Annotated in this window: 44 protein-coding genes and 1 riboswitch (1 of these 45 running past the window's edge); of the genes, 20 read left to right on the top strand and 24 right to left on the bottom strand. The window is 67.4% G+C overall.

Annotation, left to right across the window (positions count from 1 at the left end):
* Positions 1 to 41: 41 nt before the first annotated feature.
* The 3 genes from AB4Y80_RS10415 to AB4Y80_RS10425 all read right to left on the bottom strand — a co-directional run bounded on the left by AB4Y80_RS10415 (position 42) and on the right by AB4Y80_RS10425 (position 4,030).
* Complete coding sequence (locus tag AB4Y80_RS10415; protein WP_442214040.1) at positions 42 to 1,349, bottom strand: ABC transporter substrate-binding protein; 1,308 nt, start codon at positions 1,347 to 1,349, stop codon at positions 42 to 44.
* Positions 1,350 to 1,697: 348 nt separating this feature from the next.
* A complete protein-coding gene (locus AB4Y80_RS10420) occupies positions 1,698 to 2,786 on the bottom strand; it encodes a LacI family DNA-binding transcriptional regulator (protein ID WP_442214041.1) in 1,089 nt (362 codons plus the stop codon).
* Between the two features lie 5 nt (positions 2,787 to 2,791).
* Positions 2,792 to 4,030: an ROK family protein gene (locus AB4Y80_RS10425; protein WP_442214042.1), complete on the bottom strand. Its 1,239-nt coding sequence runs from the start codon at positions 4,028 to 4,030 to the stop codon at positions 2,792 to 2,794.
* A gap of 141 nt (positions 4,031 to 4,171) precedes the next feature.
* Between AB4Y80_RS10425 and AB4Y80_RS10430 the strand changes: the two genes are divergently transcribed.
* The 5 genes from AB4Y80_RS10430 to AB4Y80_RS10450 all read left to right on the top strand — a co-directional run bounded on the left by AB4Y80_RS10430 (position 4,172) and on the right by AB4Y80_RS10450 (position 8,727).
* Positions 4,172 to 4,906, top strand: a complete 735-nt coding sequence (locus AB4Y80_RS10430; protein WP_442214043.1) for a sugar phosphate isomerase/epimerase family protein — start codon at positions 4,172 to 4,174, stop codon at positions 4,904 to 4,906.
* Positions 4,903 to 6,012 carry a Gfo/Idh/MocA family protein gene (locus tag AB4Y80_RS10435; protein WP_442214045.1) on the top strand — a complete coding sequence of 370 codons (1,110 nt, stop codon included), beginning with the start codon at positions 4,903 to 4,905 and terminating at the stop codon, positions 6,010 to 6,012. The genes AB4Y80_RS10430 and AB4Y80_RS10435 overlap by 4 nt, the downstream gene beginning before the upstream one ends.
* Positions 6,013 to 6,023: 11 nt before the next feature.
* Positions 6,024 to 7,247 (top strand): Gfo/Idh/MocA family protein, encoded by a 1,224-nt coding sequence (locus AB4Y80_RS10440; RefSeq protein ID WP_442214046.1) that lies wholly within the window; start codon positions 6,024 to 6,026, stop codon positions 7,245 to 7,247.
* 2 nt (positions 7,248 to 7,249) lie between these two features.
* Entirely contained in the window at positions 7,250 to 8,251 is a 1,002-nt protein-coding gene (locus AB4Y80_RS10445) for a sugar phosphate isomerase/epimerase family protein (protein WP_442214048.1), read from the top strand.
* A 92-nt stretch (positions 8,252 to 8,343) separates the two neighbouring features.
* Entirely contained in the window at positions 8,344 to 8,727 is a 384-nt protein-coding gene (locus AB4Y80_RS10450; RefSeq protein ID WP_442214049.1) for an RNA-binding S4 domain-containing protein, read from the top strand.
* Between the two features lie 77 nt (positions 8,728 to 8,804).
* On the opposite strand, the gene AB4Y80_RS10455 is transcribed toward AB4Y80_RS10450, so the two are convergent.
* The 4 genes from AB4Y80_RS10455 to AB4Y80_RS10470 form a co-directional block, all read right to left on the bottom strand.
* Positions 8,805 to 9,854: an LLM class flavin-dependent oxidoreductase gene (locus AB4Y80_RS10455; RefSeq protein WP_442214050.1), complete on the bottom strand. Its 1,050-nt coding sequence runs from the start codon at positions 9,852 to 9,854 to the stop codon at positions 8,805 to 8,807.
* 60 nt (positions 9,855 to 9,914) lie between these two features.
* The gene (locus AB4Y80_RS10460; RefSeq protein ID WP_442214051.1) at positions 9,915 to 10,055 is read right to left on the bottom strand and encodes a hypothetical protein; all 141 of its coding nucleotides are present in this window, start codon (positions 10,053 to 10,055) and stop codon (positions 9,915 to 9,917) included.
* Between the two features lie 123 nt (positions 10,056 to 10,178).
* Entirely contained in the window at positions 10,179 to 11,924 is a 1,746-nt protein-coding gene (locus AB4Y80_RS10465; protein WP_442214052.1) for an ABC transporter ATP-binding protein, read from the bottom strand.
* Positions 11,924 to 13,756: an ABC transporter ATP-binding protein gene (locus AB4Y80_RS10470; protein ID WP_442214054.1), complete on the bottom strand. Its 1,833-nt coding sequence runs from the start codon at positions 13,754 to 13,756 to the stop codon at positions 11,924 to 11,926. The genes AB4Y80_RS10465 and AB4Y80_RS10470 overlap by 1 nt, the downstream gene beginning before the upstream one ends.
* A gap of 229 nt (positions 13,757 to 13,985) precedes the next feature.
* Here AB4Y80_RS10470 and AB4Y80_RS10475 point away from each other — a divergent pair, with 229 nt between their 5' ends.
* Positions 13,986 to 14,945: a sugar-binding transcriptional regulator gene (locus AB4Y80_RS10475; protein ID WP_442214055.1), complete on the top strand. Its 960-nt coding sequence runs from the start codon at positions 13,986 to 13,988 to the stop codon at positions 14,943 to 14,945.
* 32 nt (positions 14,946 to 14,977) lie between these two features.
* Here AB4Y80_RS10475 and AB4Y80_RS10480 read toward each other — a convergent pair whose 3' ends face one another.
* Positions 14,978 to 15,985, bottom strand: a complete 1,008-nt coding sequence (locus AB4Y80_RS10480) for a 1-aminocyclopropane-1-carboxylate deaminase (RefSeq protein WP_442214056.1) — start codon at positions 15,983 to 15,985, stop codon at positions 14,978 to 14,980.
* Between the two features lie 128 nt (positions 15,986 to 16,113).
* Between AB4Y80_RS10480 and AB4Y80_RS10485 the strand changes: the two genes are divergently transcribed.
* Positions 16,114 to 16,767, top strand: coding sequence for a GntR family transcriptional regulator (locus AB4Y80_RS10485; protein WP_442214058.1), 654 nt, complete (start codon positions 16,114 to 16,116; stop codon positions 16,765 to 16,767).
* Positions 16,768 to 16,875: 108 nt separating this feature from the next.
* Here the strand turns inward: AB4Y80_RS10485 and AB4Y80_RS10490 are convergent, their stop codons facing one another.
* Positions 16,876 to 17,427 (bottom strand): OsmC family protein, encoded by a 552-nt coding sequence (locus tag AB4Y80_RS10490; RefSeq protein ID WP_442214059.1) that lies wholly within the window; start codon positions 17,425 to 17,427, stop codon positions 16,876 to 16,878.
* Between the two features lie 36 nt (positions 17,428 to 17,463).
* Positions 17,464 to 17,586, bottom strand: a riboswitch (SAM riboswitch).
* A 115-nt stretch (positions 17,587 to 17,701) separates the two neighbouring features.
* Between AB4Y80_RS10490 and AB4Y80_RS10495 the strand changes: the two genes are divergently transcribed.
* From AB4Y80_RS10495 to AB4Y80_RS10510, 4 genes are all read left to right on the top strand, one after another.
* On the top strand, positions 17,702 to 19,339 hold the full coding sequence (locus tag AB4Y80_RS10495) for an ABC-F family ATP-binding cassette domain-containing protein (protein WP_442214060.1): 1,638 nt from the start codon (positions 17,702 to 17,704) through the stop codon (positions 19,337 to 19,339).
* Positions 19,340 to 19,833: 494 nt separating this feature from the next.
* Positions 19,834 to 21,234 (top strand): FAD-dependent oxidoreductase, encoded by a 1,401-nt coding sequence (locus AB4Y80_RS10500; RefSeq protein ID WP_442214061.1) that lies wholly within the window; start codon positions 19,834 to 19,836, stop codon positions 21,232 to 21,234.
* A 181-nt stretch (positions 21,235 to 21,415) separates the two neighbouring features.
* Positions 21,416 to 21,871, top strand: a complete 456-nt coding sequence (locus tag AB4Y80_RS10505; RefSeq protein WP_442214062.1) for a hypothetical protein — start codon at positions 21,416 to 21,418, stop codon at positions 21,869 to 21,871.
* Between the two features lie 146 nt (positions 21,872 to 22,017).
* On the top strand, positions 22,018 to 22,485 hold the full coding sequence (locus AB4Y80_RS10510) for a UPF0158 family protein (protein ID WP_442214063.1): 468 nt from the start codon (positions 22,018 to 22,020) through the stop codon (positions 22,483 to 22,485).
* Between the two features lie 7 nt (positions 22,486 to 22,492).
* On the opposite strand, the gene AB4Y80_RS10515 is transcribed toward AB4Y80_RS10510, so the two are convergent.
* Positions 22,493 to 23,107 carry a TetR/AcrR family transcriptional regulator gene (locus AB4Y80_RS10515; protein ID WP_442214064.1) on the bottom strand — a complete coding sequence of 205 codons (615 nt, stop codon included), beginning with the start codon at positions 23,105 to 23,107 and terminating at the stop codon, positions 22,493 to 22,495.
* A 75-nt stretch (positions 23,108 to 23,182) separates the two neighbouring features.
* On the opposite strand from AB4Y80_RS10515, the gene AB4Y80_RS10520 reads away from it, so the two are divergent.
* Complete coding sequence (locus AB4Y80_RS10520; protein WP_442214065.1) at positions 23,183 to 23,677, top strand: cupin domain-containing protein; 495 nt, start codon at positions 23,183 to 23,185, stop codon at positions 23,675 to 23,677.
* 130 nt (positions 23,678 to 23,807) lie between these two features.
* On the opposite strand, the gene AB4Y80_RS10525 is transcribed toward AB4Y80_RS10520, so the two are convergent.
* From AB4Y80_RS10525 to AB4Y80_RS10575, 11 genes are all read right to left on the bottom strand, one after another.
* On the bottom strand, positions 23,808 to 25,433 hold the full coding sequence (locus tag AB4Y80_RS10525; RefSeq protein WP_442214067.1) for a ribonuclease J: 1,626 nt from the start codon (positions 25,431 to 25,433) through the stop codon (positions 23,808 to 23,810).
* Between the two features lie 262 nt (positions 25,434 to 25,695).
* Positions 25,696 to 26,385, bottom strand: coding sequence for a response regulator (locus tag AB4Y80_RS10530; protein ID WP_442214068.1), 690 nt, complete (start codon positions 26,383 to 26,385; stop codon positions 25,696 to 25,698).
* Positions 26,382 to 28,061 (bottom strand): ATP-binding protein, encoded by a 1,680-nt coding sequence (locus AB4Y80_RS10535; RefSeq protein ID WP_442214069.1) that lies wholly within the window; start codon positions 28,059 to 28,061, stop codon positions 26,382 to 26,384. Before AB4Y80_RS10535 ends, AB4Y80_RS10530 begins: the two co-directional genes overlap by 4 nt.
* A gap of 31 nt (positions 28,062 to 28,092) precedes the next feature.
* Positions 28,093 to 29,265, bottom strand: a complete 1,173-nt coding sequence (locus AB4Y80_RS10540) for an MFS transporter (RefSeq protein ID WP_442214070.1) — start codon at positions 29,263 to 29,265, stop codon at positions 28,093 to 28,095.
* Positions 29,266 to 29,308: 43 nt separating this feature from the next.
* Positions 29,309 to 30,436 carry an ABC transporter ATP-binding protein gene (locus tag AB4Y80_RS10545; protein ID WP_442214071.1) on the bottom strand — a complete coding sequence of 376 codons (1,128 nt, stop codon included), beginning with the start codon at positions 30,434 to 30,436 and terminating at the stop codon, positions 29,309 to 29,311.
* A complete protein-coding gene (locus AB4Y80_RS10550) occupies positions 30,429 to 32,192 on the bottom strand; it encodes an ABC transporter permease (RefSeq protein WP_442214072.1) in 1,764 nt (587 codons plus the stop codon). The genes AB4Y80_RS10545 and AB4Y80_RS10550 overlap by 8 nt, the downstream gene beginning before the upstream one ends.
* Positions 32,193 to 32,229: 37 nt before the next feature.
* Positions 32,230 to 33,399, bottom strand: a complete 1,170-nt coding sequence (locus tag AB4Y80_RS10555) for an ABC transporter substrate-binding protein (RefSeq protein WP_442214073.1) — start codon at positions 33,397 to 33,399, stop codon at positions 32,230 to 32,232.
* Positions 33,400 to 33,599: 200 nt separating this feature from the next.
* The gene (locus AB4Y80_RS10560) at positions 33,600 to 35,666 is read right to left on the bottom strand and encodes a PhoX family protein (RefSeq protein ID WP_442214074.1); all 2,067 of its coding nucleotides are present in this window, start codon (positions 35,664 to 35,666) and stop codon (positions 33,600 to 33,602) included.
* A gap of 231 nt (positions 35,667 to 35,897) precedes the next feature.
* A complete protein-coding gene (locus AB4Y80_RS10565; protein WP_442214075.1) occupies positions 35,898 to 36,668 on the bottom strand; it encodes a TM2 domain-containing protein in 771 nt (256 codons plus the stop codon).
* A gap of 98 nt (positions 36,669 to 36,766) precedes the next feature.
* Positions 36,767 to 37,648, bottom strand: coding sequence for a hypothetical protein (locus tag AB4Y80_RS10570; RefSeq protein ID WP_442214076.1), 882 nt, complete (start codon positions 37,646 to 37,648; stop codon positions 36,767 to 36,769).
* 26 nt (positions 37,649 to 37,674) lie between these two features.
* Positions 37,675 to 38,199 carry a hypothetical protein gene (locus AB4Y80_RS10575; RefSeq protein ID WP_442214077.1) on the bottom strand — a complete coding sequence of 175 codons (525 nt, stop codon included), beginning with the start codon at positions 38,197 to 38,199 and terminating at the stop codon, positions 37,675 to 37,677.
* A 572-nt stretch (positions 38,200 to 38,771) separates the two neighbouring features.
* Between AB4Y80_RS10575 and AB4Y80_RS10580 the strand changes: the two genes are divergently transcribed.
* The 3 genes from AB4Y80_RS10580 to AB4Y80_RS10590 are packed head-to-tail and all read left to right on the top strand — an operon-like array spanning position 38,772 to position 43,620.
* The gene (locus AB4Y80_RS10580) at positions 38,772 to 40,841 is read left to right on the top strand and encodes a hypothetical protein (protein ID WP_442214079.1); all 2,070 of its coding nucleotides are present in this window, start codon (positions 38,772 to 38,774) and stop codon (positions 40,839 to 40,841) included.
* A 41-nt stretch (positions 40,842 to 40,882) separates the two neighbouring features.
* On the top strand, positions 40,883 to 42,475 hold the full coding sequence (locus tag AB4Y80_RS10585) for a type I restriction-modification system subunit M (RefSeq protein ID WP_442214110.1): 1,593 nt from the start codon (positions 40,883 to 40,885) through the stop codon (positions 42,473 to 42,475).
* Entirely contained in the window at positions 42,472 to 43,620 is a 1,149-nt protein-coding gene (locus AB4Y80_RS10590; RefSeq protein WP_442214080.1) for a restriction endonuclease subunit S, read from the top strand. Before AB4Y80_RS10585 ends, AB4Y80_RS10590 begins: the two co-directional genes overlap by 4 nt.
* A gap of 527 nt (positions 43,621 to 44,147) precedes the next feature.
* On the opposite strand, the gene AB4Y80_RS10595 is transcribed toward AB4Y80_RS10590, so the two are convergent.
* Positions 44,148 to 44,738, bottom strand: coding sequence for a DinB family protein (locus tag AB4Y80_RS10595; RefSeq protein WP_442214081.1), 591 nt, complete (start codon positions 44,736 to 44,738; stop codon positions 44,148 to 44,150).
* 94 nt (positions 44,739 to 44,832) lie between these two features.
* Between AB4Y80_RS10595 and AB4Y80_RS10600 the strand changes: the two genes are divergently transcribed.
* A complete protein-coding gene (locus AB4Y80_RS10600) occupies positions 44,833 to 46,704 on the top strand; it encodes an FUSC family protein (RefSeq protein WP_442214082.1) in 1,872 nt (623 codons plus the stop codon).
* 34 nt (positions 46,705 to 46,738) lie between these two features.
* Here the strand turns inward: AB4Y80_RS10600 and AB4Y80_RS10605 are convergent, their stop codons facing one another.
* Both AB4Y80_RS10605 and AB4Y80_RS10610 read right to left on the bottom strand, forming a co-directional pair.
* Complete coding sequence (locus AB4Y80_RS10605; protein WP_442214083.1) at positions 46,739 to 48,277, bottom strand: MFS transporter; 1,539 nt, start codon at positions 48,275 to 48,277, stop codon at positions 46,739 to 46,741.
* A 5-nt stretch (positions 48,278 to 48,282) separates the two neighbouring features.
* Positions 48,283 to 49,542, bottom strand: a complete 1,260-nt coding sequence (locus AB4Y80_RS10610; protein ID WP_442214084.1) for an amidohydrolase — start codon at positions 49,540 to 49,542, stop codon at positions 48,283 to 48,285.
* Positions 49,543 to 49,805: 263 nt separating this feature from the next.
* On the opposite strand from AB4Y80_RS10610, the gene AB4Y80_RS10615 reads away from it, so the two are divergent.
* The 4 genes from AB4Y80_RS10615 to AB4Y80_RS10630 all read left to right on the top strand — a co-directional run.
* Positions 49,806 to 53,021: a type I restriction endonuclease subunit R gene (locus AB4Y80_RS10615; protein ID WP_442214085.1), complete on the top strand. Its 3,216-nt coding sequence runs from the start codon at positions 49,806 to 49,808 to the stop codon at positions 53,019 to 53,021.
* Positions 53,022 to 53,137: 116 nt separating this feature from the next.
* On the top strand, positions 53,138 to 54,580 hold the full coding sequence (locus AB4Y80_RS10620) for a DUF3375 domain-containing protein (protein WP_442214086.1): 1,443 nt from the start codon (positions 53,138 to 53,140) through the stop codon (positions 54,578 to 54,580).
* Positions 54,577 to 55,188, top strand: coding sequence for a DUF4194 domain-containing protein (locus AB4Y80_RS10625; protein WP_442214087.1), 612 nt, complete (start codon positions 54,577 to 54,579; stop codon positions 55,186 to 55,188). Before AB4Y80_RS10620 ends, AB4Y80_RS10625 begins: the two co-directional genes overlap by 4 nt.
* Positions 55,185 to 57,671, top strand: the 5' portion of a protein-coding gene (locus AB4Y80_RS10630) for an ATP-binding protein (protein WP_442214088.1). 888 nt of this gene lie beyond the right edge of the window; only the first 2,487 of its 3,375 coding nucleotides appear in the window; it begins with the start codon at positions 55,185 to 55,187; its stop codon lies beyond the right edge, outside the window. Before AB4Y80_RS10625 ends, AB4Y80_RS10630 begins: the two co-directional genes overlap by 4 nt.

Consider the following 57,671-nt stretch of genomic DNA (forward strand, 5'->3'; position numbering starts at 1 on the left):
GCCCCCCCCCCGCCGGTTCGTTCTTTGGGTCGGCGAGGCGACTACCCGGCCGCTTCCACTTGCTGCTCGGCGGTGGTCAGTGCGGCCTTGATGTCGGCCTTGCTGACGGTGCCGCCGGAGGCGATGGTGGCGAACATCTGGTTCATCGCCTTGCCCACGGTGCTCTCAAACTGGTCCTCGGCCGGCACCAGCGGCAGCGGCTTGGACTTGGTGGCGTAGATGTCGCCGAACGTCTTGGCCTCCTCGGCGTTGTCGGTGAAGTTCGGGGTGGCGCCGTTGAGGACCGGCAGGGCCGCGAAGGGCTTGTCCAGGGCGGTCTGTGTTTCGGGGCTGGTCATGAACTTCACGAACTGCAGGGCCGCGTCCTTGTTCTTCGTGTTCTTGAAGATGGAGAGGTTGATGCCGGCGACGTGGCTGGCGACCTCCTTGGCGCCCTCGGGTGCGGGGAAGGCCACCACGCCGTATTGGTCATTCTTCATGCCGTTGGCGACGATGCTGCTGTCCGCGTTGTTTTGGTTGAGGATCATGGCGACCTTGCCGGTGGCGAAGTCGTTGACGGCCTTGGTGCCGTTGTCGTATTGGGCGTTGGCCACGTCGACAACCTTGTCCGTCTGCATCAAATCGAGGTAGCGGTGGATGCCGTCCACCACGCCGTCGGAGGTGAAGGTCGCCTTGCCGCTGGAGTCAAAGAGGTCGGCCCCATTCTGGGCGGCGTTGATGAACGCGAAGTGGGCGTTCTCCGTGTAGCTGCCGGCGGCCAGGGCGAATCCGTGCTTGCCGCCGGTGGTCAACTTCTTGGCGTCGGCCACCATCTCATCCCAGTTGGTGGGAGGGGTCAGGCCGGCATCCTTGAACATGGCCTTGTTGTAGTACAGCCCGTAGGCCAAACCGTACAGGGGAACGGAGGTGGGGTCCTGGCCGGGGACCCCGCCGGTGTCCAGGGCGGTCTTGACGAACTTGTCCTTGCCGCCGATCGCGTCGAACGCGGCCGCGTCGAAGGGCAGGAATGCCCCCGTTGACTGCAGCGAGGCCGCCCACGTGTTGCCGATGTTCAGGACGTCGGGGGCCTGCCCGGACGTGACGGCGGTTTGGATGCGGGTCTGCAGGTCGTTCCAGCCGATGACCTCAAGGTTGACCTTGATGCCGGTCTGCTCCTGGAATTTCTTCAACTGCGGGGTGAGGACTTCCTTGTCATTGTCCAAGCTGGTGCCCTGGTTGCTGGCCCAGTAGGTGAGCGTCTTTCCGCCGCCGCTCGTGGCATCCGACCCGCTGTTGGCGCCCCCGCAGCCCGTGGCCGCCAGGGTCATCGCCGCGATCGCCGCCGCTGCGGCAAAAGTACGTATTTTCACGTTCGTGACTTCCTTGTCTTTGTGGGGAATATCCGAAAACCGAGATCCAGGAGCCTCGGGGACAAGCCCGACGCTCGACGTGAAACTAAACCTAGATGAACTTATGCCGATCGTCAATCAAAAGTTTGCAATTACTTCAAAACTTATTGATTCGTGACCGTGGAACCGGACGGCGCCCGGACGCAGCTGAGGCGCCCAGCCCGTGTGAGGGCCGGAAATGCGCCTGAATGTAGCCAATTATGGTGCCGCTGCTCACGGAGTGAGCCTCACTGAACCGGTTCATCAAATGGCGGCCGTTACCTCTTTGTTACAAAACTGGGAGGGCCCTCCCCGATGGCTCAGGGCGGCTCAGTCTCCGGCCGCAGGCCCGTAGGCGTTGTTGCCCAGGCTGTCGCGCAGTTGGAGCACCCCCGGTGCGGAGGCGGCGTTGCGCGGCTCATGCCCCGCCATGAGCTCCAGCAGCAGTTGGGCGGAACGGCTGCCGAGCTCCAGCGGATTGCGGCCGAGCGCGGCCACCGGCGGGGAGCTGAGCCGGCACAGGATCGAGTCATCCCAGCTCACCACCGAAACCTGGCCGGGAACGGCCAGCCGCAGCATCCCCAGGGCCCGCAGCCCGCCGACGGCCATGAGGTCGTTGCCGTAGATGATCGCGGTGGGGAATCCCTGCGTTCCGGGCACGAGACCGGCCATCACGGCGATCGTGGCCGTGCCGCCGTCGTCGGCGGAGTAGTCGGCCGCACTGACCACAACGCTCATGCCCAGGCGTTGGGCGTGCGCGGCGACGCCGGCCACCCTGGCTTCCTCGTGAAGCAGGGCGACGGGCCCGCAAATGTGGGCGATGTGCCGGTGGCCGCGTGCGTGCAGGGCCTCCACCAGGGTCGCGGCGTCCACGGCCTGCGCCACCGTGACGCTGGCACCGCGGGCGGTGGGGGCAACGTCGTCGCCGGCCCCCAGGCGAACATAGGGCAGCCCGAGCCGCTCCAGCAGCGGCGGGCGCGGATCCGCACGAAAATGGTCAAACAAGATGACCCCGTCGACCCGCCGCTCGCCGGCCCACCGCTCGTAGACGGCGAGGTCGCGGGCGCCGTCGCCGGGCTCACGCCGCGGCTCCACCAGGCGCAGCATCAGGCTCATCTCATGGGCACCCAGGACCGTCTCAATGCCGGCCAGAACGTGCATGTAGAAGGGTTCGGAGCCAATTTGTGCCGGGTCGCGGGAGAGCACGATGCCCACGGCCTCACTGCGCGAGTGCGACAAGGCCCGCGCGCTGGAGCTGGGGTACCAGCCCAGCTCGGCGGCCATGGCCAGCACGCGCGCCCGGGTGGTTTCGCTGACGCCGGCCTGGCCGTTGAGGGCATAGGACACCGACGCCTTGGAAATCCCCAGGCGCTGCGCCAGGTCGGTGATGGTCACCTTGCCGCCGGGAAGGGCACCCATCCCGTTCACACCTGCAGGTGGGAGGCGACCAGGCGCTCCACGCTGGCCGGAGCCAGGACATGGTCAATCACCATGCGTCCCGCGCCCAGGACGCCGGCGTGGTCAGTGGCCATGGACTGGACGATGCGCAGGCGCGACGTCGCCAGCGGCAGCGAGCGCTGGTACACGATTTCGCGCACCCCGGCCAGCAGGTACTCCCCCGCCGAGGACAGCCCGCCGCCGATCACGATGACCGACGGGTTCAGCAGGTTCACGCAGGCGGCCAGCACGTCGCCCACGTCCCGGCCGGCCTGGCGCATGGCCGCGATGGCGGCCAGATTTCCCCGGCGGGCAAGCTCCAGGACGTCCTCGCCCGTGCGGGCCGGCACGCCGCCGGCCGCCAGGGCCGCCGCCACGGCCGGGCCCGACGCCATGGCCTCCAGGCAGCCATAGTTCCCGCACCGGCACAGCACCTCGCCGCCGCGCGGGACGCGGATATGCCCAATGTCCCCGGCCGTGCCGTCCGCGCCGCGCTGCAGCAGCCCGCCGCTGATGATGCCGGCGCCAATGCCGGTGGCCACCTTGATGAAGAGCAGGTTTTCCGCGTCCGGCCAGTAGGTGGCCCGCTCACCCAGGGCCATGATGTTGACGTCGTTGTCCACCAAAACCTCGGTGGAAAATCTCTGCTGGACGTAGGCCGGGACGTCGAAGCCGTCCCAACCGGGCATGATGGGCGGGCTGGCCGGCTTCCCGGTGGAGTGCTCCACGGGGCCGGGCAGGCCGATGCCGATGCCGGCCAGTTCCCGTTCGTGCCGGCCGCACTGCTGGAGCAATTGCTCGGCATGGTTGAGCACGTCATCGAGGACCGCATTGGGTCCGGCGGCGATGTCGATGGACTCGCGCAATTCGCACAGCACCCGGCCGTTGAGGTCGGTCACGCCGATCAGGGCGTGGGTGGCGCCCACATCCACGGCCAGGATGACGCGGGAGGCGGGCTGGAAGGCAAAGCGCGACGGCGGCCTGCCGCCGGAGGAGACGGCCTCCCCGGCCGGGCCGATGAGGCCCAGGGCGGTCAGGGAATCGATCCGGGCCGCCACGGTGGAGCGCGCCAGCCCTGTGATGTCCGCCAGCTCGGCGCGCGTGCGCGCCTGGCCGTTGCGCAGCAGCTGGAAAACGTCGCCGGCCCGGGAATGTCCGAACGAGCCGGCCCCGTTCGCGCTGCCGGCGGATGCGCGCGATGGCGTCTGGGCTGGGGGCTTTGGCATCCCTAATAGATAGCACAACCGACTTCTAGCTGTCACAATTTTGCCGCGTGCAGTTTTACCGACAACTTTTGCTTGACGATCGTCATAAGTTCCCCTAGGTTGAAGTGGAACGCATCCACCGTGTCCTGGCAGGAGATCTCAATGACGTACTCACTACAGCTCTACACCGTGCGGAAACCGCTGGAAGAGGATCTGGCCGGCACCATCGCCCGGGTCGCCTCCATCGGCTACACCAACGTCGAGCCGTACAACTTTGTCGCGACGGCGGATGAGCTGGCCGCGGCGCTGGGCGCCAACGGACTCTCCGCCCCGTCCGGCCACGCCCCGCTGTTGCGCGCGGACCAGGACGAGATTTTCAAGGCCGCCAACAAGCTGGGCATTGAAACCGTCATCGACCCGCACGTCGACCGGGCCCGCTGGAACACCGAGGCGGACATCCGGGCGACGGCGGCGGCGTTGAACGCCGCGGCCGTCACGGGCGCCGGATACGGGGTTCGCGTGGGGTACCACAACCACGAATTTGAGCTGGAGAGCCGGATCAACGGCCGCTCCGCCCTGGAGATCCTGGCCGAGAACCTCAATCCGGAGGTGGTGCTGGAGGTGGACACCTACTGGGCGGCCGTCGGCGGCGAGGACCCGGCGGCACTGTTGCGGCGCCTGGGCGACCGCGTCCGCTTCATCCATATCAAGGACGGCCCGCTGACCAAGGTGGATGCCGACCAGGTTGCCGTGGGCTCCGGGGCGGTGCCCGTCTGGGACGTCATTGCCGCCGCCTCCGCCCTGGAGGTCGGCGTCGTCGAGCTCGACGACTTCACCGGGGACATCTTCGACGCCGTCGCCGACAGCCTCACCTTCCTTAAGGCGGGCGCCAAATGAGCCCGCAGGGCGGCCCCGTGGGCGTTGCCATCATCGGCGCCGGGGTCATCAGCAAGGAATACCTGAAAAACCTGACCAGCTTCCCCGACGTCAAGGTCCACATTGTGGCGGACATGTTTGAGCAGGTTGCCGCCGAACGGGCCGCCGAGTTCGGCATCGGCGCCTCGGGCGGCGTGGACGACGCACTCTCCCACCCCGACGTTGAGATCGTGGTCAACCTGACCATCCCGGCTGCCCACGTGGAGGTGGCCACCCTGGCCGTCAACGCCGGCAAGCACGTGTGGAGTGAAAAGCCGTTCTCCACGGACCGGGAAAGCGGGTTGGGCCTGCTCAAGCTCGCCGACGCCGCCGGCGTGCGGCTGGGCTGCGCCCCGGACACGTTCCTGGGCGCGGGCCTGCAAACGGCCCTGCGGTTGATCGCGGACGGGGCCATCGGCACGCCGCTGACCGCGCTGACGCTCATGCAGTCCCCCGGGCCCGAGTCGTGGCATCCGAACCCGGCGTTCCTCTTCCAGGAGGGTGCCGGACCGCTGTTCGACATCGGCCCGTATTACCTCACCGCACTCATCCAGACCTTTGGCGCCATCACCAAGGTGGCGGCCCTCAGCTCCAAGTCGCGGGAAACCCGGGTCATCGGCTCCGGTCCCCGGGCCGGCCAGGAGTTTGCGGTCACGGTGCCCACGCATGTGAGCGCCATCGCCCAATTTGCCGGCGGCGAATCCTCGCAGAGCATCTTCAGCTTTCAGTCCCCGCTCAAGCGGGCCGGGTTTGTGGAGGTCACGGGCACGGAGGCCACCATCGCCTTCCCCGACCCCAACACCTTTGACGGGGACATTGTCCTCACCCGGATGGGCTCCGACGACGCGGAAATCATTCCCGCCGCCGGGGCCACCAGCACGCGCGGTTCCGGCGTGCTGGAAATGGCCCGCGCCATCCGTGCCGGCCGCCCGCACCGCGCCCAGGGCGCCATGGCCTACCATGTGCTGGACGCCATGGTCTCCATCGCCGAGTCCTTTGAAACGGGCGAATTCGTGCGGCTGCAAAGCACCGCCGCGGCCGCTGAACCGCTGCCCGCGGAGTGGGACCCCACCGAAGCAACCCTTTAGGATCCGCCCACATGACCTCCCCCCGAGACCACCTGGCACCGCGCCCGCTGGGCGTGGCCGCCATTGGCTATGCCTTCATGGGCCGGGCGCACTCCAACGCCTGGCGGAGCGTGGCCAATCACTTCGACGTCCCCGCCTTTGAGCAAAAGGTCCTCGTGGGCCGGTCGGCCGACGCCGTCGCGGCGGCGGCCGCCCGGTACGGCTGGGGGGAGTCGGCCACGGACTGGCGGGAGGTCATCGCGCGGGCGGACATCGACATCGTGGACATCTGCGCCCCGGGCTTCCTGCACGCCGAGATCGCCACGGCGGCCCTTGCCGCCGGCAAGCATGTCCTGGTGGAAAAGCCGCTGGCCAACTCGATGGCCGAATCCGTGGCCATGGTGCAAGCAGCGCAGGCGGCCCGGGCGGCCGGCGTCCGGTCCATGGTGGGCTTCAACTACCGCCGCGTCCCGGCCCTGGCCCTGGCCCGCGAGCTCATCGCCGGCGGAAAGCTGGGCACCGTGCGCCAGGTCCGCGCGTCGTACCTGCAGGACTGGCTGGCCGACGACGACGCCCCAATGACCTGGCGGCTGCGCAAGGAAACCGCGGGCTCGGGGGCGTTGGGGGACATCGCCTCCCACGCCGTCGACCAGGTCCAGTACCTGCTCCAGGACGCGGTGACCGAGGTCTCGGGGCGGCTGCACACCTTCGTCACCGAACGCCCCGGCCCGCACGGTCCGGAAGCGGTGACGGTCGACGACGCCGCCTGGGCCACGCTGTCCCTGGCCGGCGGCGCGGTGGCCGGCGTGGACGTCTCGCGGGTGGCGCTGGGGCAAAAGAACGCGCTCCGCCTGGAACTTTATGGCACGGCCGGGTCACTCACCTTCAACCTGGAAAACCCGAACGAGCTGCACTTCTTCGACGGAAGCGATGACATTCGCGTCCAGGGCTTCCGTCGGATCCTGGTCACCGAGCCCGAACATCCGTACCTGCAGGGCTGGTGGCCGCAGGGGCATGTGATTGGCTGGGAGCATAGCTTCACCCACCAAATCCGCGACTTCCTCCAGGCCATCGACCACGGCACGGACCCGTCGCCGTCGTTCGAGGAGGGGTTGGGCGTCCAACGCGTGCTGGCCGCCATCGAGGCCTCCGCCGCCGCCGGCGGCGCCACCGTGCCGGTGGTGGGGCCGGCCGCACCCGAGGCCCGACCAGCGTCTTCTTCAGCGTCTTCTTCAGCGTCTTCTTCAAGGAGTTAATCATGCCGCGCCCGTACACCTTGTTCACCGGCCAGTGGGCCGATCTGCCGTTTGAGGAGGTGGCCCGGCTCGCCTCCGACTGGGGCTACGACGGCCTGGAAATCGCCTGCTCGGGCGACCACCTGGACCCGGGGCGCTGGGATGACTCCGCCTACGTCGCCGGCAAGCTCGCCGTGCTGGAGCGCTACAACCTAAAGGTCTGGGCCATCTCCAACCACCTCACCGGCCAGGCCGTGTGCGATGCCCCGATCGACTTCCGTCACCAGGCGATCGTGGGCTCCGCGGTGTGGGGCGACGGCGATCCGGAAGGGGTCCGCCGTCGTGCGGCGCAGGAGATGAAGCACACGGCCAAGCTGGCCCAGGCGCTGGGCGTGAAGACCGTGGTGGGATTCACCGGCTCCGCCATCTGGCAGTATGTGGCCATGTTCCCGCCGGTCCCCGCATCCGTGATCGACGCAGGCTACCAGGACTTCGCCGACCGCTGGAACCCCATCCTGGATGTCTTCGACGAATGTGGGGTCCGGTTCGCCCACGAGGTCCACCCCTCCGAAATCGCCTACGACTACTGGACCACCGTGCGCACGCTCGAGGCCATCGGCCACCGCCCCGCGTTTGGGCTCAATTGGGATCCGTCGCACTTCATGTGGCAGGGCATCGACCCGGTCTCCTTCATCTGGGACTTCAAGGACCGCATCTACCACGTGGACTGCAAGGACACGAAGCTGCGCCTGACCGGGCGCAACACGGTGATGGGCTCCCACCTGCCCTGGGGCGACCCGCGCCGGGGCTGGGACTTCGTCTCCGCCGGGCGCGGCGACGTGCCCTGGGAGTCGGCCTTCCGCGCCCTGACCGCCATCGGCTACGCCGGACCCATCTCCGTCGAGTGGGAGGACGCCGGCATGGACCGCCTCCAGGGCGCCCCGGAGGCGTTGGCGGCCCTGAAGAAGTTCAACTTCGACCCCTCCGCCCGGTCCTTCGACGCCGCGTTCAGCCACCAGGACTGAGCCCGCGGTGGAGACGGACATCCGCACCGGATATTTCAGGGCGCGGATGTCCGTTTCGACCGCCCAAACGGACAGCTAGACTCGGAACCATCATGAGCATTGTCAAGAACGCCCCGGCCTCGGTGCGCATCGATGCGTGGCTGTGGTCCATTCGCGCGTACAAGACGCGCTCAGCCGCCACGGCGGCCTGCCGCGCGGGGCATGTCAAGCTCAACGACATCAACGCCAAGGCCGCCCACACCGTGGTCCCCGGGGACACCATCCGGGTCCGCCAGCCCGGTTACGACCGCGTCCTGGAAGTCCGGCGCCTAATCAACAAGCGCGTCGGCGCCGAGGCCGCCTCGCACTGCTTCACCGACCACACGCCCGCCCGCCCCGCCCTGCCGGCGCTGGGCCTGCCGCAGCGCGACCGCGGCACCGGCCGCCCCACCAAGAAGGACCGCCGCGACATGGACCGGCTCCGCGGCGAGAACTGACCCGCCGCCGCGCCTGAACAGGCGAATACCCCGGCGCCGCCGTTGTGCTCGGACGACGGCGGCACCCGGGCAGGCTCTTAGGCCGCCGGCGCCGTCGTGGCCGGCTGCCAGCCGATCGCCGGGGCGATGTATTTGGCGATGTTCGCGAGCATCTTGGTGTTGTAGTCGACGCCGAGCTGGTTGGGTACCGTGAGCATGATGGTATCCGCCGCCTGCACGGCGGCGTCGGCGGCCAGCTCCTCGGCGAGCTCGCCGGGATCGCCCAGGTAGCTCTTGCCGAAACGGGAGAGGGAGCCGTCGATCATGCCCACCTGGTCGCGGCCCTCCGCCTGCGAGCGCAGCCCAAAGTACATCCGGTCCGTGTCGTCCACGATCGGGATGACGCTGCGGCTGACCGAGACGCGCGGCGTGAACGCATGGCCCTGCGCGGCCCATTCCTCGCGGAAGAGCCGGATCTGCTCGGCCTGGAGTTCATCGAACGGCACACCGGTATCCTCGGTGAGCAGCGTCGAACTCATCAGGTTCATGCCCTGCCGGGCCGCCCAGACCGCGGTGTGGCGGGTGCCGGCGCCCCACCAGATCCGCTCGGCCAGGCCGGGCGAGTGCGGCTCGATGGGTAGCAGGCCGGTCCCGGCGCCCATATGGACGTGCTCGCCGGGCTGGGCGACGCCGATGCCGGCAATGGCGCGGCGAAACACGGCCGTGTGCCGGCGGGCCATGTCCGCGACGGTTTCACCGTCCTGGGGATGGTAGCCAAAGTCGGCGGCCCCGTTCAAGGCCGGCTCTGGTGAGCCGCGGCTGACGCCCAGCTGCAGCCGCCCGCCGCTGATCAGGTCCGTCGCCGCCGCCTGCTCGGCCATGTACAACGGGTTTTCGTAGCGCATGTCGATCACGCCGGTGCCGATTTCAATGCGGGTGGTGCGGGCGGCGATCGCGGCCAGGAGCGGGAACGGCGACGCTTGCTGGCGGGCAAAGTGGTGCACGCGGAAGAACGCGCCGTCGATCCCCAGCTCCTCGGCGGCCACGGCAAGGTCGATCGCCTGCAGCAGGGAGTCGGCGGCCGATTCCGTGCGTGAGCCGCGCCCGGTTCCGTAGTGGCCGAAGGATAAGAATCCAATTCGTTTCATATTCGGCACAACCCGGCCCGGGCGACGGCTATTCCATGCATTTGCCTGAAGGAATGCCGGCTACTGCTTCTTGATGTGCGCCACGGGGTCGGCCGCTTCTTCCGCCGAGCCCTTGGCCTTCTTTTCCGCCCGTCGGGCCTTGATGGCGGCACCCTTGGCAATTTTCTTGTGATCGTGGTGGTGTGGCTGTTTGTCAGGCATGATGAACTCCTCTGCGCTTCAACAGAACCGGCCCGGGCCGGACGCCCTGGCCTCCCCCACTTTGAACGTTACGCCCATTCCCCGACAGGAAACAGGCCCCCGCTGCTCCCCATGGAGCTGCGGTCAGGCGTCCTGGCGCCAGGAGTGCCACAGCCTTGCGTAGGCGCCGCCCTGTGCGAGCAATTCGTCGTGTGAGCCGAGCTCGGTGATCCGCCCCTGTTCCACCACGGCCACCCGGTCGGCGTCGTGGGCGGTGTGCAGCCGGTGCGCAATCGCCACCACGGTGCGCCCGGCCAGGACGGCGCTGAGGGAAAACTCCAGGTCGCGGGCGGCCTGCGGGTCGATGAGGGAGGTCGCCTCATCCAGGATCAGCGTGTGCGGATCGGCCAGCACCAGCCGGGCCAGCGCCATCTCCTGCGCCTGGGCGGGGGTGAGCGTGTGCGAGCCCGACCCCACCTCCGTGGCCAGGCCGTTGGGGAGCGCGCGCACCCACCCCAGGGCTCCGACGTCGGCCAGCGCCTGCTCGATCTCTTCGTCGGTCGCGTCGGCCCGGCCCAGGCGCACGTTGTCGGCCAGGGTGCCCACAAACACGTGGTGCTCCTGCGTGACCAGGGCAACCTCGCCGCGCAGGTCATCCAGCGGCCGGTCCACGAGCGGCACGCCGCCCACGGTGACGGTGCCGCCGGTGGGCGGGTGGATGCCGGCCACCAGGCGGCCCAGCGTGGACTTGCCGGCGCCGGACGGGCCCACCACGGCCAGCCGCTCCCCCGGCACCAGCCGCAGGTCGATGCCGTGCAGCACGTCCCGTCCGGCCCGATAGGCGTACCGGACGTTCTCGACCAGTATTTCGTCGTTGGCCGGCACGGCCGCGGTGGCGGTGCGGTCGGCGGGAACGTCGCGGATGCCCACGATCCGGGCCAGCGAGGACGCGCCCACCTGGATCTCGTCGATCCACATGATCAGCGTGTCCACAGGGTCGATGAGCTGCATGGCGTACAGGGCCACCGTGGCCACCATGCCGGCGCTGACCGTGCCGTTGGCCGCGAGCCAGCCGCCCCACAGCAGCACCGCCGCCACCGGGAGCCAGAAGGACACATCCGCGGCCGGGAACAACACGGTGCGCAGGCCCAGCGTGTACCTTTCCGCCGCTTCGCAGTCCCGCAGGGCCGAATCCATGCGGGCGCGGCGGTGCGGGCCCAGGCTGAGCGCGTCCACCGTGCGGGCGCCCTCGATGGTCTCGGTGATCGCGCCGTTGAGCACCGCGTAGGTCTCGCGTTCGCGCATGTATCCGGCCGCGGCACGCTTGAGGTACCAGCGGGTGACCGGCACCAGCAGCGGGACCCCCACCACCAGGGCCAGCGCCAGCAGCGGGCTGGTRAACACGGCGGCGGCCAGGGTCAGCGCAATGGTGGCCACCGAGACCAGCACCTGGGGCACGCCAAAGCGCACCGTATAGGAGACGGCGTCGACGTCGTTGGTGGTGCGTGAGACCAGGTCGCCGGTGCCGGCCTTTTCCACCGTGGACAGCGGCAGGCTGGTCACCTGCTCCATGAATTCCTCGCGCAGCTGGGCAAAGACCTTTTCGCCCAGCACCATGCCGGTGCGGCGCGCCCAGCGGGCCAACATGGTCTGCACCAGGACAAACCCGCCCAGCGCCATGGCCACCCCCGCGACGAATTCGGCCGTGGTGCCGCGTGTGACGGCATCGACCAGCCGGCCCAGCAGGAACGGCCCGGCCAGGCCCGCCACCGCGGCCCCCACATACAGGCCAACGACCCCGGCCAGCGGTTTTCGGTGCGCGCGCATCAGGCGCAGCCCTTCCGCCTTGACCGCCGCGGAATCGGCCACCGGAAGTTGGGTGCCGGCCATCAGTTCCCTCCCCCTTGCGTCAAAATGGTGTCGGAGTCCGCGCCCCGCCCGGTGGCGGCGCCGAGGTCCGGGCCGGCATCCGGGCCGGCGGCGCCGCGGCGCCCGTCCATGCCGTCGCCGCGGATCACCACGCTGCGGTAGGCCGGCACGCCGGCCAGCAGCTCGTGGTGTGTGCCGGCCGCGTGCAGCCGGCCGCCGTCCAGGAACAGCACGGTATCCATGGCGCCGAGCATCAGCGGGCTGGTCGTCACCACCACCGTGGTCTGGGCGGCGGCGCCCCGGGCCGCCCGCAGCGCGGCGGCGATCCGTGATTCCGTGTGCGCGTCGACGGCGCTGGTCGGCTCGATCAACACCAGCACTTCGGCCTCCGTCAGCACCGCGCGGGCCAGGGCCAGGCGCTGGCGTTGCCCGCCGGAAAAGCCGCGGCCCTTCTCGGTGACCTCATCATCGAGCCCGTATTCCAGCCCGTCAAAGACATCGCCGGCGTTGGCGACGTCGATGGCGGCCAGGATCTCGGCGTCGCTGTGCCGGCCCGCGGGGTCAAGTTCCTCCCGCAATGTGCCGGTGAACAGCTGCGGCTCCGTGTCCGAGACCACGATGCGCCCGCGCACCGCCGGCAGGGGCACCTGGCGCAGCACGGCCCCGCCCCAGAGCACCTCGGCCTCACGCAGCACGGCGTCCTCAAATCGTCCCAGCCGGCGGGCCACCCCCGCCGAGACGTCGGGGTTTGAGGACACCAGGGCCGTCAGGCCGCCGGGCCGGACGACGACGCCGGAGCCCGAGTCGACCATGGCGCTGGCCCGCGCCGGGGCAGGGACCCGGGGTCCGGCGTCGTCCACCGCGGACGGGGTGGCGAGCACGTCGATGATGCGGCGGGCGCCGACGTGGGCGCGGATGAACCGGGACACGGCGTCGGAGGCGGTGCGGATGGGCGAGACCAGGAAGACCGCGTAGCCGTACAACGCCACCAGCTGACCGGTTTCCAGCTGCCCGGAGAGGGCCTGCATGGCGCCGATCCAGGTGAAGGCGACGCTGAAGGCGCCGACCACCAGCACCTGGGTGGCGTCGAGGTCGGCCAGGGAATAGGCCACCTTGTTGCCGGCCAGCTGCGTGGCCCGGGAACGTTCCCGGTAGCGCTCCACGAAGATGTGCTCGCCGCCGATCCCGCGCAGCACCCGCAGCCCGGCGACCGTGTCCGCCCCCAGCGCCGTCATCCGTCCGGCGGCCTCACGCTGCTCCTTCTGCCGGGCCTGCAGCGGCCGGATCACCAGCATCAGCATGGCCCCGCACGCCGGCACGCCCACCAGGACCACCACCCCCAACTGCCAGGAGGTGGCGAATACGAGCCCGGTCACCACCAGGTAGCCGACCACGGAGCCCGCCAGCCGGGCGGAGACGTCGAAGATCTCCCCGATGCGCATGGCGTCGGAGGCAGCGGTGGAGACCACCTCGCCGGTGGAGAATTTTTGCGGCAGGGCGTCGCCGCTGCGGGTCACCTTGTGGCCGATCAGTTGGGCGGACCGGTAGGCCGCCTGCATCCAGTTGCTCACCGACGCCCGGTGGCGCAGCGTGGACGTGATGGCCTGGACGAGCGTCAGGCCCACCAATATGAGCACCCACCACGTCAGCTCGCCGAAGTTGCGGGCCACGATCCCCCTGTCCACTGCCCGCCCCAGGGCGAACGGGATCAATGCCTGCGAAACGGTCCAGACGCAGCCGTAGGCGATGCCCAGGGCCAGGGTGGCGCGCTGCCCCGCCGCCAGCCACAACAGGTAGCGTGCGGGCGAGGTGAGATTGGGGCTGCCGGCGTCGGGATAGGGAAATGAGCGCACAAGGGCCTTCTCGTTTAAGGGGTGGATTGGCAGCGTCGGGACGCGATCGGGGCGGCCAGGACGGGGCGGCGCGATCGGTGGGCAGGGGCGGGAGCGCTGGATGTCAATTCACAATTCCTTACCCTAACGGAAAAATTCGGACGCCGGAAGGGTGCGGCCGGGGTAATTCGAGCCCCATCTCCTAGAATCGAAGCAGACCGGAATGAGAATGGGGAAGGGGTGGCCAGCCATGGCATCGGACCATGCCGTGCGCCACGACCAGCTGGTGCAAAAGGTCGCCCACCTGTACTACATGGGCGGGGCCAACCAGATGGAGATTGCGGCCTCGGAAAACCTGTCCCGGGCCACGGTCTCCCGGCTGCTGGCCGAGGCCAAGCGCCGCGGCGTGGTGCAGATCCGCATCGGCCCGCCCGTTGACCGGATGCCGGCGCTGGAGGACACGCTCAAGGCCGCCTTCGGGCTGGATGCCTGCGTCATTTCCATGGACCGGCCCCGGTCCCTGTACGAGAAGAACAACCGGCTCGGCTATGTGGCGGCCCGTTATCTGGAGTCCCACCTCGACGGCGTGCGGCAGCTGGGCGTGGCGGCCAGCCGGACGCTGTCCTCGGTGGCGAAGGCGCTGAGCCCGGGCGTTCGTCCCGGGCTGACCGTCATCGACCTGCTGGCCTGCCCGTCCCGGCTGGACCGCTCCGGGGACGAACGGATCCACGTGGGCGAACACATCTGCCAGCAGCTGGGCGGGAACTTCATCCCGCTGCCGGCCAACTTCCTGTACCGGGATCCTGCCGCCCGGCTCAAGGCCCTGGAATCGCCGGAGGTCGCGCACGGGCTGGCCCTCGGGCCGCAAAGCGACATGGCGCTGCTGGGCCTGGGCTCCATGCAGCGCTTTGACGGGACCGGCACCTACAGCCCGGTTTCCCCCGGCGCGCTGGCCGCCCTGGCGGACTCCGGCGCGGCGGCGCATCTGTGCGGGCACTTCTTTGACCACGACGGCGTCGAGGTCCCCTCCGTGGTGACGGACCGGCTGATCGGAATCACCCTGGCGGGCCTGCTGGCCATTCCGCGCCGCATGATGGTCACCGCCGGCCCCGCCAAGGTGGCCCCGCTGGCCGCCGCGATCCGCGGCGGCTTCGTCAACGAGCTGGTCACCGACGAGGCAACCGCCCGCGAACTCCTGGCGACGTTTTAGCGCCCGGCGGCACGTGCGGCTGGCCGGCCCCGCTACCGGAAGAGGCCGCTATAGGCATTCAGGGCGAGCTGCCCGCCCAGGTGCGCGTACAGGACGTTGCTGGTTTCCGGGATATCGCGGGTCCGGACCAGATCGATCAGCCCGGCCATGGACTTGCCTTCGTAGACGGGGTCGATGATCATCCCCTCCAGGGAGCCGGAGAGACGGATGGCTTCCATGGTGGACTCGACCGGGATGCCGTAGTAGTCCCCCGCCCAGCCCTCCAGAACGGTGATTTCCTCGTCGCGCAGCTGCCGGTCCAGGCCGATCAAGTCCGCGGTGTGGCGGGCGATCCGGCCCACCTGGGCGCGGGTCTTCTCAATGGTTGCCGAGGCGTCGATGCCGAGCACCCGGCGCGGGCGGTCCTGCCCGGCAAATCCGGCGATCATGCCGGCGTGCGTGGAACCGGTGACGGTGCAGACCACGATCGTGTCGAAGAAGACGCCCAGCTCCGCCTCCTGGGCCTGAACCTCGTAGGCCCAGTTGGCGAAGCCAAGGCCGCCGAGGCGGTGCTCCGAGGCGCCGGCCGGGATGGGGTAGGGCTTGCCGCCGGCGTCCTTGACCTCTTGGATGGCCTGCTCCCAGCTGCTGCGGATGCCGATGTCAAAGCCGGCCTTGTCCAGGCGGACGTCCGCGCCCATGATGCGGGAGAGCTGGATGTTGCCCACGCGGTCGGACAGCGGGTCCGGCCAGTCGACCCAATTTTCCTGTACCAGGCGAGCCTTCATGCCGATCTTCGCGGCAACGGCCGCGACCTGGCGGGTGTGGTTGGACTGGTAGCCGCCGACGGAGACCAGCGTGTCCGCGCCCTGCGCGATGGCGTCCGGGATGATGTACTCCAGCTTGCGGGTCTTGTTGCCGCCAAAGGCGAGCCCGCTGTTCACGTCCTCGCGCTTGGCCCAGATCTTTGCGCCGCCGAGGTGTTCGCTCAGGCGGGGCAGGTCATGGATCGGGCTGGGCCCAAACGTCRGCGGATAACGCTCAAAATCTGTGATGGCCACGTGCCTGCCTCATTCTGCTCAGGTGGTGCAAGTCACACCGTCAATCGTTATCCAATATATTGCATGTCCGGTGCGCTCCGTGTCAAGCATGCCAAAATCGGCCTATCCGGCGGGATACCATAAGTCCCATGCCCACACCCACGCCGCACGGGATCCACAAGCGCTCGCTGCTGCGCGACGAAGTGTATGAATCCATTCGTGACGCCATCATCGACGGCACATTTGGTCCCGGCGAACGGCTCAAGGACCCCGAACTCGAGGCCTGGCTGGGCGTGAGCCGGACCCCCATCCGGGAGGCGCTGCTCCGGCTCGAGCGGGCGGGGTTGATCATCGCCAAGCCCGGCCGGGCCACCATCGTCGCGCCGCTCGACCCGGCCTCCACCATCGGCGCCCAGCAGGTTGTCGCCGCCATGCATGAACTCGCGGCCCGGCTCGCCGTCCCGGCCGCCACGGGCGATCACCTGGCGGCCATGACGGCGGCCAACGGCCGGTTCGCGACGGCCCTCGAGCACGACAACGTCGAGCGCGCCCTGGCCGCGGACGACGACTTTCACGCGGTCTTCATCGACGCCTGCGGCAACGACATGATCCCGGACGTCCTGGAACAGGCCCTGCCGTTGCTGCGGCGCGTGGAACGGCAGCGGTTCGGCTCGCATTCGGCCCGGCATTCGGTCACGGTACACGCCGAGATCATCCGGCTGGCCGGTCTGGGCGACGCCGAAGGCGCGGCACTGGCCTGCCGGGAAAACTGGCTGTCGCTGGGGAGTTCGGCCGAGGCGTAAGCAACCTCCACGGCAAAAACGCTGCCGTCCCGCTCAAGCGCTGTCGGGCAACAGCGCAGGAGCGGGAAGGCAGCGTCCAAGCGGGGCGGCCGCGCTCAAGCGGGCCGGCTAGACCTTGGTGAGGACCGCGCTGACCGGGGTCAGGTTGGCAAACAGGTCCAGCACGGGGCAGCGGGATTCGACCGTGCGGCGCAGTTCCTCGTAGCGTTCCTGGGACTCCGGGCCGGAGATCTTCACGCTCAGGCGGACGTCCTGGAATCCAGGACGCACCGAGGGGTCGATGCCAAAGAGCCCGCGGACGTCCAGGTCCCCTTCGGCCTCGATCGTGAGGTCGTCGACGACGATGCCCAGCTGGTCGGCGTACAGCCGGTACACCACCACCTGGCAGGCGATGAGCGCGCCCAGGGCATATTCGACGGGACTGGCGGCCGCGTCGTCGCCGGCCAGACCGGCGGGCTCATCCACCGTGAACTGGTGCTTGCCGGCACTGATCCGGGTGGCGACGGATCCGACGGCCACGCCGGCCGCCTTATAGGTCAGCCTGGCGTTCTGTGCATCCTGGGTGATCCGCTGCGTCCAGAAGGCGCCGGCCTCGGCGAGCCGGGCGGAGCGGTCCGCGGCAAGGTCGGCCGGGGTCGCTGCAAGGGTTGATTCAGACATCGTGTTCCTTCACGGTGAGGGCGCGCGCCGTGCGCCGCGCCATACTTACGCCCCCGGTCCAGCGCCGGACGGGCGTCGAATCGTCACCTGGGGCACCCCACTATGGTGATGAGGGTTGCCGCCCAACCGGCCAGGGCCTTGAGGTTGGGACTCTTGATTCTGCTCTCAAGTGTGGCGTCCGGGAGCGGGGCGGTTCAAGGCTCACGTCATGCGGGGCAACATGGGCGACGCCGGCCCGGTCGGCCCGGGCGCGTTCGCCTCCTAAAATGGACTCATGACCGCTACGCTCGTGGCCAAGGACCTCTCCGGAGGCCACGCCCACCGCACCTTGTTCGCCAACCTCAACCTCACCGTCTCCCCCGGGGACGTGGTGGGCGTGGTGGGCGCCAACGGGGCCGGCAAATCCACCCTGCTCAAGCTGCTCGCCGGGGCCGACACGCCCCAGGCCGGCACCGTGAGCACCGCGCCGCGGGACGCCTTCATCGGCTGGCTCCCGCAGGAGCACGAACGCATCGAGGGCGAAACGGTCGCCGCGTACATCGGCCGGCGGACCGGGTGCACGGCCGCCACCGTGGCGATGGAATCCTGTGCGGCGGCCCTGGGTTCGGGCAATGCGGCCGACGACGACCGGTACGCCGACGCCCTGGACCGCTGGCTCGCGTGCGGCGCCGCCGATCTGGACGAAAGACTCCCGGAAACCCTGGCCGGTCTCGGGCTCGAGGTTGGGGAGAACACCCTCATGACGGGCCTCTCCGGCGGGCAGGCCGCCCGGGTAGCGTTGGCCGCGCTCCTGCTGAGCCGCTTCGACGTCGTCCTCCTGGATGAACCCACCAATGACCTTGACCTCGCCGGGCTGGCCAGGCTGGAGGAGTTCGTGACCGGCCTGCGCGGCGGGGTGGTGCTGGTCTCGCACGATCGCGAATTCCTGGCCCGCTGCATCACCTCCGTCGTGGAACTTGACCTGGCCCAGAACAAGGTGGCCGTGTACGACGGCGGCTACGACGCGTTCCTGGAGGAGCGCGCCGTGGCTAGGCGGCATGCCCGCGAGGCGTACGACGAATTCGCGGGCAGGAAGGCCGACCTGGTCTCGCGTGCCCGCGTCCAGCGCGAATGGAGCTCGCAAGGCGTGCGGAACGCCATGAAAAAGAGCCCGGACAATGACAAGATCCGCCGCCGGGCCAGCATGGAATCCTCCGAAAAGCAGGCCCAAAAGGTGCGCCAGATGGAGTCGCGGATCGCCCGGTTGGACGAGGTGGAGGAGCCGCGCAAGGAGTGGACACTGCACCTGCGCATCGGCGCCGCGCCGCGGTCCAGCTCCGTGGTCGCCACGCTGAACGCCGCCACGCTCACCCAGGGCGGCTTCACGCTCGGACCGGTCTCGGTGCAGGTCAACGCCGGGGAGCGCATCGGCATCACCGGTCCCAACGGCGCCGGCAAGTCCACGCTGCTGCGGCTGCTGCTGGGCCGCACAGCCCCGGACGACGGCGTCGCCTCCCTGGGTGCCAGCGTCGCCGTCGGCGAGATTGACCAGGCGCGCAGCCAGTTCCCGGAGAACGTTCCGCTGGGGGCGGCGTTTGAGGCCCTGGTGCCGGAACTGAACCAGGGCGAGGTCCGCACACTCCTGGCCAAGTTCGGGCTCAAGGCCGACCAGGTCACCAGCGCCGTGGGCAGCCTGTCCCCGGGTGAGCGCACACGCGCCTCGCTGGCGCTGCTGCAGGCCCGCGGCGTCAATGTGCTGGTGCTCGACGAGCCAACGAACCATCTGGACCTGCCGGCGATCGAGCAGCTGGAGGAGGCGCTGGACAGCTACGAAGGCACGCTGCTGCTGGTCTCCCACGACCGCCGCCTGCTGGAAAATGTCCGCCTCGACACCCGCTGGGAGGTCAGCCGGGGGCAGGTCACCGAGCTGTAGCCCGCTCCGCGAAACCGGGACCAACGCGCGAGACCGGTATGTCCCCGCGGTATTTTGCGCGGTGGCCCCGGTTTCGCGACAAGGCACCCCCGATTCACGTCTTGAGGCGCAGATCCCCGGCCTCCGTGGCGGGAAGGTCCGCGCAATGAGTTAGCTCACCTTAAGGGTCGATTGACTTTGACTTAAGATACCTAAAATGTTGCAATGGGTAGCAGGGGCGCCGCCTTCGGATCTACGGCGCCCTGCTTTCGAGTCCGGGATGTTCGCGCCACGCCAACGTCCCGAACAGGGCCCTGTCTCCCGTCGTGGGATTGATGCCCGGGCCCCGGGCGGCCCATGCCGCCCGCACCACCGCCGCAGAAAGATCTGCCGCCGCGCACCCTGCGCTTGTTGCTCCGCCACGGTGCGCCGCCTTCGGCCACCGGCCTATCCGGAGCGTGGACTCGTCAGCGTCACAACGGACCGGTGAAGATCCAGTGAATGAGGAGCACAGCATGAAATTGCGAGTCGGAATCATTGGTGCAGGCCCCAGCGGCATGGCACAACTGCGGGCGTTCGAATCGGCCCGCCAAAAAGGTGCGGAAATTCCGGAAATCATGTGCTTTGAGAAGCAGGACGACTGGGGCGGACAGTGGAACAGCAGCTGGCGCACCGGACTGGATGCCCACGGCGAACCCGTCCATTCGAGCATGTACCGCCACCTGTGGTCCAACGGGCCCAAGGAATGCCTGGAATTTTCCGACTACTCCTTTGACGAGCACTTTGGCCGCCCCATCTCCTCCTTCCCGCCTCGCGCGGTCCTCTTCGACTACATCAAGGGTCGCGTGGAAAAGTCCGACGTGCGCAAGTACGTCACGTTCAACACCGCGGCCCGCTTCGTCAGCTACGACGAGGGCACCCAGGAATTCACCCTGACCGTGGAGGACCTGCCCACCGGCACCACCCAAACCCACGTTTTCGATAAGTTGGTGGTCGCCACCGGCCACTTCTCCGTCCCCGCAGCCCCCGCCTTTGACGGGATCGCCGGCTTCCCCGGCGAGGTCCTGCACGCCCATGACTTCCGCGGCGCGGAGCGCTTCGCCGGCAAGAGGGTGTTGTTGATCGGCAGCAGCTACTCCGCCGAGGACATCGGCATGCAGGCCCACAAGATGGGTGCCCGGTCCGTCACCTTCAGCTACCGCAGCGCCCCCATGGGCTTTGACTGGCCGGAGAACACGGTCGAGCGTCCGCTCGTCACGCACTTTGACGGGACCTGCGCCCACTTCAGTGACGGCACGCGGGGCGACTTTGACGCCGTCGTACTGTGCACCGGCTACCAGCACAAGTACCCGTTCCTGCCCGGGGAGCTCTCCCTGAAGTCCAAGAACGTGCTGTACCCGGCCAACCTCTTCAAGGGCGTGGTGTGGCAACAAAACACGAACCTGTTCTACCTGGGCGCACAGGACCAGTACTACACGTTCAACATGTTTGACGCCCAGGCCTGGTTTGCCCGGGACGTGATGACCGGCGTGATCGAGCTGCCGTCGCCGGAAGAGCGCGCGGCCGACATCCAGGCGTGGCTGGATCGCCAGGCCGCCCTGCCCGGTCATGACGCGGAGGCCGATTTCCAGTCGGACTACGTGCGTGAGCTCATCGACGCCACGGACTACCCGCCGTTTGACCTGGACGCCGTCTCCGCGCTGTTGAAGACGTGGATGCGGGACAAGGAGTCGGACATCCTGGGCTACCGGGACACCGTGCACCGCTCCGTTGTCACCGGCACCCTGGCCGCCAGGCACCACACGCGCTGGCTCAACGCCATGGACGACTCGCTGGAGCGGTACCTGAACGGCCCGTCGCAGGACGTCGACACCGGCACCCTGGCCGCGGTCACCGGGGCCCTGGCGGCCCGGTAGGTCCAGGCCCGACGGCGCGTGCCCCGGCCGCGCGGTCCGGTCCGGCGCCGGCACGTGCCCCGGCCCGCCAGGCCCGGCGCGGCCGGGGTCCGGAATCCGGCCGCGCCGGGGCCCATATTGACAAGCCGGCCGTTAAGGTGGAGTCTAAAAACACAAGTTTAGTTTTTAGAAGGAGAAAACCATGGCCGCCAGTTCAATCCCCGCCCGTTCAACCGGAGGGGTGTCACATGCGTTGCAGCGCGCCAAGGCCGAGCCAGCGTACGGGGCGTTCCTCATGCTCTGGATCGGCTTCATCGCGATCCCGCTCATCATGGGCCTGGACAAGTTCGCCAACATCCTGACCAACTGGGAGGGCTACCTGGCCCCGTGGCTGGTCGACGTCTCCCCCTTCAGCGCCCACACCATGATGCTGATCATCGGCGTCGTGGAGATCGCCGCCGGCGTCATGGTCGCCCTCAAGCCGCGCTACGCCGCCTACGTGGTGGCCCTGTGGCTGGCCGGGATCATCGTCAACCTGCTCACGTATTCCGGCTTCTACGACGTCGCCCTGCGTGACTTCGGCCTGCTGGTGGCGGCGCTGGCGCTGGCCCAGCTGGCCCGGGCCTACACCCCGGGCAAGGGGCATTCGGCGCACTAACGCCAAAAGGTTCGACGGCGTGGGCCGGGGCTGCTGCCCCGGCCCATGTTTGCGTTTGCCCGGGTTCGGCACGGGCTATTGCCTGATGGGCCATCCCGCGGAAAAATTGAAGGTGAGCACTGTTTCACGCGAGCGGAGGCATTGCCATGCTCCCTTTGGACGCCATTGACCTGGACACGCTGGTGATGGCACTGGAAAACCAGTACATGGATGGCGAGACGTTCTTTTGGCTTGACCCCGCCACCGGCCGGATCGAACTGTGGGGCGAAGAGGCGGCCGACGAGGCCGACGCGGAGGGCTGGGATGTTGACGAGCGGGGCGGCCTTCGCATCGAGCCCGTTGAATCCCACGAGGTGTACCGGGACATGGAGGATTTCATTGCGGGTGAGAGGGACCCCAAATGCCGTACCCGGCTGCAGCGCGCCGTCGAGCACAGCAGCCCGTTCCGGCACTTCAAGGACGCCCTCTATGAATTCCCCGCGCGGCAAACCGCGTGGTACGAATTCCATGATGCGATCATGAAGCGCCGTGCCATCGAATGGCTGGCCGAGTGGGAGGTGGTGGATCGCACCGAGGCGCGGGCGGCCATCGAAAGACTGCGGGAACCGCGCTAGCGGCGAATCAGGCTCCATATTCCGGCGGGCCCGATTCCAGGGCGTGGCGCAGCAGGGCCTGGGCGCTCCAGCGCATGGATGCCACGGCCTCCTCCCGGGACAGTCCGCCAATGTCCGTTAGCCAGACCAGGGATTCGATCCCAATGGCGCTGCGGACGGCCAGGACCAGGCGGCGCAGTTCGTCGTCGGCCAATGTCCCGCCCAGCGGCGCCAGGGCCTCCGTGATCCAGGGGATGGCACGACCCTGCCGGAGCGGAAGTGCCGCGCCCGGCGTCGTCGGATCCAGCGACAGCCGGAGCATGGTCCGCTGTTGCGCCTCCGTGCCGAGGATCATGGCGGTGAACCTGACGACGACGGCGTCCAGCCGTTCGGCGGGGTCGTCCCCCGGGTGCGCCGGCAGCATCGACTGCAGCGCCGTCTCGGGGTGGGCGGCGGCCAGGAGCTCCCGCTGTCCCGGGAAGTAGCGGTAGGCCGTGCTTCGGGCCACCCCGGCCGCGAGGGCCGCGTCGTCCACCGTTGGCGACTGGCCGGCGGCGACCATCTCGCGCGCTGCCTCGACGAGCGCCTTGAGGGTACGTCGCTTCTGTCCGCTCCGGCCGAGTTCCACATAAGGGGTTGACATACTCTTTATGATACCGCAGTCTTGTTATGGGACATACGTCCCACAAGCTCTGTAACCACCCAAGAGGCGAGTCCCATGGACACGAAGAAGCAGGCAAAGTCATTCATCCGCCAGGCCGGGGAAGGCGAGCGGCGGTGGTTCTTCGGCGGCGGCGTCCACACCTGGCTGGCCCAGGCCCAGGAGACCGGCGGGGCGTTTTTGATCAATCGTGACGACATGGAGCGCGGCAAGGTCACACCCCTGCACATTCACCCGGACACAGATGAGACCCTGTACATCCTCTCCGGCGAGATCCTGATGAACCTGGACGGCGTGGAAGAGCGCGTGGGCGCGGGCGGGCTGAGCGTGGCGCTGCGCGGCGTGCCGCACGCCTTTAAGGTGCTGGCCGAGGGCACCAGCGTGCTGTGCTTCCAGACGCCCGGCAACGCCCAGGCCTTCTACCTGGGGGCCAGCGAACCCCTGCGCGCCGACGACGCCGGCCCCGGCGTCGTCGACTTTGACCGCATCCAGGAATCGGGGCGGCTCAACGGCGGCATCGTCATTGTGGGGCCGCCGCCGTTTGACGCATAGTTCTTAAGGCGCATAGTTCACAAGGCGCATGGTTCACAAGGCGCATGGTTCACCAGGAACGCCTCGGGGCCGCCGCGGTCTCAACCGCGACGGCCCCGCAGGCGGTCAGCACTTCAACGAGTGGTGGGGATCAGGCCTCGACGATGATGACCGTGTACACCGGCTTGCGGCGCAGCGCACGGTCGGACCAGCGCAGCAGGGCGTCGGCGACGGCCTTTTCGGCACCCCGGCCCGTCTTCTCGCCCCGGAGCCCCGAGATGGTCTTCTCCACGATTCCGGTGGCCTTCTCCAGGTCCTTCTCGGCGAGGTTGAATCCCACGGCAAAGTACTCCGGGTCCTCCTCGATCTTGCCGGTGTCCGGGTTGATGATCAGCAAGACGGTGACGGCGCCGTCCTCGGCCAGCCGGAGCCGGTCCTGCAGGGACTCCTCGGTTGCCGCGCCGGCGACCATGTTCTCCACATACACATAGGCGGCGGGAACGCTGCCGCTCACGCGGGCCACGCCGTCCTTGAGGTCGATCGTGGTGCCGTCCTCGACAATCAGCGCGCGCTTGGGGTCGACGCCGGTGCGGACCGCAAGCTCGGCGTTCGCCTTCAGGTGGCGGTATTCACCGTGCACGGGCATCACGTTGCGGGGGCGGACCAGGTTGTAGCAGTAGACCAGCTCCCCGGCACTGGCGTGGCCGGAGACGTGGACCTTGGCGTTGCCCTTGTGCACCACGTTGGCGCCCTGCTTGGTGAGGTCGTTGATGAGCCGGTAGATCGAGGACTCGTTGCCGGGCACCAGCGAGCTGGCCAGCAGGACGGTGTCCCCTTCGGTCAGGTTGATCTGGTGGTCGCCGTTGGCCATGCGCGCCAGCGCTGCCATGGGCTCCCCCTGTGAGCCGGTGCAGATGAGCACGGCCTTGGTGGGGGCCATCTTTTCCAGTTCCTTGGCCTCCACCAGCATGCCGCGCGGGATCGTGAGGTAGCCAAGCTCGCGGGCGGTCGTCATGTTGCGGACCATGGAGCGGCCCACGAAGGCGATCTTGCGGTTGTACTTGTGCGCGGAGTCGATGATCTGCTGAATGCGGTGGACGTGGCTGGCGAAGCTGGAGACCACCACGCGGCGCGGGGCGGTGCGCATGACATTGTCGATGGCCGGTGCCAGGTCCGCCTCAGCGGCCAGGAAGCCCGGGACCTCGGCGTTGGTGGAGTCGGGCATGAACAAATCCACGCCTTCCTCGCCCAGGCGGGCGAAGCCGGCCAGGTCGGTGATGCGCTTGTCCAGCGGGAACTGGTCCATCTTGAAGTCACCGGTCTCCAGTACCAGGCCGGCGGGCGTACGGATGGCGACGGCCAGACCGTCCGGGATGGAGTGGTTGACGGCCAGGAATTCGACGTCGAACGGACCGAACTTGCGACGGTCGCCTTCCTTGACCTGGATCATCTTGGCCTTGATCCGGTGTTCCTCCAGCTTGGTCTTCAGGAAGGCCAGGGTCAGCCGGGCGGAAATGACGGGAATGTCGCTGCGGTGCTTGAGCAGGTACGGCACACCGCCGATGTGGTCCTCGTGGCCGTGGGTGAGCACCAGGCCCACCACGTCCTGCCAGCGGTCCTTCAGGTAGGAAAAGTCGGGCAGAATCAAGTCGACGCCGGGATGGTTTTCCTCGGGAAAGAGGACGCCGCAGTCCACGATCAGCAGCTTTCCCCCGTACTCGAAGACGGTCATGTTGCGACCGATCTCCCCCAGTCCTCCGAGGGCGACGATGCGCATTGCGCCATTCTCAAGGGCGGGCGGGGTCTGACGAGCGGTTCTTCTCATGGGTTCCGTTCTCTGGGGTGGGGTAAGAGGCAGGCGGCGCCGGGTGGCGATGTTGTGCTGCCATGATGCGCGACGGCGGCGGCCGGGGGCCGGCCTGTGTCGCTAAAAGTTATGGGGGTGTACTCAAGTGTGATTTTACCACCGTGGCCGCCTGTGGATTTGCCCGGGCGCGGCCGGCGTCCTCCAGTGGGCAGATAGTACGGGCGTGAACGCCCTAGGACGAACTCCTGTAGCGGTTCTCCGGGCGCCCCGCCCCGCCGTAACGCGGCGTGAGGGTGGCCCGGCCCTGGTCAACGAGATGCTCCAGGTAGCGTCTGGCGCCCACCCGCGACATTCCCACCCGCTGCGCCAGTTCGGCGGCCGAGACGTCTGCACCGGCGGACTGGAGGGCAAGATGGACACGCTGGAGCGTGGCATCGGAGAGACCCTTGGGCGGGGGCGCATAGCGGCCGCCGGTGCTGGCGATGATGACGTCCACGCTTCGCTGGTCGAGGATTTTGCCCCGGGAAGTGCGGCGCACCGTGTCGTATTGCCTGGCAACCTCGTCGAGCCGTTCAAACAGGGCGGACGCCATAAACGGCTTGACCAGATAGTGGCGGACGCCCTTGGCGCGGGCCTCGCGCACGCTGTCCAAATCCCTCGCCGCCGTGACCGCGATCACTTCGAGCCGGCTGCCCCGGCCGGCGCTCAGGCGCGCCAGCACCTCCAGGCCGGAAAAGTCCGGCAGGTAGAAGTCCAGCAGCACCACGTCCGGCTTCAGTTCTTCAATGAGGGCAACGGCTTCCGTGCCCGAGTGGGCCTCGCCAACAACCGTGAAGCCCGGGTGCGACGCGACGAACTCGCGGTTGATATGCGCCACGCCCAGGTCATCTTCGACAATGACCACCCTGAGTTCCGCGCTCATGATATTTCCCCCGCGGACGCCTCAAGCAACTGGGCGGGAGCAATGTCGCCGCTGTCGATGGGCAGCGCCACCGTGATCCGCGCCCCCGGCAAGTCGCCGCCGGTGGCCGGTCCGTTCCCAATCCCGACCGTGCCGCCGTGCCGGGTGGCTATCCTCTTCACGAGCGTCAGTCCGATCCCGCGGCCGGTGGAAACCGCTCCGGGCCGGGCCGACTTTGACGAATATCCGGGGGTGAAGACCATCTCCTGCAGCTCCGGCGGGATCCCCGGGCCGGAGTCCGCCACCTCGATGAGAAGTTCTCCGGCGCCGTTGGCATCCGTGCGCTCAGTGACGGACACTGAAATCCTGCCACCGGCCTCCGTCGCTTCGACGGCGTTGTCAAGCAGGTTGCCGATGATGGTCACCAGGTCGGTGCGCAGGATCTCCGCCGAGGGCTGCGACGACAGCACGGGCAGCGTCGACTCCGGTGTGATCACCATGGTGATGCCAAGTTCCTCGGCGCGCGCCCGTTTCATCAGCAGCAGCGCGGCCACTTCAAGCTCACGGATGCCCGTCCGCCCGGTCACGCCCAAGAGTGTCCCTCCGCTTCTTTCATGGGAAATGAAGGACACCGCCTGGTCTACGCGACCCAGCTCCAGGAGCCCGGAAATCACGTGCAGCTTGTTGGCGAAACCGTGTGCCTGGGCGCGCAGGCCGTCAGCCAAACCCTGCACGCCGTCGAGGTCGCGGAGCAACGTGTGTAATTCGGTGTTGTCGCGCAGGATAAGGATGGTGCCGATCGTGCGGCCGCTGATCTTGGCGATGTCGCGGCGTACCAGCAGCACCCTCTCACCGGAGAGCACCAGCGACTGTTCGGCGTCGCCGGTGTCCAGGAGTCCCACCAGCACGTCGTCGAGGGAATCCTTGGCAAGTGTCCCCACCAGGTTCGGCTCATCCTCGAGGGAGAGCAGACGCAGGGCGGCGTCGTTGATCAAGGCGATTCGGCCACCGTCATCAACGGCGACGACGCCTTCGCGCACGCCGTGAAGTATGGCCTCACGCTCTTCGAGCAGCCCGGCGATCTGTTCGGGCTCCAGGCCAAAGATGCGCTTGCGGATCACCACCGTCACCCAGGCGGCACCGATCACGCCAAAGATTGCCGCTATCCCAATGGTGACGAACAGCCAGGTGGCGTTGGAGAGGTACTCGCTGCGCAGATCGGATTCCAGGACACCAACTGAAACCGCGCCGATCACCGCATGGTCATCATCGAATATCGGCACCTTGACACGCCAGGACTCACCCAGGGTTCCCTTTTGGGTGCCGACGTAGGTGTTCCCTGACAGCACGACGCCCGGGTCGGTGGAGACGTGCTTGCCAATCATGGCCGGATCGGGATGCGAATACCGGATGCCGTCCTTGTTCATGACCACCGCATACGCTATTCCGGAGGACTTGCTGAGGAGTTCGGTAATCGGTTGGATGGTGTGGCTGGGGTCCGTGTCACCGAAGGCATCGACGATCACCGGATTCGTGGAAATCGATTGGGCAACCCCAATCATCCGATCGCGATAGTTTTCCCTGAGCTGGTGTTCCTGCATGAAGCTGGCAACGGCGCCCGTACCCACAACGGTGATGAGCACTATTGCGACCTGGAGCAGCAGCAGTTGCGCCCGTAGGGTCAGTCGTCGTCTCATCCGCCCATTTTGCCAGAATATGGGACCGGTCCTAGTCGCGGGCCAGTTCATCGTCCACTTCCCCAGGTTGGGCCTCCCCGACGGCGGCCCCGGCCCAGGCGCCGCCGAACAGCATCAGGCCCGTGGCGACGAAGACGCCCGCCGCCCCTGCTGCGGCCGCCAGAACCCCCAGCAGGGACGGCAGCACGGTTTGTCCGAGCCGGTTGCTGGCCAGGCGCAGCGACATCGCCAGCCCGCGGGTGCCGGGAGTGGCCAGCTCGGCGATCCAGGACATCGTGATGGGTTGGCACGTGCCGATCGCGAATCCATAGACGGCCGCGAGAACAAGTAGCGCAGCGACGGGCAGGGGAAGGGCGAAGGCGGCCAGGCCAACGGCCGAGACCCCGATGGTCCACACCATGAGCCGCCGGCGTCCGAGCACCTTGACCATGGGGCCAAGGAACAGGCGCGAAAACATCGAGAACATCGACCGGACAACCAGCATGGCGCTGACGACGACGGCCGCGATCCCGCGCTCGTGTCCGAGCGCGGGCAGATAGGCCAAGAAGAGGTCGACCGATGCCAGGACGATGCTGCCGGCCAGGAGCGCACGCACGAGGCCGGGGGTGCGCAGCAGGGCCGCGGCCGCCGGCAGCATCCGGGCCCGCTGCTCGATCACCGGCCGCTGCGAGCTCCGGACGAAGAAGGAGATGCCGAGCAACACGACACTGAGCGCCCCGGACACGATGAAGATGAGCCCCACGGGAGGCGTCTCCACGGTGCCCCCCGGCAGCGCCAGCAGGAGCGGCCCGATCGTTTGGCCCAGCGACGAGGCGAAGGTGAAATATCCGAACTTCGAGTCATACTGGCCGCGGTTCGTCGTATTGGCGACCATGGCCTGCTCCCCGATCACGGAGAGCAGGTGGCCCATGCCCAGGAACGTGGTGGCCAGCAGCAGCGCCGCCACAGAGCCCCCGCCAAAGGTTGCAATCAATGCAGCCACAACAAGTGCGCACGCACCGGCGAGCAGGGAGGCCCGTTCGCCGATGCGGTCTATGACGTGGCCGGCCGGCAGCGCCAACAGGAGTGCGGGCACGGCAAATGCGGCGACCACAACACCGAGCAGCGCCGGTGAGCCACCCAAGTCCAGGACGGCATAGGACAGCGTTGGCCGCATGCCAAAGGTGATGACTTGGATCACGACGGCGTGTGCCAGCACCAACATGACCGCTCGCGGCCGCCTCGTCACGCCCATCACGGCCGGCAGGTCATGAGGCGACCGTCATGAGTTCCTGGGCCTCGGCCGAGGGAACGTTCGAGCCCGCATAGAGGAGTGCGTCCTCGGCGTCGAACACGAGCCGGACGCCGCCGTCGAGGTTTCCGGTGGGTGAGATGACCTGGACCACGTTGGTGCCAAGCTTCAGGCCGTACTCGTAGCGGGAGCCGACATAGGAACGGGTCAACACCGAGGTCTCCAGCACGTTGGCCCCCGTGACATCCGCCGTGGCCGGGGTGATGGTCAGCCGCTCGGGCCGCACCGCCACTGTTACGGCATCGCCTGGGTTGAGCGAAAGGTTGCTGGCGACCTTCACAACCAGTCCGGTGTTCTCGAGACGGACGTGCGCAATTCCGCCGCGCTGTTCTTCGAACCGTCCGGTGAAGAAGTTGCAGCTGCCGACAAATGCGGCGACGGCCGCGGTGGCAGGCTTTTCGTAGATCTCGGCCGGCGTGCCGATCTGTGTCATCTTCCCGTCAAACATCACCGCGATCCGGTCGCTCAACGAGAGGGCCTCGTCCTGGTCGTGGGTCACGTACACCGTGGTGATCCCCAGCTCCACCTGCAGGCGCTTCAACCAGGCCCGGGACTGCTCGCGCAGCTTCGCGTCCAGGTTGGACAGCGGCTCATCCAGCAGCAGGACCGAGGGCGAATACACCAGCGCGCGGGCGAGGGCGACCCTCTGCTGCTGGCCGCCGGAGAGCTGGTGGGGGTAGCGGTCCTTCAGGTGCGCCAGTCCCACGGTGTCGAGCGCCTCATGTATCCGTACGGCCTTTTCTTCCTTGGAGGCCTTGCGGATGGCAAGGGGCATCACCAGGTTTTGCTGCACCGTCATATGCGGCCAGAGGGCGTAGGACTGGAAGACCATGCCGAGGTTTCGTTCCTCGGTGGGTACGTAAAGCTTCTTGGCCGTATCGACAAACGGCACGCCGCCCACGGTGATGGACCCCGAGGTTGGCGACTCGAGCCCGGCGATGCAGTTCAGCGTGGTCGACTTGCCGCATCCGCTCGGACCCAGCAGGGTGAAGAATTCCCCTTCCCGAATGGTGAAGTTGATGTCGTTCAAAACGGTGACGTCGCCAAACTTCTTATGGAGTCCGCAGACGTGTACTTCAGGCATCGGTATGTCCCTTCATGAACATGCTCGCCACGGCGACGAACACAGCGGTAATGGCAATTTGTAGGGTGGCCAGCGCCGCGACGGAACCGGTGTTGCCCTGCACCCACAGGTCGAGCATGGTGGTTCCGATCACGCCGGTGTTGGCCGAGGACAGGAACAACGCGGCCGAGTATTCCTTCATCATGGTGACAAACACCAGGATGAGCGCCCCCACAAAGGCCGGGCGCAAGAGCGTGCGCAGGATGCGGAAGAAGGTGCCGAACCAGTCCGCGCCGGAGGTCCGCGCCGCATCGTCGAGTTCCCGGCCAATCTGCATGATGGCCGGGGCGATGGACCCGAACGCCGTGGGCAGTGCACGCAGGCCAAAGGCGATGATGACCGCCATCAGGGTGCCCTGCACCCAGCCGCCGCCGGGGGTGAGCGCGAACGCCCAGAAGAAGCCGATGCCAACAATGATTCCCGGCATGGCCTGGGGCGCCAGCGCCAGGTATTCAACGCTGCGTGCAAACGTGAACGGCGAACGCCGGGCAACCAGGACGGCAAGCAGCGCCAGGACGCTGACCAGGACGGCGCCCACCGCGGCCACCGTCACGCTGTTGGTGATGGACTGCACATAAACCGGGTAGGTGAAGACGCGTTGGTAGTTGGAAAGGGTCAGTGTCTCGAAGGGGCTTTGCAGCGGGGTGAAGATCATGGTGAAGGACCGGAAGACGAGGCCCAGGATGGGCAGCAGGGCACCAAAAATGACGTAAATGACAATCGCTGCGGCGGCGACCCACCGGATCCAGCCCAAGTCGAGCAGCCGCGGCCGGGTGGCCTTGCCCCGGACGGAAATGAACCGCTGGGCATTCTTGAGCACCTTAGCCTGGATGGCCACGGTGCCGATCGTCACGGCCAGGATGAGGGTTGATGCCGCGCCCAGGATGCCGTAGTCGGGCTGGATGGACTGCAGCCCGTTCGTGTAGAGGAAGGTGGAGAACACCTCGATGCGCACGGGTGTGCCATAAAGCAGCGGGACACTGAGCGTTTCCAGCGACATGCTGAAGATGAGGATGGAGCTGTAGACAATCGGTGGCCGGAGCATCGGCACCACCACCTGAAAGAGGATGCGGACCGGGCCGGCACCGCAAACGCGGGCGGCGCTCTCCAGCGACGCATCCGACTGGCGCAGGGCGTTGGCACAGAAAACGTAGGCGATGGGGGCAAGCCCCACGGCCTCGGTGACGGCCATGCCGCCCAGGGAGTATAGGTTCCATGGCACGAACCCGAGGAGCTCACGCAGCTGGACGCTGATGAAGCCGGCCGGCCCGTACAGTGTGATCCAGCCAAAACCGAGGATGAGTGAGGAAATGAAGAACGGCCACTGCATCGACAGGCCGAGCAGCCGCCCGAAGGGCAGGCGCGTGCGAACGACGAGCACGGCCATGGGGATGGCGATGACAAGGGTGAGCACAGTGGTGCCGACCGCGAAGATCGCGGTGTTCAGGACGACCTGCCCGAAGCCGGCATCCGTGAACAGCTTGACGTAGTTGCCGGCCGTCAGGAGTCCGCCGGCCTCATACAGGGGCCGGTCCCGGAAGGACTGGAAGAGAATCGGGACGATCGGGGCGAGAACGAAGAGTGCCAAGAGGACGAGGATGCCGTATTGCACGAGCCTGCCCCGGCCGACGCCGAAGACCCGGGGGTACTTCGGCGCCGGCAGGGTGGATCGGCCGGCCGGCGATTGGACTGCACTTTCCGTGCGGGTGGTGGTCATTGCTTAGCCTGCCTGGTGACTGTCGGAGGAACGGATGCTATTTGCCGAGATTGGCGTTCCACTGGGACACGAACGCTGAGACTTCGGCGTCCGGGACGACTTTATAGGGCACGCGGATGATGCCGTCCTTCCCGGCCAGCTTCTCCACTTCCTGGTAGGTGTGGCGGCCCTCCGTCAGCTGGACGTTGTCTCGGTAGGAGCTGAGGCCGCCTTCTGCGACGGCGTTCTGGCCGGCCTCGGAAAGGACAAAGTCAAGGAACAGCTTCGCCGTCGCCGGGTGCGGCGCCTTGGGCGTGATGCCGATTCCGCGGCCCAGGACAACGGTGCCGTCCTTGGGCAGGACAAACTTGATCAGCCCGCCGCTGGCTTTCTCGGCCGGGTAGCCCACCGCGGAGCTGATGAAGAAGCCGGCAAGGTATTCCCCGGATAGGATCTTCTCCTTCTGGGTGCCGGAGGATGTTTCCGGACGGGCCGACGGCAGGATCTCGTCAAGGCCGGACCAGGCCTTGGTGTTTCCTTCGGTGAAGGCGTGGGAAACGCTGAAGCCCCATGCGCCCTTGACGTCGCGGGTGGTGATCTTGTTCTTGTATTTTCCGGAGTCGGCGGAGACGGTCTTGGCCAGGTCGGCGATGCTCGTCGGCGCTTCCTTCATGAGAGCGGAGTTGTAGGCGATGCCCACGGGGTCAAGCGACATGGCCCAGACGTTGGGCATCAGCTGGGCGAAATCGGGCAGCTCCTTGGTTTCCGGGGAGTCATAGGCCATGAGGGAATCCGGCTTTGAGGCATAGCTCGCCCAGGCTTGCACGGCGTTGGAAACGAGCATGTCTGCCGGCGCCTTGCCGGTGGCCGTCTCGCTCAGTTGGCGCTGGAACACCTCGTCGCTGTCGAGGTTGTCCGCGGAGACCTTGGTCCAGGGGTACTTGGCCTTGAAGTCGCGGAGAATGGGTGCCCAGTTTTCCTGGTCGGTGTTCGAGTAGATCGACAGGGCGCCGCCCTCGGCCTTCGACGCATCGATGATCTTGGAGTAGTCGGCGGGGTAGTAGCTTGGCGTGCCGGCATTGCCGGCGGCCCCCGGGGCTGCCTGCCCTCCCGCGGGGCTGCCGCAGCCGGCCAGGGCGGCCGCCAAGCCGACGGCGCCCAGGGCGCCGAGGCCGAGGACGCTGCGGCGGGTCGGCGAACCGGAATTGAAACTGGCAGTACGGAACATTGCTCACTCCTTTGTGACGTGAAACACGAATGGTGCTGTATTCATGCTCCGGGCACGCACAAGGGACATCAATCTTTTGGTCGTATTGGTAGAAACCAGGCGGCTTCTGGTCATATTGGTCACATACGTACGTACGCAAAAAGGGGCCGCTGGCTGCCTGGTCCCCACGACCGGGCAGCCAGCGGCCCCCTCACGTTTCCCTACTTGGTGTGTCCGGCGCGCTCAGGGAACACCTGGACGATCGACGGGCGGGGTGCGCGGACCTGGCCCCGTGCCGGCGTGGTGCCCGCGGCAACGTAGTCCGGGAAGAAGGACGTGTGCTCGCCGTAGGAACCGTCCTCACCCGGGTGCTGCACCGCCACGTACACCATCGACTCGTCGTCGTGGATGATGGGTCCGCACGTTTCGGCATCGCGGGGGACGGACAGGAACTGCTGAACGTTGCCGCGGTTGTCGCCCTGGAGGCCCACCTTGAACAGGCCGTCGTTGTAGCCGATGGTCGACGGCGCGCCGTCCGTGGAGATCCACAGGTTGCCTTGGGTGTCGAAGGCGAGGTTGTCCGGGCAGGAGATGGGACTGACCTTCTCGGTGGGGAAGCCGCCGAAGTACGTCTGCGGGTTCGTGGCCGGATCCCCGCACAGCATCAGCAGGTTCCAGTTGAACGATGTGGCGGTTTGGTCCCCGCGGCGTTCGGTGATCTCCACAATGTGGCCGTCGCGGTTTGCGGTGCGCGGGTTGGCCTCGTTCGCCGGGGCGTGGGAGCCCACGCCGCGATTGGAATTGTTGGTGCAGGCGACGTACACCTTGCCCGTGCGCGGGCTCGGCTCGACGTCCTCGCAGCGGTCCATCTTGGTCGCCCCCGCCTTGTCCGCGGCCAGGCGCGTGTAGACCAGGACCTCCTCAACGCTCATGCCCGCAATGGCGCTCTTGCCGTTGACCACCAGCGGCAGCCACCGGCCGGCGCCGTCGAACGAGCCGTCGGCCGGGACCTGGCCGGAGCCGTCAATCTCCGACGCCGAGTTCCCGGCGAACTGGGCCACGTATAGGTCGCCCTCGGCCAGGAGCGTCATGTTGTGCGCCTTGTTGTTCTTCTTGTATTTGTTCTTGGAGACGAACTTGTACAGGTAGTCGAAGCGCTCGTCGTCGCCCGAGTAGGCGACCACCTTGCCGTTCTCGGCGATGATGACGTTGGCGCCCTCGTGCTTGAAGCGGCCCATGCTGGTGTGCTTGCGCGGCACGGAGTTCGGGTTTTCGGGGTCGATCTCCACGATGTAGCCAAAGCGGTTGGGTTCGTTGCGGAAGTCCGCGCCGCGGGCGTCAAAGCGGGGGTCCTCGTTTTCCCAGCCCATGGACGTGGCCTTGTTTCCCAGCCCGTAGCGGCGGTCCTCGGCGGAGAGCCCGTTGGTGCGGAAGAAGCCGTTGAAGTTTTCCTCACCGGAGAGGATGGTGCCCCACGGGGTGCTGCCGCCGGCGCAGTTGCCCAGCGTGCCGAACACAAAGCGGCCGTGGGGATCGGCGGCCGTCTTGACCAGTTCCGAGCCGGCCAGCGGGCCGGTGAGCTCGAACCGTGTGTCGACGGTGATGCGGCGGTTCAGCTGGCCGCCGCGGACGTAGTTCCACGGCTGGCCCTTGTGCTCGCGGGTCAGCTCGACAACGGACATGCCCACGGCGTTGCGGAAGATGTTGCGGCGCCGGGCCTTCTCCGCGTCGTCGGCGGGCGCGGCGTCGAACATGATGGCCGGGTTGACGTATTCGTGGTTGCAGACCAGCAGGCCCTTTTTGCCGTTGGGCTGGCGCAGGATTTCCAGGTAGTCGTTGTTGTAGCCGAACTGGCCGGCCTGTGCGCCGGCGCTCTGGTTCGAGAAGTCAAAGTCGGGCGAGTCCGTGAACAGGGGGTCGCCCCAGCGGATGATCGGCTGCCAGCCGTAGCCCTGGGGAACGGTGAAGGCGTCCACTGCCGCGCCCACCGGGGCGATCGGCGCAAAGGGGAGCTTGCCGGACTTGCTGTTGGTCCCGCCGTCGTACTGGTTCGCCCGGACGGGCTGGCCCTGGACCACGACCGCGGCGCTGAGCGCGCCGGCCAGGCCGAACCCCAGCGCCGAGCGGCGCGAGAATTCCGCGGACGCGATGTCCCGGAAGTAGCTGTTGGCGGAGGTGTTGCAGACGGCCTTGGTGCAGGCGTTGTCACATTTGAGATCGCAGGTGACGGCGCTGCGCTTTCCCCGCGTGTGGCCGAGCATGGGCAAAAGCTTCTTCAAATCGTTCATGGCGAACCTTCCTCGATGAGTGCGACGGCAGCCACTGTGGCACGCTCAAGGGAAGATTCGGCCCGGTTCGCTTGGACGGGAGGTTAACCGGAGGCGAACCGCGGGGTCGGCGATGCTCGAGGCCGGATGGGGGCGTTGCGCCGTCGTCCGCGGTGGCGCGCGGGAGGGCGGACCCGCATCGGACGCAGCTGACGCAAACCCGCCCTCGCAAACCCGGTCAGGGCCGGACGGCTACCGCTTTTCCTCGATCTTGACCGTCCAGGAATCGATGTTGGCCGCGCGGACGTCCAGGAAGTACTTGCCCGCCTTTTTGTGCAGGGCCGTAGTGGCCGAGTCCGGCTTGGTGATCATGACCACCGGCATGGCGCCCTCGGTGGCAATATCCTTGCCTTCCGGCTCAAGATACACGGAGGCAATCGCGAAATCCGCGTTGGCGGCCTTGAACTCATAGGTCATCCGCGCCTCGGCACCGGTCAGTTCAAAGACCTGGCCGGCGGTGTTCGCGGTGCCGCTCAAGGACGTGACTTCCGTCCACGTCGCCGCTGCGGGGGCCTTGGCGGCGGGCGCCTCCGCTGCGGGGGCCTTGGCGGCGGGCGCCTCCGCAACCTTCGCGGCGGCCGGCGCCACCACGCTCGAACCGGTCACCGCGGCGGAACTCCCGGCGGCACCGCCGCTGACCGCGCCGATGACCAGCAGCACGGCCGTCACGATCAGGGCCAGCACCTTGTTCTTGGCATAGCCGGCGAGCAGCATGCCCTGCTTGTCGCGCTGCTTGCCGGCAAGCGTGAGGATCAGATCGACCAGCGCCCAAATCCCCAGGCCGCCGAGGGTGACCAGCTTCAGCAGGCCCGTGCCCACCTTGCCAAGGTAGAAACGATCGACGCCGAAGTAGCCGAGGAACAAGGACAGCAGCCAGGTGACCAGGAAGGACTTGGACCCTTCCGGGCCAACCGGGGCCAGCGGGACCTGCTGGGGTGCCGCCGCGTAGGCAGTATGTTTCATGGTGGTTCCTTTCCGGGCATGGCAAGGCTGCCGGCCCGACATGTGGTGGTGGTTGCCGCCGAACGGCGGCACATCGATGGTGCTGGGAAAGGAAGGCGCTACTGCTTTTCCCACGAGCCGCAGCGTGCGGTCTTGAAGTCCTGCCCGGCGGACAGGACCACCGAGGGACGGCCGCCGCCCGGGATGTCGTTGTTGATGATGTCGTCCCCGTTGCTGCCGCTGGCGTAGATGCCCCAGTAGCACGAGGATTCGACGTCGGCCTTGGTCCGGTAGGTCCCGGCGGCGATGTCGACGCCAACCACCCAGGTGCCGTCCCCCACCGTGTTGGCCGCCTTGGTCTTTTCGGCCCCGGTTACGACAGCTTCGCGTTTCTTCAGCGCCTCTTCGGACGCCTTGACCGTGGCCTCATGCTTATCCGCGGCCACCGCCTTGGCATCTGCCGCCGCCTCGCGGGTGGTGATGTCGGCCTGCAGGCCGGCCAGCTGGCCGCTGACGGTTGTCCGATCCGCGGCGATCCGGTCCCGGTCGGCCGCGGCGGTCTTCGCCGTGGCCGCCAGCGCAAGGTATTGGTCGCTGGTGGTGGGATCCGTGACCGCCGTCCCGGTCCATACTCCGCCGCCAAAGAGTACGACGCCGGCGATCACCATTGCGGCCACCTTGCCTTTGCGTCGTTTGCCCGGGACCGTGGCCGTCGCCTTGGCCGGCTTTGCTGCCTTGGCGGGCTTGGCGGGCTTTGACCTCTTGCCTGTAACGGGTGCGGTCGGAGGCCGTGCCGGCGGGGCCGGCGCGTCCGCGGTCGCCCGGACTGAACCGCCGGCAGAAATGGTCCTGGCTGAACCGCCGGACGGAACGGTTGGCGTCCCAAGGGTGGGCCCGGCGTTTGAGGACAGCGACTGTTTGGGCACGTTGTCCGTGGCGCCGGCGTCGCCGGCCTTGGCCTGAGTTGGAACCGCGGGTTCCGGGACTTCGGGGGTATTCATGACTACTCCTGACGATGAATGCGAATCTATTTAGCGGTTTCAACGATCATGTTGAGCCCGTTGTCCGGGTGATAGGTCCAGGAGGCCGTGTAGCCGTCCCATGCGGCTTCCCGAGTGCCGTCGAGGGCCCTCGTGGAGTCGATCCGGGAGTACAGGCTTTCCGGGGCGCCCAGTTCATTGAGGATGCACGCCACGGTGACGATGGATGTCCCGACGGATTTTTCCCCTGCGGTCTTCATCTCCAGGCTCCGGCCCTTGTCCATGACCGTCACACCCTCGGAGCTGTCGGCGGGACAGGCCTTGACGGCGGCCTCGATCCGGTTGGATGCCGAAAGCGCGTCCCCCACGACGCCCAGCATCAGTCMACCCAGCAGCCCGATGATGATCCCGACGACCAGGCCCCCGGCACCGAAGAAGAGGTGCTTCCTGCTGCCCGTGGGCTTTGCGGGCAGCTCCGGCCACGGCGCGTCCGGGCTTGGCGCCAAAGGTTGTGCTGCCGGCGCCGGCCCCACTGTGTGAGGCGGAACGTCCGGGGGCGCTGGAATAGTCATGCTTGCTCCAAGTGATCRAGTGATGTTTTCGAAGCGTGTCAATAGGGTCTGACATTCTTCGGTCCGTAGGCAGTTGCGGGAAGATGTCCCTGGCATGGTCCGGCATCCCGGCTCATGGTTAGAACCGGCCGTCCGTGGACCAGGGCCAAGGCAGCGAGCAGTCGTAGGGAGAGGTTCGCGGTTGGACAGAGGGCGGTTCGACCGGCGCATCTGCCGGCCGGTCGGCGTCGAGGTCTTCAGCCTCCTCGGCCTCGCCCGCCCCCTTCTGGGGTGGATCAACGTGTCCTTCGGATTCATTCATGGTCAATCTCCCCTCGATGGATGCGGCCACCCGCTTACAGGCGGCAGCTCCGGTACCGGCCCGTTCGACAAACCGTCGAGCGGACGGGGAGGCCACCCCCAGCCTGGTCTCCTCGCCCACTCTCCGTGGGCCACGTATCGAAGCTAAGTGATCGATGCGGTCAATTTGGCCGATTGGGCTGATAAGGGGCATTATCAGAGCGTATCGAGCATTGTGGGCCACTGGCCGTAGTCTGGAGCCACCAGCGCTGGCCAGCAGAGAGGAGATCCGCATGAGCGGCACCACCGGCGGGTCCGGCCTGCGGATCACCCTGCGTGACATCGCCCTGCTGGCCAAGGTCCAGCGCCCCGTGGTTTCCATGTGGCGCTCGCGCAGCAGGCACACCGGCACACCGTTCCCGGCCCCCGTAGACGCGGTGGGCACCCAGGAACTATTCGACGCCATCGACATCACCAGCTGGCTCCAGACGACCGCCCGCGGCAACAACCCGCACGCCGCCGAGGACGTGGCCGCGTTCGCCACCCTGCCGGGCCCCGATGCAAAGCGCGCGCACTTCACGGGGCTGACGGCCCTGCTCACATTGCGCTGCCTCACGGACTCGCGCCTTGGCGCGCTGTCCGCCGAGGACCTCCTGGACAGCGCCGACGAGTGCGACCCCGACGACGCCTTCCTTTTCACCGAAATTGCGGCCCTGGGCGGCGAGCTGTCGCCGCTGGCCGCCTACGCCGATCTCCTGACAGACGCCTCGTACACCGCCGAGGCCGCATTTGAGCAGCTCCTCGCCGACCGTTTCCACTCCGGCATGCGCGCCCTGGTCCGCACCACCTTGACCGCCGAGGCGGTCGAGCTGGTCGCCGCGACGGCCATCGAGCTGGCCGCGGGCAGCATCCGCCCGCCCGTCTTCATGGACGACGGCGGCGGCGACTTCCTGCACTCCGTCGCGGACATGCTGGGCGAGGCCGAGCCCGCCGTCTTGTCAGTGGGCAGGAGGGACGACGGTCCCGCCCGTTTGGCCCGCCGCCGGCTCGCGGTCCACGGCGCGCACAAGGAAAACCTGCAGGTGGTTGACGCCGCGCCGGCGGACTTCTTGGCGGGGTTTTCCGTCCGGCTCGCCCAGTTCCCCTCGCCGTCGCTGCCAACCCTTGGAGCTGGTGCCATCTTGACGGCCATCGATAACATCGCCCTGGAGCTCGATGACTCATCCGCCGCCGTGGTTCTTGCGCCCGCCTCGGTGCTGGCGGACTCACTCCCCGGAGTCGACCGCGCCGCGTCCCAGACGCGCGCCGATGTGTTGCGATCGGGGCGGGTCAGGGCCATCGTCCGGCTGCCGCAGGGAATGTTGAAGCCGAAGCCCCGCGAGGCCCAGGCACTGTGGGTGCTTGGGCCGGCCCACCAGGGGGTTCCCATCGCCGACCGCTGGACCATGGTCGCCGACCTCACGGGAGTGCGGCTTTCCGAGGGCATCCGGGCGGACGTGGTTGGTGATCTGGCGGCGTCCATGGGCGGCCTGGAAGAGATCCGGGCCCACTCCTTCCGCTTTGCCCGGCTGGTCCTGACAAGGACCTTGCTGGCTGGGACGGGGGCCCTCACGGCCTCGGCGACGCCGTCAGGGCCGCTGAGCCCGGCGTCCGCCCCCGCAGGGTCGGCCGCGACGGGGCTGCTTGCGGCCGAACAGCTGCGGGACTCCCTGAACGCTTCGAAGCGGAACCACTTGTCCATCGAGTTGGCCCCGGGGTCGCATCCGGCCATGGCGCCGGCAACCATTGAATCCCTATTGGCGGCCGGCGCGCTGAAGTACCTGCCGGGCCACCGGCTGGCCGGATCCAGCCTTGGCACCAGGTCCACGGCCGGTGCGCAGTTCACCGTCATCGGGGTGGAAGAATTGACCGGTATCAGCGTCACCGGCAGCCGCCGGATCGACCAGTTGGACTTCGTCCGGAATTATCCCCGGGGCCGGCTGACGGAGCCCGGCGACGTCATCTTCGCAACCGGAGCGCAACTTTCGGCCATGGTCGATGAGGAGGGGGCCGCCGTCGTACTGTATCCGGCGCGGATCCTGCGGATCAGCACCGCGGATCCCGGCGGCTTGGTTCCGGCAATGCTGGTGCACGACATTCGGCAGTCGCCGGCCGGGAACTGGCGGCACTGGCGGGTGCGCAGGATTGGCCGCGACGCCGGCGCCGCACTGCAGCGGGCGCTCACGGCGGTGGCGGTCGAGCGTGGGAGGGTCGCGGTACGGTTGCAGCGGCTGGATGCGCTGTCCGGGGCGCTGATGGACGGTGCCGCGGACGGCAGTATTGAGGTTTTGGAATTGGGCACGACGACGGAGGGAACCAGCTAGTGGCTGCGAAAAAGGCGAAGGTGGATGCGCTGCCGTCCACCATGAAGGAACTGAAGGACACGCTGTGGAAGGCCGCGGACAAGTTGCGTGGTTCCATGGATGCCTCCCAGTACAAGGACGTCATCCTGGGGCTGGTGTTCCTGAAGTACGTCTCGGATGCCTTTGCCGAGCGTCGCGGGCAGATCGTCACCGAGCTGGCGGCGGACGGGCTCAATGAGGACCAGATCGGCCAGCTCATCGACGACGTTGACGAGTACACCGGCCGCGGCGTGTTTTGGGTGCCGGAGCGGGCCCGGTGGACGTATTTGGCGCAGCACGCCAAGGGCAAGCAGGCCTCGCTGGATGAGCACGCCAAGACCGTTGGCGAGCTGATTGACGACGCCATGGCGTACGTCATGGGCGCGAACCCAACGCTGGCGGCCACGCTCCCGATGATCTTCAACCGGGACAACATTGACCAGCGCCGCCTGGGCGAGCTGCTGGACCTGTTCAACTCCGCCAAGTTCACCGGCGAGGGCGCCACGAAGGCGCGCGACCTCCTCGGCGAGGTGTACGAGTACTTCCTGGAGAAGTTTGCCCGCGCCGAGGGCAAGCGGGGCGGCGAGTTCTACACGCCGGCCGGCGTGGTGCGCGTGCTTGTGGGGGTGTTGGAGCCGACGCACGGACGCGTCTACGATCCCTGCTGCGGCTCGGGCGGCATGTTCGTGCAGGCCGAGAAGTTCCTGGCCGCGCACCACAAGGAGGGCTCGGAGATTTCGGTCTACGGGCAGGAGTTGAACGAGCGCACGTGGCGGATGGCGAAGATGAACCTGGCCATCCACGGCTTGAACGGGAACCTGGCGGCGCGCTGGGGCGACACCTTCGCGCGCGACCAGCACCCGGATCTGCAGGCCGATTTCGTCATGGCGAACCCACCGTTCAACATCAAGGACTGGGCCCGCTCCGAGTCCGACCCGCGCTGGAGGTATGGCGTCCCTCCTGCCGGAAACGCCAACTATGCGTGGATCCAGCACATCATTTCCAAGCTGGCGCCGGGCGGTTCGGCCGGCGTGGTGATGGCGAACGGCTCCATGTCCTCAAACTCCGGCGGCGAGGGCGACATCCGCGCGCAGCTGGTGGAGGCCGACCTGGTCTCCTGCATGATCGCCCTGCCCACCCAGCTGTTCCGCTCCACCGGCATCCCGGTGTGCACCTGGTTCTTCGCGAAGGACAAGACCGCGGGTGCCCACGGTTCGGTGGACCGCACGGGGCAGGTGCTGTTCATCGACGCCCGGAACCTGGGCCACATGGTGGACCGCGCCGAGCGTGCGTTGTCCGACGAGGACATTGCACTCATTGCCGGCACCTTCCACGCCTGGCGGGGCTCGGCGTCCGTCGAGCCGTCGCCGGTGGGCGAGCCCGCCGAGAACTACGCCGACATCCCGGGCTTCTGCTACTCCGCCACTCTTGCTGAGATTAAGGCCGCCGATTACGCCCTCACCCCCGGCCGCTACGTTGGTGCGGCCGACGTCGAGGACGACGGCGAGCCGATCGAGGACAAGATCGTCCGCCTGTCCGCGGAGCTGTTCGCCCAGTTCGACGAGTCCGACCGGCTGGCGGCTGTGGTGCGCGAGCAGTTGGGGAGGGTTTCATGAGCGAATCGGTAGTCAGATTCAATGACGCTCCACTGCAAATAATCGACGGTGACCGGGGCAAGAATTATCCGAACGGCAGCGATTTCTCTCAAAATAGTGATTGCCTATTTCTAAGCGCTCGAAATGTGACAAAAACTGGGTATCAATTCGATGAGACTTCTTTCATTTCGGCTGAAAAAGATGCCCAGCTTCGCAATGGCAAGCTTCGTCGAGGCGACCTCGTTTTGACTACTCGGGGTACGGTTGGCAACGTCGCCTACTTCGACAAGAACGTTCCATTCGAGCATATGAGAATAAACTCCGGAATGGTCATACTGAGGACGGATGAATCGCGGCTAGACTCTCGCTTTCTCCTTTACTTCTTGCAATCCCAGTCATTTTCCGATCAGGTGGATGCTCTTACGTCAGGGAGCGCACAACCTCAGCTGCCAATTCGTGATTTGAACAATGCAAAACTTCCAATGCCAAACTTAGATACGCAACAATCTATCGCAGAAGTCTTGGGCGCCCTCGACGACAAGATCGCCGCCAACACCAAACTCGCTGCGACCGCTACTAATCTAGTTCGCGCAGAATTCCAGAGCCTAATGAAATCTGCCGATAAGAGGGCTACGATCGGCGAGGTCCTGTCGTTGGAGTACGGAAAGTCACTTGCTGCTTCCAAACGGGTCCCGGGAGAAGTTGATGTCTTCGGTAGCGGAGGAATTGTCGGTAGGCACGACACGGCATTGCTGACAGGGCCCGGCGTCATAGTAGGCCGAAAGGGAACTGCTGGCGCAGTTCACTGGTCGGCGGGGCCGTACTTCCCAATTGACACGACTTATTATGTTGTCCCCCGTTCCGAGGACGTCAGCTACCTGTTTGCTTACTTTCTACTTAAGTCCATTCGCTTAGATGAAATGAATTCCGACTCGGCCGTGCCAGGGCTCAACAGAAACGAAGCACACGCCGCGAAGGTTAAGCTGCCCAATTCCGCAAAACTTCAATCGTTCACGTCATCGATGGATCCGATATTTCAGCTCTCAAATCAATCCGAAAGAGAAAACGCCATACTGGCCGCAACCCGCGACGCACTCCTCCCCCAGTTGATGTCCGGTAAGCTCCGCGTCAAGGAAGCCGAAGCGCTCGTCTCACTGGCGGTCTGACTCTGGTAGTTCAGCCGTTATGAGGGTGCTATCGGGAGATCCGGGTAGGCCACCCGCAACCCGGGCGCCGAGGCAGGTTCGGGCCTCGCCGGCACGGCCATTGGCTCTCCGGACGGCGAGACCGGCGCCTCGGCGGAACATCAGGTGGCGCCGGTCCATGTCGTTGAATCAATCGGAAGAGGCGGACCGCACCCCATCAACGATCAGCACCACCCATCTTGCGGCACTGATCAATTCCACGCTGCGGGGCCCGACGCCCGAGGCTATTGACGCCCATGGTCAGTGGGCGCGGTGCTTGCGCCCCCCATAGATGGCAATAACACTCATGATCACGGTCAGGACGATCATGCCCAGACCTATATAGCCAAGCGCCAACGTGTTCATGACCCATCCTTCGCCCGATGCCGGCATGCCAGCCGGCCGGCGAACGATTCCCTGGAACTGCTCTTTGACGCCCGCCTACCTCCATCATGCACCTGCCGGCCGAATGTCTCTAGGGCTGCACTGGCTGTAGCTCGCAGGGTCGGTTACTGCGTGCCGAACGCCGCCGCGCTGTCCTGGAGCTTTTCCCGGTAGGCATCCCACCACGCCCGGTCGCCCGGTGGCAGGTTGTCATTGTCCCGGCGCAGCCCTGCCGCGCCATCGATCAGTTCCCGGACGACGTCGGCATGCCCGGCGTGCCTGTGGGTTTCGGCGATCACGTGGACCAGGACCTGGTGCAGCGTGACCTGCCGTCGCTCCGGGGGCCACCACGCGACCTGGCCCGGCGCGTCCACGCCAAGGGCCGCGATGGTGTCGTCGGAATGCGCCCACGCCCGCCGGTACAGGGCCGTGATTGACTCGCGGGACTCCTCCCGGGTGGCCCACATGTCGGCATTGGCCTCGGCGTCGTCCTCCAGCCAGGGCGGCTGCGCAGAGAAGGGGCGGCCAAAAGTCTCTCCAAAGTAGCCGATTTCCACGCCGGCAAGGTGCTTGACGAGTCCGAGCAGGTTGGTGCCGGACGGCACGAGCGGACGCCGGATGTGGTAGTCGGAGAGCCCTTCGAGTTTCCACACAATGGCCTCCCGGCCGCTCTGGAGGTAGCGCTGCAGATCGGCCTTTGGATTCGTTTCGCCCATGCCTGAGCCTTGCAGAGATCCACCGCGCGGCGCAAGGGCCGGGCCGTCGCGAGCAGGGCTCCCACCCCGAGCGCCGAGTGGCATGATTGGACCCATGAACCGGCCCCCCGGGGCGGCCGCGGTCCCCCCGCCGCCGCCCCCGCACGGGATTCGCGCGCTGTTCAGCGTCAAGGACGCCCCGAGCCGCTGGCCGATCGGGCTGCGGGCGGCGATCTGCGCCGGGGCACCGCTGATCGCCGGCTGGCTCACCGGGCAGACCGTCGCCGGCTTGATGGCCAGCCTCGGCGCCTTCACATCCCTCTACGGCAGCGGCCGGCCGTACCTTAACCGGGCCCGGTACCTGGCGCTGATCGCGCTTTCCTTCGCGGGCGCCGTCGCCCTCGGCATGACCGTGGAAACCATCCCGCTGCTGATCGTGCCCACCGTCACGCTGATGGCCATGGCAACCACCTATGTCTGCAGCGCCCTCCGCGTGGACGGCCCGGGGGCCTACATGTTCACGTTGACCTGTGCCGCCGGGACCGCACTGCCCACGGCGGGGCTGGCTCCCTGGCATGCCGGCCTGCTGGTGCTTTCGGGCGGGGCCTTCGCCTGGGTGGTGCACATGGTGCCGGCGCTCTTCCGGCCGCGCGGCCCCGAAAAGCACGCCGTGGCCGCAGCCGGCCGGGCCGTCGCCGCCTACGCCGTGGTGGCCGGCACGGCACGCCGGCACGGCGCCCGGCACCGGGCCGCCCTGGCCTTGAACGCCGCGTGGGCCACCCTGGTGACCCACCAGCCGGCCCACATGTGGCAGGGGGCAACCCTGAGGGGCCTGCGGGGAATCAACAGGCAGTTGCACCTGCTGTTTGCCGAGACCGTGCGGACCGCCCGGAACGGGGATTCAGCGGATCCGGCCATTGCGGACGCGGCAGTCCGGCTGGCCTTTGCCGCGGCGCACGCACCCCCCTCGACCTCGGCCGGGGAGTCCATCCCGCTGGGCGCGCCGGGCCCCTGGGAAGCGCTGCGGGACGGGCTGCGGCCCGGCTCGATGTCGCAGCTGGTGGTCTTGCGCGTGGGCGTGGCCGCGCTCATTGCCGGCCTTGCCGCGGGTCTGCTGGGCCTGGAGCGGGCCTATTGGGCCGTGGCCGCCGCCGTGCTGATCCTTCACATGGGCATGGACTGGATCCGTACACTCCAACGAGGCGCCGAGCGGCTGGTGGGCACCTGGGTGGGGCTTCTCCTGGCGGGAGCGGTGCTGGCCGGGCACCCCCAGGGGCTGTGGCTGGCGCTGCTGATCATGGTGGTTCAGTTCACCATCGAGGTCACCGTGATGCGCAACTACGCGCTGGCGGCCGTGTTCATCACCACTGCGGCCATCACCATCTCCTCCGGCGGGCAGAAGGTCGCCGACATCCCGGGCCTCCTGCTGGCCCGCGGCGTGGACACCACCATCGGCTGCGGCATCGCGCTGCTCGTCTTTGCGGTCCTGACCCCGCGGGCCACGCTGACCCGCATCCCCGAGGCGCTGACGGCCGTTCTGGAGGCCACCGGCGCCGTGGTGAACGTCCTGGCCGACGGCGCCGCCGACACCCGGCCGGCACATCTGGCTCGGCGCAAACTGCAGGCGGCGGCGTTCACGCTCGGCGAAGCCCACGCCACCGCCGTGGGCGGCTCGGCGGCCCAGCGCCTCGCGGCCGAGCGGTCCTGGCCCGCCGTCTCAGCAGCCCAGGGCCTGGCCTACTGCGTCCTGTCCACGTGCTGGATGCTCGAACGCGGCGATGCCGGAATGGCCGGCGACGTCACCAAGGCCCTCGGCCCGGCCGCTGGCGGGCTGGCCGCCGTGCATGAGGCCCTCGAAATCCTGACAACGGCCATCCGGACCGGGGCGCCGCCGTCGCCCCTGCCGCAACTGCCCCGGTTCCTCCGGCAGGAAGCGGCCATCCTGCACGAGTCCCTTCCCCTGGGGACGCCACCTAACGCCACCTGACCACGGAGACGACGCAGACGGCGGGCGCCCCGGGTCAGGCTCRGTTGCCGAACGCCGGCGGGGCCACCACGTCCGGCCGCGCATCCTCCTCGGCCTGAGGCCGCTGGGACGGGACGGTGAGGATGATGGAGGCGATGGCCACCAGCACCATGAACACGTTGAACAGCAGGCCCACGGCGCCGCCAAAGCGCAGCGCCACATTGTCCTGGCGGCCCATGAAAAGCCCCCAGGACTGGATCAGCTGCGGGTCCACGGACTGCGCCGCCACATAGAGGGCCGCGGAGATGGCCACACCAATGGCGTTGCCCAGCGAGGAGGCCATCTTGTAGATGCCGGAGGCCGCGCCGACCTGGTTGTCGGGAACGTTGGAAAGCGCCGCGTCCGTGGACGGGGTGGCGTAGAAACCCAGCCCGATTCCGAACAGGGTGAACCCGATGACGGACAGCACGATGTACTGGCCGATCAGCAGGAACGTCATGGAGCACATGAGGATGCCTGCGCCGGTAATGATGCTGCCCCACAGCATGGGCTTCTTGGGCCCGTACCGCTGCAGCAGCTTTTCCCCGACGCGGATGGTGGCCAGGATGGCGATCAGGTATCCGAGCGTCAACAGCCCCGACTGCAGCGAGGTCATGCCGGCCGCCACCTGGACCAGGCCCAGGGAGACGATCAGCGTGCCGGCCGCGCCGTTGAGCAGGAAGTTGGACAACGTGGCGCCGGTGAAGGTGCCGTTCCGGAACAGTTTCAGGTCCACGAACGCCGTGCGTTTGCTGGTCTCGATCTGCAAGAAGGCCAGGCCGAACACCGCAAAGAAGGCCAGCAGCACGATCCCCGTCCAGCTGAGCCAGCCAATCTGGGGACCCTGGGAGATGTAGACGTTGATGGCCACGAGCATGACGATGAAGCAGACCAGCCCGCTCCAGTCGAAGTGGCGGGCCGGCGCGCCGGGCTCCACCGCGGCCTGGGATTCGGGGGTGCCGCGGACCAGGACCAGGGCCACGACGGACAGCACAATGGAGATCCAGAAGATGGAGCGCCAGCCCAGGAACGACGACGCCATCAGCCCGCCGAAGAGCGAGCAAAAGCCGGACCCGCCCCAGGAGCCGATGGACCAGAAGGACAGCGCCCGCTGCCGGTCCTTCCCCTGGTAGTAGGTCTTGATCAGCGCCATCGTGGAGGGCATGATGCACGCGGCGGACAGGCCCTGGACAATGCGCCCGCCCAGCAGCATGGCGGAGGTCAGCGCCCCGGCGTTCTCCGGCGTGAGGGCGATCAGCAGGGAGCCGACAATGCTCAGCACAATGCCGGCGTTCATGATCTTCACTCGGCCGATGCGGTCGGCCAGGCCGCCGGCCACCACGATGAAGATCCCGGAGAACAGCGAGGTCACGGACACGGCCAGGTTGCCCACGGTCCGCTCGATGCCCAGCCCGCCCTGGATCCCCGGGATGACGTTGAGCAGGGTCTGGGCGAACAGCCAGAAGTTGATGACGGCCAGGACAATGCCCAACAGCCACCTGTCGGTGGGCTTCCAGTCGGTCCGGACGACGGGGGCGGCGGATGCTGTGCTCACGGCGCTCACTCTCCCTGGGCAAGGTAGGCGAATGCGGCCACGACGTGCGCCTGCGTGGCCATCCCCAGCGTCGGGTCGATGGCCGGGGCGAAGAACGGCGAGTGGTTCGCCGGGATGTCCTGCGCCACCGTGCCGCTCGCCACGGCCTTGCGGTATACCTCCGACGGGACGGATCCGACGGTCCAGTACGCGTAGGGCACCCCGAACGCGTCCGGCAGGCGGCTGAAGTCCTCGGACGCCGTCACCGGGCTGGCCTGGTAGACCGCGCCGGCCCCGAAGTGGGCGGTGAAGGCGTCGGTGACCCGCGCGTTCACGTCGGCGTCGTTGGCGGTCAGCGGGTACTGGTCGTAGTACTCAAATTCGGGTTCCCTGGGCGAACCGGCAGCGGCGCATTCGCCGCGCACAATCCGCTCAATCGAGGCGATGACCCGGCCTCGCAGTTCCATGTCGTAGGTGCGCACGTTCAGCAGCAGGACCGCCCGGTCCGGGATGATGTTGGACTTGGTGCCGGCGTTGGAGGCGCCCACCGTGACCACGGCGAACTCCCCCGGCGTGGTCTCGCGCGAGACGATCGTCTGCAGCCGGAGCACGATCGAGGCGGCGAGCACCACGGGGTCCACGGAGTTGTGCGGCATGGACCCGTGCGCGCCGCGGCCGTGGACGGTGATCCGGACCGAGTCGCCGGCCGAGAGGATCGGCCCGGCCGTGGTGCCGATGGTGCCGGCCTCGGTGGCCATGACGTGCTGGGCCAGCGCCACATCCGGCCGGGGCACCTTGGCGACCAGTCCGTCGTCGAGCATGGCGCGGGCACCGGCGGCGGTCTCCTCGGCCGGCTGAAACAAGGCGATGTACGTCCCGGACCAGGCGCCGCGCTGATCGGCAAGCAGCTTGGCGGCGCCCAGGAGGGCGGTGATGTGCATGTCGTGGCCGCAGGCGTGCATGACGCCCACCGTGCTGCCGTCGGCGTCAACGCCCGTGGCCGTGGACGCGTAGTCCAGGCCGGTGGCCTCGGTGACCGGCAGGGCGTCGATGTCGGCGCGGGCCAGCACGCACGCGCCGGGCCCGTTCTCCAGGACACCGACGACGCCGGTGCCCCCGATGCGCTGGACGGCGTACCCCCAGGGGGTGAGCCTGTCCTCGATGGCCTGCGCCGTGGCAAACTCCTGCAAGCTCAGCTCGGGATGCCGGTGCAGCTCCTTATATAGTTCGCGCTGCCATTCCAGCGCCCGGTCCAGGGAGTCGAGGACCATCTTGACCTCCGGCATGGATCCACCTCACTACTGGGCCGGACCGGGCACGCCTTGCGGCGGCTCGGCAACGGCGGCTTTTTGGGGCGTTCGCCTCAGCGCATGCAACGTCAAAGCCACGGAACAGGTCCGCGATTGCAACGCTAGTGGGCGCCGGAAGCTGTGTCCAGAACAAAAACACGGGCGCTGATAACCGCCCATAACGGTCCGCATCGCCCTGGAGAACAAGGCTGCTGGTAGCGTCGGGAACAATCACAGTCCCGCCCGCGGAGGAGAACATCATGACCCTGGCAGCCACCGGCTTTTCCGAAGCCGACTGGGAGGGCCAGGCCCTCGAGCAGCTCGGCGAGCTGGGCTGGCGACCACGGCACGGGGAGGACATCGCCCCGGGCACCGACGAACGCGAGTCATGGGCGGAACTGTTGATCCGGCGTCGTCTGCTCAACGCCCTGCGCAAGTTCAACCCCACCGTGCCCGAGCAGTATCTTCGCCAGGCCGTCGCGGAGATCTCCTCCCCCAAATCCAACGACGCCCTCACCGAGAACTTTCGCATTCACAAATACCTGGTGGACGGCTACCGGCTCAGCTACATCGACGCGGACGGCTCCGAGCGGAATCCCACCATCCGGCTCATCAGCACCGTCGCCGACGACAACGACTGGCTCGCCGTCAACCAGGTGACACTGGTGAGCCGGGAGCACACCCGGCGCTTCGACGTCGTGCTCTATCTCAACGGCATGCCGGTCAGCGCGATCGAGCTGAAGAAGGCCGGCAGCGCGTCGGCGGACGTGGCCGCCGCGCACGCCCAGTTGCAAACCTACCTGCGCGAGTTCCCCATGGCGTTCCGCTTCAGCGTTTTCAACCTGGTCTCCGACGGCATCATCGCCAAGTACGGCACCGCGTTCACGCCGCTGAACCATTTCTCGCCGTGGAACGTCGACGACGACGGTGCGCCCGTCCCGCCGGCCGCCATGCTCGACGGCGATGCGCTCACGGCCCTGGACACGGCGCTCGACGGGCTGTACAACCAGGAGCGGTTCCTGCAGCTGCTGACCTCCTTCACGGCCTTCGACGCGGGTGCGGACGGCCTCGCCAAGCGCATCGCCAAGCCGCACCAGTACTTTGCCGTGACCAAGGCCGTGGGCAGCACCATCGAGGCCGTGCGGCTCAACGGCAAGGCCGGTGTCGTCTGGCACACGCAGGGCTCGGGCAAGTCCATGGAAATGGAGCTCTACACGAACCAGGTGATGCGCCGGCCCGAGCTGCGCAACCCGACCGTGGTGGTCATCACCGACCGCAACGAACTCGACGGGCAGCTGTATGAGAGCTTCGCCCGGAGCCAGCTGCTGCCCGAGGCGCCGCGGCAGATACGCAAGCGGTCCCAGCTGCGCGAGGAGCTGACCAATCGGATCACCGGCGGGATCTACTTCACCACGCTGCAGAAGTTTGGCCGCAGCCAGGGAGAGAAGGACGCCGGCTTTGACCATCCGCTACTCACCGACCGGCGCAACATCATCGTGGTGGTGGACGAGGCGCACCGCAGCCACTACGACGGCCTCAACGGCTACGCGCGGCACTTGCGCGACGCCCTGCCCCACGCCACGCTCATCGCGTTCACCGGCACGCCCATCTCCTTCGCGGACCGCAACACCCGCGACGTATTCGGCGGCTACATCGACATTTACGACCTCTCCCGGGCGGTGGAGGACGGGGCAACGGTTCCGGTGTACTTTGAGCCGCGGCTGATCAAGGTGGGCCTGGCCGAGGGCGTTTCGGAGGAGACCCTCGACGAGTCGGCCGACGAGGTCACACTGGGCCTGGACGAGACCGAACGGGCGCGCATCGAGGCGAGCGTCGCCGTCGTCAATGCCGTCTACGGGGCGCCCGAGCGCATTGCCGCCCTGGCGCGGGATCTGGTGACGCACTGGGAAAACCGCAGCCGGCAGCTGGCCAACGTCATCGAGGCGCCCGGCAAGGCCATGATCGTGGGCGGGACGCGGGAGATCTGCGCGAAGCTGTATGCGGCCATTGTGGCGCTGCGGCCGGGCTGGCATGCCGACGAGCTGGACCGCGGCAGGATCAAGGTGGTGTACTCGGGGACGGCCGCCGACCAGCCGCCGGTGTCCGAACATGTGCGCCGGGATTCCCAAAACGCCGTCATCAAGGAGCGGCTCAAGGACGTGGACGATGAGCTGGAGCTGGTGATCGTCAAGGACATGATGCTCACCGGCTACGACTCCCCGCCGCTGCACACCCTCTACCTGGACCGCCCGCTCAAGGGCGCCCTCCTCATGCAGACCCTGGCCCGGGTGAACCGCACCTTCCGCGGCAAGGAGGACGGGCTGCTGGTGGCTTATGCCCCGCTCGCGGAGAACCTGACGAACGCACTGGTGGAGTACTCGGATTCGGACCGCGCCAAGAAGCCCGCGGGCCGGAACATCGACGAGGCCGTTTCCATGGTGCACGAGCTCGTGGACCGGCTGCGCGAGGTGCTGGCGGGCTTCGACTGGCATGCCGTGCTTATGCAGGGCGGGCCCAAGGCGTTTGTCAACGCCTGCTGGGGTGCCGTGAACTACCTGCGCGACCCGCTCACGCCCGGGAACGCCGTCGTGCCTGGTCTTTCTGGTACGGACGACGCCGGCGAGGAGACGTTGGCGCTGCGGTACCGTCGTGAATCGTCCCGGCTGGCACGCGCGTGGGCCCTGTGTTCGGGCACCGATGTCCTGGTTCACCTGCGACCGGAAATCGCCGTCTACGAGGAAATCCGCATCTACATGGCAAAGCTGGACGCCGATGAGCGCCAGTCCCGCGGGGAACCGATCCCGGACGAGATCCAGCGCATGCTGGGCCAGCTGATTGCCCGCGCGACCGCCACCGGCGAGGTGCTGGACATTTACGAGGCGGCGGGGATGCCGAAGCCGTCGCTGGGAGACCTGACCCCGGAATTCATCGCGAAGACCCAAAAGGCCCGCAACCCGCAGCTGGCCATTGAGGCGTTGCGAAAGCTCATCTCCGAGGAGTCGGCCCGGACCACGGCGAACAATCCGATCCGTGCCCGCGCATTTTCCGAGCGGATCACCGAGCTGATGAAGAAGTACACCAACCAGCAACTGACCTCCGCCGAGGTCATCGCCGAGCTCGTGGAGCTGGCTCGGGAAGTGGCCCAGGAGGCCAATCGCGGCAAGAAGTTCACGCCCCCGCTGAACTCCGATGAGCTCGCCTTTTACGACGCCGTGGCACAGAACGAGTCCGCCGTCGAAGTCCAAGGCCAAGGCGTCCTGGCGGAGATTGCCCGGCAGCTGGTGGCGGTGATGCGTCGAGACGTGCGGACCGACTGGACGGTGCGCGAGGACGTGAAGGCCAAGCTGCGCTCCTCCATCAAGCGGCTGCTGGTGCGCAACGGCTACCCGCCGGACAAGCAGCCGGCCGCGATCAAGCTGGTCATGGAGCAGATGGAGTCGATGGCGCCGCGGTACGCGCAGGAACGGACCGTGTGAACGGAGTCCGTGCGGACGCCTCTGCGGAGCACGGCCGAGCCTAGGCGAATGAACTTTTGTCGGCGCTTGCGAATACCATGTTCATGGAACCGAGCTACGCCCTATGGAGCGCCCCAGTGGACTATTTTTCGATCAACTCGCTGCGTGAGAACCACGCAGGATGGTCGCTGCTGCGAGCCCAAAACGCCCCGCTGGCGCTGACGTTCTTCATGACCGCGTTCACCGAACCCAACGAGCGCAACCTTGGCCGCCAAGTCCTGGTCGACGTCCTGGACGACGTCCTCTTCACCCTGCGGGACTCCCTCGGCGAGGACAAGTTTCCGCGCTCCGCCGGCGAGTACCTTGACGACTGGGCCGAGCCGGACAAGGCGTGGCTGAGGAAGTTCTACACGGACACCCGGGACGAACCCGTCTACGACCTCACCGCCGCGACCGAGGACGTAATCCGGTGGGTCGAGTCCCTGCGCGGCCGCGACTTCGTCCCCACCCAGTCGCGCCTATCCAGCATCTACAACCTGCTCAAGACCCTGGTCCACGGCTCCGAAACGGATCCCGAGGCCCGGCTGGCGGAACTGCAGCGCCAGCGCGAGGACATCGACGCGCAGATGGAACAGATCCGCTCCGGGGAGATCCCCGTCATGAGCGGTCCCGAAGCGGTGGACCACTTCCACCAGCTCACCACCTCGGCCAAGGACCTCCTCGCCGATTTCCGGGAGGTTGAGGCGAATTTCCGCAAGCTGGACCGCAACCTCCGCGAGCAAATCGCCATGTGGGAGGGCGGCCAGGGTGACCTGCTGGAGTCGATCTTCTCCTCCCAGGCGGACATCAGCGGCTCTCTGCAGGGCCGGACGTTCCAGGGTTTCTGGGACTATCTGATGTCCCCGCAGCTGCGCACCGAATTGCACGAGTTGCTCGAACGCGCCACCCGGATCGAAGCACTTGCCCAACAGGACGGCCTGCACTCGATCACCTCGATGCAAAAGGACTGGCTTCCCGCCGTCGAGCAGACCCAGGCCACCGTCCGCCAGCTGTCCGCGCAAATCCGGCGACTGCTCGACGACAAGGTCTTCGTGGAAAACAAACGCATCATGCGCCTGATCCGCAACATCGAGTCGAGCGCCGTCGCCGTCCGGGACACGCCCCCGTCGGGCCCGTTTGCCGAGCTGCCCGACCACGACGTCTCCGTCGCCCTCCCCTTCGAGCGCCCGCTTTACGAACCCAGCCGGCAGATGGCCATCAACGACGCCGTCTTCGTCGCCGAGGACCTCGACGTCGACGCCGGGGCGCTCTTTGACCAATTCCATGTGGACCCGCAGCGGCTCGAGGGCAACATCGACGCCGTGCTGGCTGACGCCGCGCAGGCCACGCTGGCGGACATCACCGACGCCTACCCGCTGAGCCAAGGCCTGGCCGAGCTCGTCACCTACTTCCAGCTGGCGACGGAGTCCACGTGGGCCACCATCAACTCGGACCGCTCGCAAACACTGTCCTGGACCCTGCCGGACGGCAGCCTGCGCGAGGCAACCGTCGACCAAATCATCTTCGTGAGGCCAACATGAGCGAAACTCCCCTCGAGACAAAGACCCCGGACGGCCTGCCCCTGGTCGTCACCAAACTGTTCAAGGGCGTCGTCTACCGCGAGGCTGACGAAAAGCTCTGGCAGCGGCTCATGGAACTCTCCGCGCAGGCCCGTGACTACGTTGCGGTGCTTGGCCTTGAACTCGTCCTGGACGACACCGAGGGCCACGCATTCCTGCGCTCCAGCCCGGACGCCGACGCGGACCTGCCCCGGCTCATCCCCCGCCGCCAGCTGACCTTCCACGTCAGCCTGCTGCTGGCCCTGCTCCGCGCCCGGCTGGCCGAATTCGACCAGCAAAACAGCGAAACCCGGCTGATCATGACCGCCGAGCAGATCCGGGAAATGGTCTCCGTCTTCCTGCCCGAATCCAGCAATGAAGCCCGCGTCCTGGACCAGCTCGCCACAAACATCAAAAAGGTGGCCGAGCTCGGATTCCTGCGCAAGCTCCGCGGCCAGGACCAGACCTATGAGGTGGCCAGGATACTCAAGGCCTTTGTGGACGCGCAGTGGCTGGAGGAGTTCGATGCCCGCCTGGCCGACTACCGTTCCGCCCTTGCCGGGGACAAGACAGCAGGGGAGACGGCATGAGCGCACAGCCAGGGCTGTTCAGCCTGGATGATTTGATCGAGGACGACGCCGGAACCCGCCCGGGCTTTCGGTTGCACCGGCTGGAGCTGCTGAATTGGGGCACGTTCAACAAGGATGTGCGCACGTTCCGGCTCGACGGCGAAAACAGCCTGCTCACCGGCGACATCGGCTCCGGCAAGTCCACCATCGTGGACGCCATCACAACGCTGTTACTGCCCGCCAACCGGATCGAATACAACAAGGCCGCCGGGGCGCAGAAAAAGGAACGCAGCCTCATGTCCTATGTGCGCGGCTTCCACAAGAGCGCGCGCAGCGGCCTTGGAGACACGTCCAAACCCGTGGCGCTCCGCGGACCAGGCACATTCACCGTGGTATTGGGCGTCTTCCATAATGCCGCCCTGGGCAAGTCCCTCACGCTGGCCATCACGCTTTGGGCCACGCAGGAGGCCGGCCAGCCTGCCCGCTTCTATTCGATCGCCGCGGGCGAGCAATCGATCAAGGGCGACTTCTCCAACTTCGGCACCGACCTGGCCAAGCTGAAGCGGCGGCTGCGGGCCGACGACGTCGCCGTTTTCGATGTGTTTGAAAAGTACGCGGCCGCGTTCAAGCGCCATTTCGGCATCGGCTCGGCCCAGGCCATGGATCTGTTCCACCGCACCGTCTCCATGAAGCAGGTGGAAAACATCACCCACTTTGTGCGCACCAACATGCTGGAGGAGGACGATGTCGAAGCGCGCATCAAGAACCTGCTGCGGCACTTCGATGACCTGAGGAAGGCCCACGACGCGGTGCTGCGGGCAAAGGACCAGATCCGGATGCTTGAGCCCATCCGGGACAACGCCGCCCGCCACGCCGCCCTGACCGGGGACTACGACCGTGCCCACGGGCAGCGCGAACAGCTCTCGCCCTGGTTCACGACGCAAAAGTTGCAGCTCAGCGAGGCACACCTGCAGGAGCTGGAGCGCACCGCGGCCCGGGTGGCCCAGGAGCAAACCACGCTCACCGCGGACGTCGGGCGGCTGGGACGGGAGCTCGCCGATCTCCGCGACGACATCCGCAACAGCGGCGGCGGGAGGATCGCGGCCATCGAGGCCGACCTTGCCCGCCTGGCCAACGAGTCGGCCGCCCAGCGCACGAGCTATGAATCCTATTCGCAGGCGGCCACCGACCTTGGCCTGTTCGAGCCGGCGGACCAGGTGGTCTTCGACGCAAACGCCGCCGCCCTGCCCGGCGTCGAGAAGGAACTGGCCGCCGACAACGTCGCGCTGCAGGGCCGGCGCACCGCCCTTGACCGGCAGCGCTCCGAGGCCGCCGACCTGGCCCGGGACCATGCGGAAGAGCTGAAGAGCCTGCTGAACCGGCAAAACCTGCTCCCCGGGTGGCTGATCGCCCTGCGCAGGAGGCTGTGCGAGGGCACGGGCATCGCGGAAAATGAGCTGCCGTTCGCGGGGGAGCTGATCCGGGTGCGTGACGGCGAATCCGCGTGGGAGGGCGCGGCCGAGCGGACCCTGCACGGCTTTGCCCTGTCCCTGTTGGTGACGGGAGAGCACTATCCGGCCGTCAGCGACTGGGTCGACGCCAACAACCTGCGCGCCCGGCTCGTCTACCTCCGGGTGGGTGACGCCGCGACGCCCCGCGCGGCAGCTCCGGACACCCTGGCCGGCAAGATCGCCATCAAGCCGGGCACGCCGCTACGCGAATTCCTGCTGGGCGAGCTCGGCCGCCGCTTTGACCAGCAGTGTTGCCAGACCATGGCCGAATTCCGCCGCCACCCGAAGGCGCTGACCCTCAACGGCCAGCTTAAGGGCGGTGGCGGACGCCACGAAAAGGACGATCGCAAGGCGCTCACCGACCGCTCCAGCTTCGTCCTCGGCTGGAACAACCACGACAAGATCGCGCGCCTCCGCGCCGCCCTCGAGCAAGCCGAGGGCAAGGTGCGCGCGGCCGGGGGCGAGCTCGGGCGACTCGACACGAAGCTGGGCAGCCTGGGCCGCTCGCAACGGCTGATCGGCACGATTGCCGCCGTCGCCAGCTTCGCCGTCCTCAACTGGCGGGCCACGGCACGTACCATGGCCGAGCTGGCCGAGGAGAAAGCCCAGCTGGAATCCTCCAGCGACATTCTGCGTGACCTCACCACCCGGGAAGCGGAAACCGCCGCCCGGCTGGAGAAGGCCAACGGCAAACTCACCAGCCTGATCGAGCGCAGCGGTGCCACGAAGACGGACATCAGGGGCATCACCGAACAAATCCAGGATTGTCGTGAATCGCTGGCGGAGGCGCCCTTGACGGACGACGCCGGATTGCTGGCCGAGCTGGGCAGGCTCACCGAGGCGGCCCTTGAGTCCGGGGCGCTGACATACAAGAACACGGTCAAGGTTGAAAGCAGGGTCCGTGACAAGCTGACGGCGGCCATCGACGCGCTCAACAAGCAGGTGATCCGCGCCTCGGAGACAACCATCCGGTTCATGGCCGAATTCCGCAAC

The organism is Specibacter sp. RAF43 (assembly GCF_052114065.1).
In the GTDB taxonomy this organism is placed as follows: Bacteria; Actinomycetota; Actinomycetes; order Actinomycetales; family Micrococcaceae; genus Specibacter.

Bases quoted from the DNA above. Each gene is read 5' to 3' on its own strand.
- AB4Y80_RS10450 (WP_442214049.1), top strand. From the start codon at position 8,344: ATGAGCATTGTCAAGAACGCCCCGGCCTCGGTGCGCATCGATGCGTGG.
- AB4Y80_RS10495 (WP_442214060.1), top strand. From the start codon at position 17,702: ATGACCGCTACGCTCGTGGCCAAGGACCTCTCCGGAGGCCACGCCCAC.
- AB4Y80_RS10490 (WP_442214059.1), bottom strand. From the start codon at position 17,427: ATGTCTGAATCAACCCTTGCAGCGACCCCGGCCGACCTTGCCGCGGAC.
- AB4Y80_RS10610 (WP_442214084.1), bottom strand. From the start codon at position 49,542: ATGCCGGAGGTCAAGATGGTCCTCGACTCCCTGGACCGGGCGCTGGAA.
- AB4Y80_RS10545 (WP_442214071.1), bottom strand. From the start codon at position 30,436: ATGCCTGAAGTACACGTCTGCGGACTCCATAAGAAGTTTGGCGACGTC.
- AB4Y80_RS10445 (WP_442214048.1), top strand. From the start codon at position 7,250: ATGCCGCGCCCGTACACCTTGTTCACCGGCCAGTGGGCCGATCTGCCG.
- AB4Y80_RS10510 (WP_442214063.1), top strand. From the start codon at position 22,018: ATGCTCCCTTTGGACGCCATTGACCTGGACACGCTGGTGATGGCACTG.
- AB4Y80_RS10475 (WP_442214055.1), top strand. From the start codon at position 13,986: ATGGCATCGGACCATGCCGTGCGCCACGACCAGCTGGTGCAAAAGGTC.
- AB4Y80_RS10555 (WP_442214073.1), bottom strand. From the start codon at position 33,399: ATGTTCCGTACTGCCAGTTTCAATTCCGGTTCGCCGACCCGCCGCAGC.
- AB4Y80_RS10440 (WP_442214046.1), top strand. From the start codon at position 6,024: ATGACCTCCCCCCGAGACCACCTGGCACCGCGCCCGCTGGGCGTGGCC.
- AB4Y80_RS10500 (WP_442214061.1), top strand. From the start codon at position 19,834: ATGAAATTGCGAGTCGGAATCATTGGTGCAGGCCCCAGCGGCATGGCA.
- AB4Y80_RS10625 (WP_442214087.1), top strand. From the start codon at position 54,577: ATGAGCGAAACTCCCCTCGAGACAAAGACCCCGGACGGCCTGCCCCTG.
- AB4Y80_RS10435 (WP_442214045.1), top strand. From the start codon at position 4,903: ATGAGCCCGCAGGGCGGCCCCGTGGGCGTTGCCATCATCGGCGCCGGG.
- AB4Y80_RS10515 (WP_442214064.1), bottom strand. From the start codon at position 23,107: ATGTCAACCCCTTATGTGGAACTCGGCCGGAGCGGACAGAAGCGACGT.
- AB4Y80_RS10520 (WP_442214065.1), top strand. From the start codon at position 23,183: ATGGACACGAAGAAGCAGGCAAAGTCATTCATCCGCCAGGCCGGGGAA.
- AB4Y80_RS10585 (WP_442214110.1), top strand. From the start codon at position 40,883: ATGAAGGAACTGAAGGACACGCTGTGGAAGGCCGCGGACAAGTTGCGT.
- AB4Y80_RS10505 (WP_442214062.1), top strand. From the start codon at position 21,416: ATGGCCGCCAGTTCAATCCCCGCCCGTTCAACCGGAGGGGTGTCACAT.
- AB4Y80_RS10420 (WP_442214041.1), bottom strand. From the start codon at position 2,786: ATGGGTGCCCTTCCCGGCGGCAAGGTGACCATCACCGACCTGGCGCAG.
- AB4Y80_RS10570 (WP_442214076.1), bottom strand. From the start codon at position 37,648: ATGAATACCCCCGAAGTCCCGGAACCCGCGGTTCCAACTCAGGCCAAG.
- AB4Y80_RS10455 (WP_442214050.1), bottom strand. From the start codon at position 9,854: ATGAAACGAATTGGATTCTTATCCTTCGGCCACTACGGAACCGGGCGC.
- AB4Y80_RS10425 (WP_442214042.1), bottom strand. From the start codon at position 4,030: ATGCCAAAGCCCCCAGCCCAGACGCCATCGCGCGCATCCGCCGGCAGC.
- AB4Y80_RS10600 (WP_442214082.1), top strand. From the start codon at position 44,833: ATGAACCGGCCCCCCGGGGCGGCCGCGGTCCCCCCGCCGCCGCCCCCG.
- AB4Y80_RS10540 (WP_442214070.1), bottom strand. From the start codon at position 29,265: ATGTTGGTGCTGGCACACGCCGTCGTGATCCAAGTCATCACCTTTGGC.
- AB4Y80_RS10580 (WP_442214079.1), top strand. From the start codon at position 38,772: ATGAGCGGCACCACCGGCGGGTCCGGCCTGCGGATCACCCTGCGTGAC.
- AB4Y80_RS10430 (WP_442214043.1), top strand. From the start codon at position 4,172: ATGACGTACTCACTACAGCTCTACACCGTGCGGAAACCGCTGGAAGAG.
- AB4Y80_RS10460 (WP_442214051.1), bottom strand. From the start codon at position 10,055: ATGCCTGACAAACAGCCACACCACCACGATCACAAGAAAATTGCCAAG.
- AB4Y80_RS10535 (WP_442214069.1), bottom strand. From the start codon at position 28,061: ATGAGACGACGACTGACCCTACGGGCGCAACTGCTGCTGCTCCAGGTC.
- AB4Y80_RS10565 (WP_442214075.1), bottom strand. From the start codon at position 36,668: ATGAAACATACTGCCTACGCGGCGGCACCCCAGCAGGTCCCGCTGGCC.
- AB4Y80_RS10530 (WP_442214068.1), bottom strand. From the start codon at position 26,385: ATGAGCGCGGAACTCAGGGTGGTCATTGTCGAAGATGACCTGGGCGTG.
- AB4Y80_RS10595 (WP_442214081.1), bottom strand. From the start codon at position 44,738: ATGGGCGAAACGAATCCAAAGGCCGATCTGCAGCGCTACCTCCAGAGC.
- AB4Y80_RS10590 (WP_442214080.1), top strand. From the start codon at position 42,472: ATGAGCGAATCGGTAGTCAGATTCAATGACGCTCCACTGCAAATAATC.
- AB4Y80_RS10615 (WP_442214085.1), top strand. From the start codon at position 49,806: ATGACCCTGGCAGCCACCGGCTTTTCCGAAGCCGACTGGGAGGGCCAG.
- AB4Y80_RS10560 (WP_442214074.1), bottom strand. From the start codon at position 35,666: ATGAACGATTTGAAGAAGCTTTTGCCCATGCTCGGCCACACGCGGGGA.
- AB4Y80_RS10485 (WP_442214058.1), top strand. From the start codon at position 16,114: ATGCCCACACCCACGCCGCACGGGATCCACAAGCGCTCGCTGCTGCGC.
- AB4Y80_RS10550 (WP_442214072.1), bottom strand. From the start codon at position 32,192: ATGACCACCACCCGCACGGAAAGTGCAGTCCAATCGCCGGCCGGCCGA.
- AB4Y80_RS10525 (WP_442214067.1), bottom strand. From the start codon at position 25,433: ATGCGCATCGTCGCCCTCGGAGGACTGGGGGAGATCGGTCGCAACATG.